Annotated in this window: 50 protein-coding genes, 1 tRNA gene and 2 pseudogenes (1 of these 53 running past the window's edge); 22 read left to right on the top strand and 31 right to left on the bottom strand. The window is 58.9% G+C overall.

The window, feature by feature from the left end:
- Positions 1 to 826, top strand: partial view of a Gfo/Idh/MocA family protein gene (locus OKA04_RS14990; RefSeq protein WP_264501994.1) — the 3' portion only. The gene continues 311 nt to the left of window position 1, outside the view; 826 of the gene's 1137 nt are visible here — the last part of the coding sequence; its start codon lies beyond the left edge, outside the window; its stop codon occupies positions 824 to 826.
- Between the two features lie 55 nt (positions 827 to 881).
- On the opposite strand, the gene OKA04_RS14985 is transcribed toward OKA04_RS14990, so the two are convergent.
- The 5 genes from OKA04_RS14985 to OKA04_RS14965 are packed head-to-tail and all read right to left on the bottom strand — an operon-like array spanning position 882 to position 5487.
- Positions 882 to 1409: an HD domain-containing protein gene (locus OKA04_RS14985; RefSeq protein ID WP_264501993.1), complete on the bottom strand. Its 528-nt coding sequence runs from the start codon at positions 1407 to 1409 to the stop codon at positions 882 to 884.
- Positions 1410 to 1419: 10 nt separating this feature from the next.
- Positions 1420 to 1707 carry a hypothetical protein gene (locus OKA04_RS14980; RefSeq protein WP_264501992.1) on the bottom strand — a complete coding sequence of 96 codons (288 nt, stop codon included), beginning with the start codon at positions 1705 to 1707 and terminating at the stop codon, positions 1420 to 1422.
- Positions 1708 to 1739: 32 nt separating this feature from the next.
- Positions 1740 to 3971 (bottom strand): xanthine dehydrogenase family protein molybdopterin-binding subunit, encoded by a 2232-nt coding sequence (locus OKA04_RS14975; RefSeq protein ID WP_264501991.1) that lies wholly within the window; start codon positions 3969 to 3971, stop codon positions 1740 to 1742.
- Positions 3968 to 4960 (bottom strand): FAD binding domain-containing protein, encoded by a 993-nt coding sequence (locus OKA04_RS14970; RefSeq protein ID WP_264501990.1) that lies wholly within the window; start codon positions 4958 to 4960, stop codon positions 3968 to 3970. The genes OKA04_RS14975 and OKA04_RS14970 overlap by 4 nt, the downstream gene beginning before the upstream one ends.
- Complete coding sequence (locus OKA04_RS14965) at positions 4957 to 5487, bottom strand: (2Fe-2S)-binding protein (RefSeq protein WP_264501989.1); 531 nt, start codon at positions 5485 to 5487, stop codon at positions 4957 to 4959. Before OKA04_RS14965 ends, OKA04_RS14970 begins: the two co-directional genes overlap by 4 nt.
- A 264-nt stretch (positions 5488 to 5751) precedes the next feature.
- Here OKA04_RS14965 and OKA04_RS24650 point away from each other — a divergent pair, with 264 nt between their 5' ends.
- The 3 genes and pseudogenes from OKA04_RS24650 to OKA04_RS14955 all read left to right on the top strand — a co-directional run bounded on the left by OKA04_RS24650 (position 5752) and on the right by OKA04_RS14955 (position 7898).
- Positions 5752 to 6207 (top strand): GNAT family N-acetyltransferase, encoded by a 456-nt coding sequence (locus OKA04_RS24650; RefSeq protein WP_343226888.1) that lies wholly within the window; start codon positions 5752 to 5754, stop codon positions 6205 to 6207.
- A 199-nt stretch (positions 6208 to 6406) separates the two neighbouring features.
- Positions 6407 to 6616, top strand: a pseudogene (locus OKA04_RS24645) (plasmid stabilization protein); the annotation flags it as partial.
- Positions 6617 to 7460: 844 nt separating this feature from the next.
- Complete coding sequence (locus tag OKA04_RS14955; RefSeq protein ID WP_264501988.1) at positions 7461 to 7898, top strand: DUF2383 domain-containing protein; 438 nt, start codon at positions 7461 to 7463, stop codon at positions 7896 to 7898.
- 136 nt (positions 7899 to 8034) lie between these two features.
- Here OKA04_RS14955 and OKA04_RS14950 read toward each other — a convergent pair whose 3' ends face one another.
- The 4 genes from OKA04_RS14950 to OKA04_RS14935 all read right to left on the bottom strand — a co-directional run bounded on the left by OKA04_RS14950 (position 8035) and on the right by OKA04_RS14935 (position 11683).
- Entirely contained in the window at positions 8035 to 8559 is a 525-nt protein-coding gene (locus OKA04_RS14950) for a hypothetical protein (protein ID WP_264501987.1), read from the bottom strand.
- A 512-nt stretch (positions 8560 to 9071) separates the two neighbouring features.
- Positions 9072 to 9326, bottom strand: a complete 255-nt coding sequence (locus OKA04_RS14945) for a hypothetical protein (RefSeq protein WP_264501986.1) — start codon at positions 9324 to 9326, stop codon at positions 9072 to 9074.
- A gap of 525 nt (positions 9327 to 9851) precedes the next feature.
- The gene (locus tag OKA04_RS14940; protein WP_264501985.1) at positions 9852 to 10169 is read right to left on the bottom strand and encodes a WYL domain-containing protein; all 318 of its coding nucleotides are present in this window, start codon (positions 10167 to 10169) and stop codon (positions 9852 to 9854) included.
- Between the two features lie 941 nt (positions 10170 to 11110).
- Positions 11111 to 11683: a hypothetical protein gene (locus OKA04_RS14935; protein ID WP_264501984.1), complete on the bottom strand. Its 573-nt coding sequence runs from the start codon at positions 11681 to 11683 to the stop codon at positions 11111 to 11113.
- A 1008-nt stretch (positions 11684 to 12691) separates the two neighbouring features.
- Here OKA04_RS14935 and OKA04_RS14930 point away from each other — a divergent pair.
- Positions 12692 to 13027, top strand: a complete 336-nt coding sequence (locus OKA04_RS14930; RefSeq protein ID WP_264501983.1) for a hypothetical protein — start codon at positions 12692 to 12694, stop codon at positions 13025 to 13027.
- Between the two features lie 32 nt (positions 13028 to 13059).
- Here OKA04_RS14930 and OKA04_RS14925 read toward each other — a convergent pair whose 3' ends face one another.
- From OKA04_RS14925 to OKA04_RS14905, 5 genes are all read right to left on the bottom strand, one after another.
- The gene (locus tag OKA04_RS14925; RefSeq protein WP_264501982.1) at positions 13060 to 13929 is read right to left on the bottom strand and encodes a YihY/virulence factor BrkB family protein; all 870 of its coding nucleotides are present in this window, start codon (positions 13927 to 13929) and stop codon (positions 13060 to 13062) included.
- Between the two features lie 51 nt (positions 13930 to 13980).
- Entirely contained in the window at positions 13981 to 14517 is a 537-nt protein-coding gene (locus OKA04_RS14920) for a DUF421 domain-containing protein (protein ID WP_264501981.1), read from the bottom strand.
- 80 nt (positions 14518 to 14597) lie between these two features.
- On the bottom strand, positions 14598 to 15098 hold the full coding sequence (locus OKA04_RS14915) for a hypothetical protein (protein WP_264501980.1): 501 nt from the start codon (positions 15096 to 15098) through the stop codon (positions 14598 to 14600).
- A gap of 187 nt (positions 15099 to 15285) precedes the next feature.
- Complete coding sequence (locus OKA04_RS14910) at positions 15286 to 16170, bottom strand: prenyltransferase (protein ID WP_264501979.1); 885 nt, start codon at positions 16168 to 16170, stop codon at positions 15286 to 15288.
- Positions 16171 to 16281: 111 nt separating this feature from the next.
- The gene (locus tag OKA04_RS14905) at positions 16282 to 17157 is read right to left on the bottom strand and encodes a D-hexose-6-phosphate mutarotase (protein ID WP_264502166.1); all 876 of its coding nucleotides are present in this window, start codon (positions 17155 to 17157) and stop codon (positions 16282 to 16284) included.
- A 606-nt stretch (positions 17158 to 17763) separates the two neighbouring features.
- On the opposite strand from OKA04_RS14905, the gene OKA04_RS14900 reads away from it, so the two are divergent.
- Both OKA04_RS14900 and OKA04_RS14895 read left to right on the top strand, forming a co-directional pair.
- The gene (locus tag OKA04_RS14900; protein ID WP_264501978.1) at positions 17764 to 18312 is read left to right on the top strand and encodes a type 1 glutamine amidotransferase domain-containing protein; all 549 of its coding nucleotides are present in this window, start codon (positions 17764 to 17766) and stop codon (positions 18310 to 18312) included.
- A gap of 138 nt (positions 18313 to 18450) precedes the next feature.
- Positions 18451 to 18975, top strand: coding sequence for a DUF4112 domain-containing protein (locus OKA04_RS14895; protein ID WP_264501977.1), 525 nt, complete (start codon positions 18451 to 18453; stop codon positions 18973 to 18975).
- 178 nt (positions 18976 to 19153) lie between these two features.
- On the opposite strand, the gene OKA04_RS14890 is transcribed toward OKA04_RS14895, so the two are convergent.
- The 3 genes from OKA04_RS14890 to OKA04_RS14880 form a co-directional block, all read right to left on the bottom strand.
- Positions 19154 to 19510 (bottom strand): tetratricopeptide repeat protein, encoded by a 357-nt coding sequence (locus OKA04_RS14890; RefSeq protein ID WP_264501976.1) that lies wholly within the window; start codon positions 19508 to 19510, stop codon positions 19154 to 19156.
- Positions 19511 to 20143: 633 nt separating this feature from the next.
- Positions 20144 to 20536, bottom strand: a complete 393-nt coding sequence (locus OKA04_RS14885; RefSeq protein WP_264501975.1) for a phage holin family protein — start codon at positions 20534 to 20536, stop codon at positions 20144 to 20146.
- A 19-nt stretch (positions 20537 to 20555) separates the two neighbouring features.
- A complete protein-coding gene (locus OKA04_RS14880) occupies positions 20556 to 20969 on the bottom strand; it encodes an ElaB/YgaM/YqjD family protein (RefSeq protein WP_264501974.1) in 414 nt (137 codons plus the stop codon).
- A 702-nt stretch (positions 20970 to 21671) separates the two neighbouring features.
- On the opposite strand from OKA04_RS14880, the gene OKA04_RS14875 reads away from it, so the two are divergent.
- On the top strand, positions 21672 to 22340 hold the full coding sequence (locus tag OKA04_RS14875; RefSeq protein ID WP_264501973.1) for a DUF6799 domain-containing protein: 669 nt from the start codon (positions 21672 to 21674) through the stop codon (positions 22338 to 22340).
- Between the two features lie 260 nt (positions 22341 to 22600).
- Here the strand turns inward: OKA04_RS14875 and OKA04_RS14870 are convergent, their stop codons facing one another.
- Positions 22601 to 23119, bottom strand: coding sequence for a YciE/YciF ferroxidase family protein (locus OKA04_RS14870; RefSeq protein WP_264501972.1), 519 nt, complete (start codon positions 23117 to 23119; stop codon positions 22601 to 22603).
- A 472-nt stretch (positions 23120 to 23591) separates the two neighbouring features.
- Between OKA04_RS14870 and OKA04_RS14865 the strand changes: the two genes are divergently transcribed.
- A complete protein-coding gene (locus OKA04_RS14865; protein ID WP_264501971.1) occupies positions 23592 to 23885 on the top strand; it encodes a hypothetical protein in 294 nt (97 codons plus the stop codon).
- Between the two features lie 1145 nt (positions 23886 to 25030).
- Here the strand turns inward: OKA04_RS14865 and OKA04_RS14860 are convergent.
- The 5 genes from OKA04_RS14860 to OKA04_RS14840 all read right to left on the bottom strand — a co-directional run bounded on the left by OKA04_RS14860 (position 25031) and on the right by OKA04_RS14840 (position 31194).
- Positions 25031 to 25717 (bottom strand): EF-hand domain-containing protein, encoded by a 687-nt coding sequence (locus tag OKA04_RS14860; RefSeq protein ID WP_264501970.1) that lies wholly within the window; start codon positions 25715 to 25717, stop codon positions 25031 to 25033.
- 267 nt (positions 25718 to 25984) lie between these two features.
- A complete protein-coding gene (gene ligD / locus OKA04_RS14855) occupies positions 25985 to 28321 on the bottom strand; it encodes a DNA ligase D (RefSeq protein ID WP_264501969.1) in 2337 nt (778 codons plus the stop codon).
- Positions 28322 to 28380: 59 nt separating this feature from the next.
- Positions 28381 to 28716, bottom strand: a complete 336-nt coding sequence (locus OKA04_RS14850) for a hypothetical protein (protein WP_264501968.1) — start codon at positions 28714 to 28716, stop codon at positions 28381 to 28383.
- A 47-nt stretch (positions 28717 to 28763) separates the two neighbouring features.
- A complete protein-coding gene (gene ku / locus OKA04_RS14845) occupies positions 28764 to 29669 on the bottom strand; it encodes a non-homologous end joining protein Ku (protein ID WP_264501967.1) in 906 nt (301 codons plus the stop codon).
- 142 nt (positions 29670 to 29811) lie between these two features.
- Positions 29812 to 31194 carry an aldehyde dehydrogenase family protein gene (locus OKA04_RS14840; RefSeq protein WP_264501966.1) on the bottom strand — a complete coding sequence of 461 codons (1383 nt, stop codon included), beginning with the start codon at positions 31192 to 31194 and terminating at the stop codon, positions 29812 to 29814.
- A gap of 103 nt (positions 31195 to 31297) precedes the next feature.
- On the opposite strand from OKA04_RS14840, the gene OKA04_RS14835 reads away from it, so the two are divergent.
- From OKA04_RS14835 to OKA04_RS14825, 3 genes are all read left to right on the top strand, one after another.
- Positions 31298 to 32764: a phytoene desaturase family protein gene (locus OKA04_RS14835; protein ID WP_264501965.1), complete on the top strand. Its 1467-nt coding sequence runs from the start codon at positions 31298 to 31300 to the stop codon at positions 32762 to 32764.
- On the top strand, positions 32749 to 33792 hold the full coding sequence (locus OKA04_RS14830) for a glycosyltransferase (protein ID WP_264501964.1): 1044 nt from the start codon (positions 32749 to 32751) through the stop codon (positions 33790 to 33792). Before OKA04_RS14835 ends, OKA04_RS14830 begins: the two co-directional genes overlap by 16 nt.
- 82 nt (positions 33793 to 33874) lie before the next feature.
- Positions 33875 to 34288 (top strand): glycosyl-4,4'-diaponeurosporenoate acyltransferase CrtO family protein, encoded by a 414-nt coding sequence (locus OKA04_RS14825; protein WP_264501963.1) that lies wholly within the window; start codon positions 33875 to 33877, stop codon positions 34286 to 34288.
- On the opposite strand, the gene OKA04_RS14820 is transcribed toward OKA04_RS14825, so the two are convergent.
- From OKA04_RS14820 to OKA04_RS14810, 3 genes are all read right to left on the bottom strand, one after another.
- The gene (locus OKA04_RS14820) at positions 34252 to 35769 is read right to left on the bottom strand and encodes a phytoene desaturase family protein (RefSeq protein WP_264501962.1); all 1518 of its coding nucleotides are present in this window, start codon (positions 35767 to 35769) and stop codon (positions 34252 to 34254) included. The genes OKA04_RS14825 and OKA04_RS14820 overlap by 37 nt on opposite strands.
- Before the next feature lie 89 nt (positions 35770 to 35858).
- Positions 35859 to 37322: a glycoside hydrolase family 130 protein gene (locus OKA04_RS14815; RefSeq protein ID WP_264501961.1), complete on the bottom strand. Its 1464-nt coding sequence runs from the start codon at positions 37320 to 37322 to the stop codon at positions 35859 to 35861.
- Entirely contained in the window at positions 37319 to 39589 is a 2271-nt protein-coding gene (locus tag OKA04_RS14810) for a glycosyltransferase family 4 protein (RefSeq protein WP_264502165.1), read from the bottom strand. The genes OKA04_RS14815 and OKA04_RS14810 overlap by 4 nt, the downstream gene beginning before the upstream one ends.
- A 287-nt stretch (positions 39590 to 39876) precedes the next feature.
- Here OKA04_RS14810 and OKA04_RS14805 point away from each other — a divergent pair, with 287 nt between their 5' ends.
- The 5 genes and pseudogenes from OKA04_RS14805 to OKA04_RS14785 all read left to right on the top strand — a co-directional run bounded on the left by OKA04_RS14805 (position 39877) and on the right by OKA04_RS14785 (position 47315).
- Positions 39877 to 42105, top strand: coding sequence for a glycoside hydrolase family 15 protein (locus tag OKA04_RS14805; RefSeq protein WP_264501960.1), 2229 nt, complete (start codon positions 39877 to 39879; stop codon positions 42103 to 42105).
- On the top strand, positions 42102 to 43388 hold the full coding sequence (locus tag OKA04_RS14800) for a glycosyltransferase (RefSeq protein WP_264501959.1): 1287 nt from the start codon (positions 42102 to 42104) through the stop codon (positions 43386 to 43388). Before OKA04_RS14805 ends, OKA04_RS14800 begins: the two co-directional genes overlap by 4 nt.
- A 73-nt stretch (positions 43389 to 43461) precedes the next feature.
- A complete protein-coding gene (locus OKA04_RS14795; protein ID WP_264501958.1) occupies positions 43462 to 45795 on the top strand; it encodes an endonuclease/exonuclease/phosphatase family protein in 2334 nt (777 codons plus the stop codon).
- Between the two features lie 29 nt (positions 45796 to 45824).
- On the top strand, positions 45825 to 46448 hold the full coding sequence (locus OKA04_RS14790; protein WP_264501957.1) for a TVP38/TMEM64 family protein: 624 nt from the start codon (positions 45825 to 45827) through the stop codon (positions 46446 to 46448).
- Positions 46449 to 46562: 114 nt separating this feature from the next.
- Positions 46563 to 47315: pseudogene (locus OKA04_RS14785) on the top strand (IS5 family transposase).
- 703 nt (positions 47316 to 48018) lie between these two features.
- Here OKA04_RS14785 and OKA04_RS24765 read toward each other — a convergent pair.
- Positions 48019 to 48264 (bottom strand): helix-turn-helix transcriptional regulator, encoded by a 246-nt coding sequence (locus tag OKA04_RS24765; RefSeq protein ID WP_425503686.1) that lies wholly within the window; start codon positions 48262 to 48264, stop codon positions 48019 to 48021.
- A gap of 622 nt (positions 48265 to 48886) precedes the next feature.
- The gene (locus tag OKA04_RS14780) at positions 48887 to 49234 is read right to left on the bottom strand and encodes a hypothetical protein (RefSeq protein ID WP_264501956.1); all 348 of its coding nucleotides are present in this window, start codon (positions 49232 to 49234) and stop codon (positions 48887 to 48889) included.
- Between the two features lie 203 nt (positions 49235 to 49437).
- Between OKA04_RS14780 and OKA04_RS24760 the strand changes: the two genes are divergently transcribed.
- Positions 49438 to 49695: a helix-turn-helix domain-containing protein gene (locus tag OKA04_RS24760; RefSeq protein ID WP_425503685.1), complete on the top strand. Its 258-nt coding sequence runs from the start codon at positions 49438 to 49440 to the stop codon at positions 49693 to 49695.
- A gap of 211 nt (positions 49696 to 49906) precedes the next feature.
- Here the strand turns inward: OKA04_RS24760 and OKA04_RS14775 are convergent.
- Together OKA04_RS14775 and OKA04_RS14770 are read right to left on the bottom strand one after the other, a co-directional pair.
- Positions 49907 to 49979 (bottom strand) — tRNA-Lys (locus OKA04_RS14775).
- A gap of 167 nt (positions 49980 to 50146) precedes the next feature.
- Positions 50147 to 50833: an HAD-IA family hydrolase gene (locus OKA04_RS14770; protein ID WP_264501955.1), complete on the bottom strand. Its 687-nt coding sequence runs from the start codon at positions 50831 to 50833 to the stop codon at positions 50147 to 50149.
- Between the two features lie 172 nt (positions 50834 to 51005).
- Here OKA04_RS14770 and OKA04_RS14765 point away from each other — a divergent pair, with 172 nt between their 5' ends.
- Complete coding sequence (locus OKA04_RS14765; RefSeq protein ID WP_264501954.1) at positions 51006 to 51710, top strand: hypothetical protein; 705 nt, start codon at positions 51006 to 51008, stop codon at positions 51708 to 51710.
- 149 nt (positions 51711 to 51859) lie between these two features.
- Positions 51860 to 52810: an archaemetzincin gene (locus OKA04_RS14760; protein ID WP_264501953.1), complete on the top strand. Its 951-nt coding sequence runs from the start codon at positions 51860 to 51862 to the stop codon at positions 52808 to 52810.
- Positions 52811 to 52827: 17 nt separating this feature from the next.
- Here the strand turns inward: OKA04_RS14760 and OKA04_RS24640 are convergent, their stop codons facing one another.
- Positions 52828 to 53223 carry a (R)-mandelonitrile lyase gene (locus OKA04_RS24640; RefSeq protein ID WP_343226889.1) on the bottom strand — a complete coding sequence of 132 codons (396 nt, stop codon included), beginning with the start codon at positions 53221 to 53223 and terminating at the stop codon, positions 52828 to 52830.
- Between the two features lie 445 nt (positions 53224 to 53668).
- Here OKA04_RS24640 and OKA04_RS14750 point away from each other — a divergent pair, with 445 nt between their 5' ends.
- Together OKA04_RS14750 and OKA04_RS14745 are read left to right on the top strand one after the other, a co-directional pair.
- Positions 53669 to 55624: an RNA polymerase sigma factor gene (locus OKA04_RS14750; RefSeq protein ID WP_264501951.1), complete on the top strand. Its 1956-nt coding sequence runs from the start codon at positions 53669 to 53671 to the stop codon at positions 55622 to 55624.
- 452 nt (positions 55625 to 56076) lie between these two features.
- On the top strand, positions 56077 to 56891 hold an 815-nt coding region (locus tag OKA04_RS14745), incomplete at its 3' end, for a thioredoxin domain-containing protein (protein WP_264501950.1).

Raw genomic sequence — 56891 nt, 5'->3', positions numbered from 1 at the left:
CGACAAGCGCATCGACATCGTCTACATCGTGCTGCCCAACAGCATGCACGCGGAATTTACCATCCGTGCGCTGAAAGCCGGCAAGCACGTCCTCTGCGAGAAGCCGATGGCGGTGAGCGTGGAGGAGGGCGAGGCCATGGCAAAGGCCGCGGAAGAAGCGGGGAAGAAACTCGGCGTCGCCTACCGTCTGCACTACGAGCCGATGAACAAGATGGTCATGGAATGGTGTCGGGCAAAGCGTTTCGGTGGCATCCGCGCATTCACCTCCAGCAACTGCCAGGATGTGAAGGCTCCCAATATCCGCCTGAGCGGAAAGCTCGGCGGTGGACCGGTGGGCGACGTGGGCGTGTATTCCATCAATGCCGCCCGTTACGTCTTCAATGAGGAGCCGGTGGAAGTGACGGCCTATGCCTCGCGGCCGGAGGATGATCCGAGATTCCGCGAAGTGCCCGAGAGCGTGAGCTTCATCTTGCGCTACGCCTCCGGGGCGGTGGCCAGTTGCCTTTGTTCTTTCGGAACTGCGGAGAGCCGGAGTTACCATGTCCACTGCGAAAAGGGCACCATCGTCATGGACCCTGCCTTCAGCTATCGCGGGCTGCGGCTGCGCACGATTTCAAAGAGCGGCGAAGAGTCACCGACTGAGTCCACTGAGGTAATGGTGCCACAGGTCGATCACTTCACTGCGGAGATGGACGGCTTCTCCACCGCGGTTCTCGACAATGGCGAGGTAGTAACGCCGGCCGCAATGGGACTCGCCGACATGAAGATCGTGGAGGCGATTGCCAAGTCCATCGAATCCGGAGCACCCGCGAAGGTGGCAAGGTGAAACAACAGCGGCCGCGATATGCACGTCCACGGGGCGGGGGCATCCGACCCTACGATCAGGTGGACCTGCGTCCGTGGTCGATAGCTGCTTCCAATAAGGTCCGCGCGCGCTCGATCTCCGGTTCTCCAGAAGTTGCAAGGGCTAGCGCGCGATTTGCAGCTTTCAGTCGTGCCTCCCGATACTCGACCGGGCCATCGAGATGATCGAGCGCGTCGGCCATCTTGATCAGCCGCGCTTGCCATGGTGCCTGCGCGAGGCGTTCCCAGTAGGCGGCCTTTTCATCCTTTGATGTCTTGCTGAGCCATTCGACCCAGGCAGTCACGTCCGGCCCCATGGTGAGCGCGACCGCTTCCCGGGTGAGCGACGTCTTCTCGAAGACATCGTGAAGATAGGCGGCCGCTAGCACCTCGGGATCATGGCAGCCGAATTCCGAAGACACGAGCATGGCGACCCTTGCTACATGAGCGAAGTAGGGCATATCGGTCCCGGGCGGATTCTGCCCTTCGTGAGCACTAGCTGCCATCGCCGCAGCCCGCTGCCACAGCGAAAAGTCGGATTTGGTAATATCGGAGGAAGCATCCATGGCCATGCAATCAGGATTGTGCGAGAGCAATGAAATCGTCCCGCCAGTCCCGGTCATGGCGGGCGCGATAGTCTCCTGGATGCAGGGGGCCATTCACTTCGATGAAGGCGCTGAAGTCTTCCCGCTCAATGTCGAGCACCCGGCCTGATTCATCGCGGAAAGTATAGACGCCATCTGCACCGGACGGCTGCTTCCACAGCCGCAGTTGCTCGGCGATGGTGAGGTCGTCATTCGTGCGGGGCGCGGCGGGTGTGGCCAGCTTCTGTTGGTCGGAAAGTCCCGTGTCGGTCGTGCTCATGGCAGTGCAATGGATGGTTGGGTTTGAATGGTTCAAAGCAGCTTGTCCGGGGTGAAGGGCAAGTCGCGGACTCGGCGGCCGGTGGCATGGTGGACCGCATTCGCGACGGCGGCGGCTACACCCACGAGACCGATTTCTCCGAGACCTTTCACGCCGAGCGGATTCACCACGTTATCATCTTCGGGAACGAAGATCACCTCGATGTCGCCGATGTCCGCGTGGACGGGAAAGTGATAGTCGGCGAGGCCGGGGTTGATGATCCTGCCGAGCCGGTGGTCGTGGACGGTCTCCTCCTGCAGCGCCATACCGATTCCCCATACGATCCCGCCCAGGATCTGGCTGCGTGCGGTCTTCGGATTGATGATCCTCCCTGCGGCGATTGCGCTGACCACGCGGGTCACGCGAACCATGCGGGTGTCCTCGTCCACTTCCACCTCGGCAAAGACAGCGGAATGTGCCTGGCGGGCATATTTTCGCTGCTTTAGTATCTTCGGAAGAGCGGTGCTTTTCCTTTGGATCTTCGATACGGAGGAGGCTTCCAGCAGGTCGGTGAATGAGATGCGGTGAGCCGGGTCGCCCGCGACGATGACGCAGCCTTCATCGAGCGTCAGGTCATCCTCCCTCGTCCCGTCGAAGGCGGGATGGCTCTCGGCCATTTTCAGCAGCTTCTTGCGGATCTTCCGGCACGCCGCGTCCACGGCCGTGCCTACACTGGCAGCCGTCCATGAGCCTCCCTGTAGCGGGGAGGAGGGCAGGGCGGTGTCTCCGAGTTGGAATTTCACATCCGTGATGTCCAGTCCGAGCGCTTCCGCGGCTATCTGGGACATGATGGTATAGGTTCCGGTGCCGATGTCCGAGGTGGCGCTGCTGACCACAAGCTTGCCGTCGGCTCCCAGCACCGCCTTAGCCGAGGCGGGCATCTGCATCGCCTCCCACACGCCCGTGGCTACTCCCGAGCCCTTCAGCGTTCTGCCCTCCCGCCCGCTGCCGACCACGGCGTCCCGCCTTTCCCAGCCAAAGGCGGCAGCACCCTGGCGATAGCATTCCAGCAGTTGCTTGCTGGAGTAGGGGAGGTCCTTCGTCTGGTCCCTGTCGATGTGGTGACGGATGCGGAACTCGAGCGGGTCGATCTTGAGCGCTGCTGCGAGTTCGTCGATCGCGCACTCGAAAGCGAAGACCCCCTGCGTCGCGCCCGGCGCGCGCATGTCGCACGGGGTGTTGATGTCCAGCTTCGCGAGTTCATACTTCTGACGAACGTTCTCGCAGCGATAGAGCACGCCGGACCAGTTCACGACGTTCTCAATGTAGTCCTCGAAGCGCGAAGTCTCGGAGAAGCACTCGTGAATCACGGACTTCAGCTCGCCGTAGAGGGTTGCGCCGAGTTTCACATTCTGAATCGTTCGCGAGCGTCCGCTGAGGCCGAACATCTGGCGGCGGGTCAAGCTGATCTTTACGTTTCTCTGTAGCTCCAAAGCCGCCAGCACCGCCATGAAGCACTGGAATTGTGGTCGGAGCGCCGAGCCAAAAGCACCGCCGACGAATGGCGACCTCACCTGGAGCGCCTTCTTGGAGAGCGAGAAGACTTTGGTGAGGTAAGCTTGGGTGTTCAGTACCCCCTGGGTCTTATCGTATACCACCAGCACGTCCTTCTCCCACACCGCAGTGCTCGCAAATAGTTCCATCGGATTATGATGTTGGGCCGGCGTGCCGTAGTTTTCCTCAAGCGAGAGTCCTGCTGCTGCGTGGACTTCATCCGGATCGCCACGCGGGTCGGGTGGCAATTCGATACCGCTTCGGCTGGCGGGTGCCTTATAGGCATTGGCCCGCTCTTCGGCCAGATCGGTGGAGCAGGTGTCTGCCTCGCATGTCACACGCACCAGCGAGGCGGCGTAGGCAGCTACCTCGGGAGTCGAAGCCACCACGAGGGCGACCGGCTGTCCTTGGAAGTAAATTTCCCAGTCATGGAGGGGTCGCAGAGGCGAGCCGTCCGGTGCCACCTGATCGCGATAGCTGCGGTCCAGCCACGCAAGGTGCGGTGTATTCTCATGGGTGAAGACTTTGACGACGCCCGGGATGCTCTCCGCCTCCGAAGTGCAGACGGACAGGATCTTGCCACGAGGTATTCCGCTGCACACCACGTGACCGTGCAGGAGATCGGCACCAGTGAATTCCGCAGCATACCGGGCGGTCCCTGTGACCTTCGCTGCTCCGTCGACACGGTTCGCCGGGCGACCGGTATGGGAGTATGAGGATGTGGAACTCATTTCGTCATCAGGTGGCATGCATCGGCCAGGGCGCGGGTAATGGCGGCGCGGGCGAGCGGGATTTTGAAGGCATTGAAAGTTCGGGCTTCAGCCCCGCCGAGCAGTGCAGTGGCAGCCTTGTCGAAGGCCAGTGCCGACGGCGGCCCGCCCACAAGGAGCGCTTCCGCTTCCTCTTTCCTCCACGGTTTGTGTGCGACCCCTCCAAGAGCGATCCTCGCATCGGCAATCATGCCATCCTCGATCTCGATCGCTGCCGCGACCGACACCAGGGCAAACGCATACGAACTCCTGTCGCGGATTTTCAGGTATTGATAGTTTTCGGGAAATCCCTTCGAAGGAAGCTCGATGGCAGTGATGAGTTCATCCGCGCGGATGTCGGTATCGCGGTGCGGCTCGTCTTCCGGCAGCCGGTGAAATCCGGTGATGGGGATGGAGCGGGACGAGCCTGCTCCCTCCAGCACCACCACTGCGTCCAGTGCTGAGAGAGCCACGCACATGTCCGAGGGATGAGTTGCGATGCAGTGCTCGCTGGTGCCAAGAATCGCGTGGTTGCGATTGTATCCCTCGCGTGCCGGGCAGCCGGAGCCGGGCAGCCGCTTGTTGCACGGGAGCTGGACATCGTAGAAGTAGGGGCAGCGCGTTCGCTGAAGCAGATTGCCCCCGTTCGTGGCGCGATTGCGGAGTTGCGGGGATGCCCCCGCAAGGATGGCCTTCGCGAGCAAGGGATAGCGACTGACGACCTCGGGGTGACGCGCGGTGGCGGCGTTAGTCTCCAAAGCCCCGAGCCGCAGCCCGCCCTCATCTGTCACCGTGATGCCACCAAGCGGCAGCCGGGAGATATCCACCACCTCGGCCGGACTCATCACGTCCTCCTTCATGAGGTCCACGAGATTGGTTCCACCGGCAAGGAAGGCTGCTGCCGAACTTCCGCTGAGATGGGAGAGAGCGTCCCCGGCGTCGGTCGCGCAATGGTAGCTGAAGGGCTTCATGGAAGGGCGGGGGATTTGGTTTCAACGGTGTTTACCACTTCCTTGATGGCGGTGAGGATGTTCGGGTAGGCTCCACAGCGGCAGAGATTGCCACTCATCGCCTCACGGATGCCATCGTCGGATGAAGGACATCCTTCGGCGATGAGTCCTACCGCGGAGCAGATCTGGCCTGGAGTGCAGTAGCCGCACTGGAAGGCATCGTGGTCGATGAATGCCTGCTGAAGCGGATGCAACACATCCCCGTGGGCAAGGCCTTCAATGGTGACGACCTGCTTTCCCTCCAAAGTGACGGCGAGGACCAGACAAGAGTTCACGCGCACGCCATCCAGCAACACCGTGCAGGCTCCGCACTGGCCATGGTCGCAACCCTTCTTTGTCCCGTGCAGGGTGAGCCTTTCACGGAGCAGATCGAGCAGGGTGGTCCAAGCCTCCACATTCACTTCGATGCTCGTGCCATTTACCGTCAACCGGACTTCATGCACTGAGAGGCCCTTGATTCGTCCACTCTCGAGTGAGTCGGAGATCACATCGCTAGATATTTTCGGAAGACTGCAGTCGCGCGAGAGGATTTCCGACATCCCATAGTGAGAGCAGACGCGATACCGATGCGCTTATCGCTGAAGTGAGACGGTTAGGACAGGTTCCCAAGGCGTAGACAATGCAGGAGGCACGCAGGCCATGCAGTTTGCTCGGGGAAGTCGGTCCATTGTTGGTCGCGACAGCTCTACCATCACACTAGTTCTCATGCATGTGGAAGGCCCATGGGCTGCTTATGACTTGGTTATTTTCCCATGGTCTCCGTCGTCGTCCCTTACTCACCGCTTACCGATCCCGAAGGGGATGGAGTCATGCTTCGCCACGCTGGCTTCGTAATTCCCTCCATGTCGGGCCAATCGCCCTATCATCATTTTCGCATTTTTGCCGGCGCTCGGGATGTGGGTCACATCAACCTGAGGATAGGGGATAGCCGCCATGTGCGGCGGGTCGTCGGCCACGTTGGATATTGGATCCGCCGAAGAGCCCGTGGGAATGGATACGCGCTCTCAGCGTGTCACGCGCTGGCTCCGTTCGCACGGGCCATACTGCCCAAGGTGATACTCACTTGCGACCCTGATAACACGGCATCTAGGCGCACATTGGAGCGTCTCGTGCCCGATGATCAGGTGAGCGAAATCAGGATACCACCAAAGGATCCGCACTACAGCAGGGGCGTCCGGAAGAAGCTCCGATTCATTTGGATGCCGTAGTGATTCCCGGGTGATATCCGGGGATGCTAAAGCAGGGCTCAAGGACTGAAAAAAGGCATCGCTTCATCACTGCCGCATGGCCCCTACGCGCAGTTCACGCCGGCTCTGCTGCTGATCGTATTCAGCCGGCGTGTAACTAACCGGGCAAGCCGCCGGGAACGCCCAATGCTGGAGGTCTGATGAGACAACCCATCTGATCATGCCACGAGGAGACAAATCAAGCTACACGGACAAGCAGAAGCGGAAAGCCGCACACATCGCGGAGGGCTACGAGGAACGCGGGGTGTCGCACAAGGAGGCAGAGGCTCGTGCCTGGGCCACCGTGAATAAAGAATCAGGCGGAGGAAAGAAGTCTGGGTCAGGATGTGGAAAGAAGGAAAACCATGAATCGTCCCGCAAAGGCGGACGAAACTCTTCCTGAAGTGGCCTGCCAATCTGGCGGATGTGAGCTGTTAGCCTGCTAGCTTCACTTCTGATGAAGCAGGAGACCGGCGTTCTTCTCCCCAGCTCCCGTCAGGCGACTGAATCGTGAGAATCCCGCCGTCCTTCTCTAGAAACGACGACGCATGGATGATGACGCGATCCCTGTCCGGTAAAGCATATAGGAAGCGACCGTCCTCAAGCCGGAACACTCAGTTTCCGGCGCGCCGCTCGATGACATACCGATGGGGGTACATACCGGACTAATAAAATGGCCTCTGGAGTTCGCAACGGGTTCTTCTGACGCTGGAGGCCTCACGTTGCACAGCATCTGCGTGGGAGCGCTGAGGACCGAAGATGCGAATCAAACTCGGCTCAGAAGTTTGTGGAAATGGCAAACAGTTGACCCGGCTCGCAGTTGTCCAACAGAATCGAACCAATGCTTGAATCTGGTATCAGACGTTTGAGAGCGGACGACTGCGACGTGGGAGATTGGCTTCTCACGGATGAGGTTCCGGATTGGGGTGAAGGGGGAATCCGCACCTACGTTCATCCTGTAGGTGACCATCAATTCTGGACATTTACCCGGAATCTCCGGGAGCACCGAGGACTGGACAAGGATGTGTGGATCCGTGAATCCTGATTCCGGTCTAGCAGCTGCGGTTTATTGAAAAGGAGCAGTACAGCCCGGATCTTGCACGATGCGTGAGTCGGCCATGCACTAAGCATTTTGGACAAGCAGATGGCGACGCTACGACGGGATCCAGCAAAGGGTCTTCATCTGCTCTAGCGAATCGCCCGGATTTTCCAGGCGAAATCCATAACGCTATATCATGAACTCATCCCAAGATTGCATCAGTGTCTGCAACAGCCTCCTGCGTGGCGAACTCTCTGCCGTGGAGACCTACAATCAAGCCATCGAAAAGTTCGGCACCGAGCCAGAGTTTACCGCCTTGCAGAGCATCAAGACGGATCATATCGAGGCTGTTGGAACGCTGCGACAGCATGTCCTTGAAATGGGCGGCACGCCTGCCGACGGCTCGGGAGCATGGGGTACATTCGCAAAGGCTGTAGAGGGAGGTGCAAAGTTGCTGGGGGAATCTCCGGCACTCTCGGCACTTATCGCCGGTGAAGAACACGGGATTTCGGAATACGAGGATGCACTCAAGGACGACAATGTGATGGAGGAGATCAAGCATCCCATTCGTTCAAGGCTCTTCCCCGCACTTCAAGTTCACATCGACGCGTTGAAGCGGCTTCAGAACCGCTGAAAGCACGCTCGCGTGAGGGCCGGGTTCAAACCCCGGCCCTCTTGCTGTAGGCCTATCTCGAAACCGGCAGAAGTTGCCTTCCTCGAGAGATTTGAACGATCCGGTTTATGAGGAGGTAATGTTGGCAATCGTCCCGCTACACGATGGCCTGATCATCGAAGACGCCGCGTTGGCGCCTTGCTACTTCCAGTAGAGCATCGACTCCAGCTTCCACTCTTCGTTTCTCTACAGCATCGCGCTGTGCAATTGCCTCCAGCTCCAGCCCCGCGAAATCGACTCCACCCCATTCGCTGATGAAGGGTGCTAGTTCCGCCATCATCACCCATAGCAAACGTTTCCCTTGTATGCCGAGCGCAAGGACTTCCATCCCCTCGAACCTCCCCAAACAGCCCGGTTCCATTCCGTCCCAATTCAGCTTCAGACGACTTGCGGCACCAGTAATGCTACCGGCAACCTCCAGCAGGGAACTGCTGCTCTCCCCCAATCGCGAGATCAAATCCTTGAGGATGGCGCGATCCTTCTCAACCTTATGTTCGAGGTCGTTGAAAAATGCGGCTTCTTCGGCATCTCGTGCTGAGGATGTAAGCGAGCGGATGAGTCCGACGGCACCGGCTGAGCCTCCGAGATGTTCGTTGAGATAGCGGTTCAGTTTTTCGTCCATGGGAGTTCTTCGGGATGATTTAGAAACTTAAACAGCGTGCAATCGATGTTCGGCGAATGAGGACCTTTCTGATTCTGATCGCACGGCCAGCCGCCTTTTCATGCAGGAAGTTGATCAGAAGCGTGAATGCAGGAGGAAATTGGGAGTGGTGCTTGAAGGCCATCAGGTCGGTCAGATTTCCTTTGTCCGGTGGCCAGTTGCCGCACTGATCCGCGTGGGCTTTAAAGCCTCCGTGATTTGCGACCGAGGTGATAAATGGTGTCCCAAATTCTCAGGCTCAGGCGGCTTTCCCTTTAAAACGATGCCCGCTTGATCCTCCCTCAGAACTGACTCAACGGCCGCAAAACCGGCTGACTTCAGAAGAAACCTCTGGCTCATTGTTCAGTCTTCGCATGCTCCATGCCAGCATGCTTTGCTGCGGCTTGGACCGCCGGATACCCGCCGTCCCGCCCTCGCTTTCACCTGGCGGCGCAATGGCTCCTCGTTCAGTTCCATGAAATCCCCCCGGTCGATCAATCCAGACCAATCACTGCAGAGGCTTCGACTCGTGGAATCCATCCGGTATCGGCCATTCCCAGCTCGGCATATACCACGCGCACCTCCTCGTTGGTATCGTTAACTCCGAGGCCGATGGTCCGGGCCTCATTCACGAAGAAGCGGTATTCATGGTCATCCTGCTCTTTGTGGGGATCAAGCATTTCGGGGAATGGCTGATCGGCTGGAATGGCTTGTAGGTTGTGGTGCTGGACGAATTCTTCGACAGTCATTCTGGAGGTTTCGCATGCCGCACTGGCCAGCGCTACCAAAGAAAAGGGGGCGCGCCTTCAAACCTCTCAGAAGGAGCGCCCCCAGTATGCTGTCTGTCTGTGTTACCACCGTATCGCCATACGGCGGCAGCTCTTCACGCTACTTTGAGTAATGGCTAGCGCCAACGGATTCGTGAACCGTTAGAAGCGAAGCGCCCGCAGGCGTTAGGCGGGAGGCATCCCTTGGACCGATGGGAAGCCTGGCATGATCGTCGTCGGCGGAGGGGAAGAAGGGCGGCAAGCGGGTTCGATTCATGGATCGGAAGAATCTTCTTCTTGGGTAGGAGAAGGGCCCTGTAGAATCAGGGCAAAGTGGCGTTCCAATGCTTCGATGCGGCTATGAAGGTCGCCTGATCCGACTTCGAGTTCGTGGAGAAGTCTCGCTATGGCCTTGGGATCCGGTCGGGAAGAACAAGACATGATCCTGTGCTATCAAGTCGCTCCAGATGAGCGAGTGCCGCTTGATGCGCGGCATCTCGCCTTAATTCACACATTTCGCCTCGGGGGTCTCCCGTCAGCAATGGTGTCGATTGTCTGGATGTCCTTGTGGTAGGGATTGAAGTCGGGCCGGAGCCCTCCCGCTTCGCCGACAGGCTCCATGTCTTTGATCATGGCGTATCGGAGAAGCTTCCACCCCTCATCCAGTTCTGCACACCAGGCGTAGACCACGTAAGCACCGGTCTTCCAGACCTGGCCCAGAATGTAGAAATCCGCGGTCAGTTCTCCACGCTCGTAGCGGAACCTGACTCGTTTTCTTTTTTTGATGACGTTTCGAATATCGCTCAGAGAGACCGGGTATTGCATGGCAGGAAGCAAGTGATCGCGAGGAATTCCACCTTTTCGGGTGGTAATGCCCCGGCCCGCTGCTGTGCCGGCGTAGGTTGTGAAGCCGGATACAGTGCGCGCCAGATGCTGGCTGTCGGCACCGACGAAAAATTGTTGGGGCCCGGGTGATCAAGCTCAAAAGCAGACTGGCCGGTTTCAGATACGAAGCCCCCGTGGTTACCACCGTGGGGGACTCGTGTCGCCACGAGGACGATCCTTCCTAATCACTCATCGCGTGCTCATGACGCGTGGGCAGCGTGACCGGAATGAGAAGGTTGCTGAGGCTTGGATGAGAGATTTCCGAATGAACCCTTCGGGAAAACCTATCATCTTAAGGTGATTTAAAATCTAACTGATGTTCATGGGCCTTGCATCGACTATGGCTCCATGTTCAGTGGCCTTCCCCCCGAGTCACCGGCATGTGTGTGTGTGCCAAATCGGAGGTGCCCTCTCCCGGCGACGGAGGGGGCACCGATGAAAGGTTCGCCCTCTCTGCGAACAGAGAGGGCGATGGGGAGGGGTGGAAGGCAGACTTTTTTGAGTCTTGAGCCTTCCACGCCGGCATTGTCCATCGTCAGCAGAGGCACAGGAGAAAAGCTCGCTGCCGACTCTTGATTGGACGTTCACAGGTTATTCACCGTTCGCATCCGGGATCAGGCATTTTTTGTGAGCTCGATTGTAAGGGGGAGGTTGGAATGCAGAAGCCCCGCTTAAACGGGCATTCGTCCATCTATCTGCCGTTCTTAACCTTTGCCCGGGCCCTCGGATCATCGGCCTCCCAGACGTGGAGCGTCGCCAAGTCGCAACCAATTCTCAGGATGCCACCTTGGCGGACTCTTTGAGCTGCGGTCGGTTGAGTCCAGGAACCCTTGCTGCATTTGCGCTATGCTCTTCGCACTGGTTTGATGCAAATCGCTTCGTCACGTGGAAGGAGCTTCAGACCAAGCCTCACGGATTGCTGCGAGTGCGGTTTGTGCCGCAGCAGGATGTGCGGATGGACCATCCTGGGCCAATTCAGCGGCTACTATCTCAGGAAGCTCCCGTGTTAGAAGGGTGACGGTTGGAGCGCACGCGCGCAGCCCCTCCTCGGCAAGTGCGATGCACGCAGGGTGCGCCGCCACCAGCCCAAGTGTCAGTAGCATGCCGTAGCTCGTGGCCGCGGTGCTCTGCGCGACGATGTCGTCGCGAACGATGCGGGAGACGGGGTGTTCCCGCATCTTGCCGTACAGACCGGCCAATACACCGGTGGCGGTCATCACTCCTTCCTTGATGGCTCCGCCCAGCGCACCTCCCTCCTCCTTCGAGATCACCTTCAGCCTCTCCAGCCGCGATTCGCTCTGTCCGGCGATTTGCTCCAGCAACCCCGCGAGGCTGCGATGGCGGCTGACCCTCTCATCCTCCAACTGGCCGCGAACTGCCTTGGAGATGTCGGCTTCAAGACCGATCATGTCGTTCACGTACTGCTTCAGGTTATCGGCGTGCTTTTCATTCATGGTATCGCGCCTATCGCAGACCGCATGCCCGGCTTCCGGGCTGGCTCTCTCTGAGGGGATCTCCGTGCAACCGGCAAAATTGTCAGTGGAAGTCATGAGAGCGTGCCGAGATCCTCTCGTCGCTTCCCGGCACCGGGCGGAGCGAGGCCTCGTAAACGATCGCTTGGTTTCCTTGACCAATTTGCACCCCTCCTGCCGCCAGTAGCCAGAGCGGATGAAGACCGGCAAGGGTTTCCCCCGGGCGAGTAGTTGGCGACCAGACGCTCCGCGATGCCCGTCGCTGGGAAGCGCATCAGCACGAGTGTCGGAGGGAAGCAGGTTGCCGCACAGCGGAAGTTCGACCTGCCTGGTCCCTACAGCTGGTGACAGACCAGCGCAGCATGGAGAGTACAGCCAGTTTCTTCACGTTGTCGTTTGATCCCGCCATGATGTGGTCTCTCTGTGTTGGACTGATGAAGACCCGGCTCCTGCAGCTCCTCTCAGAAGGGATCATCGTGCTCCCTGTTTGGAAGGATGGAAAGGCACAACTCATGATGACCAATCCCGCATCAGATACGGAACCGCTCGCCAGGTACGAGACTTTCGACCGGGCCTCACGGGGGGAATTCGTAGAGTGCGCGCTAATCGTGCGGGGCTGGCTTGAGAGCGGGAGACGCATCTGATCGGGAGTTCCAGAGATCAGCAGTCAGGGCTGACCAGCAAACAAGTGGCGCGCCCCGTCCCCCCGGAAAAAGGCGCGCCACTCACGGCTGACAAACCATACAATTATTGCCAATCCTCGGTCGGCGGCGGGCACCCCTGAGCGCCCGCCACCTTGACCAAGGATACAGCATGACAAGTTATCCCAAGTCAGGTTCAGCGCCACCGCAGAATTTCCGATTCGTCCCTACGAAAAATGCGGAGTGTCGTCGGTCCCGTAGTTGGCGTGACCGTGAAAAAAATTTCCAAGTTTCCTCCGCTTCGGGGTTCTTCGGATTAATGAAAGCACTCTGTCTCCTCTGCTGCTTGATGGCAGCTCCTCTCGTGGCTTCTCCCGACGTTCCTGCTCCACAGGAATTTGCATGCTCTGCCGGGGATGGCTTCCACCTCACGATTGCATGCTTCGACGAAACGGGAGAGGCAGAAAAGAGAGAGTGGATTCTCATCCTGAACGGACGCGCCTATCGGGATCTTCTCTCTCTGGAAAAAGGGCTTACGAATATTCCGAAAGGTTCGACGATCGTTTGGGCCCCCTCGGACATGAAGATTGGGGGTGAGCCGCTGGACAAGAAGGCGGATCTCGACGAGTTGGCGAGCATGTGCGCTGCTGCCGGCTTGTCATTGAAAATCATTCCGGCGGGGTAGCGCTTGAAAAGGTAGTGCTTCGTCAACGGCCCTCAATCTTCAGCCACCGCGCCCTCGGAAGGCTGGATGTCGTCTCCCCGCACATTCGACCATACCTGGGTGAATTCCGCCCCGAAGAGCAGGATGATGGATGAGTAGTAGATCCACAGGAGCACCAGCGCCAGGGAGCCTGCCGTGCCGTAACTGGAGGCCGTGGCCTCGCGCCCGAGATACCAGCCGATCGCGACCTTGCCGGCGACGAAGAGGGCCGCCGTGAAGACGGCTCCCGTCCAGACGTTGCGCCAACGCACTTTGGCGTCGGGCAGGACCTTGAAAATTGCGGCGAAGAGGATGACGATCAACGCGAACGAGGCAACCCCGCTGATGATGGCCCAGACCTGCGGCGGAAGGCTTGCAACTTCCCCGGCCCACGTGCTCACCGCCTGGAGGACCGCGCTGAGAATCATGGAGGTCAGCAGGAGGAAGCCAGTGCCCAGCACCATGGTGAAGGAGAGGAACCGGTCCCTGAGAATCCCGCGGATTCCACGGCCGGGTTGGGGCTTCACCCCCCAAACAGTATTGAGGGCCGTTTGCAGCTGTCCGAAGAGACCTCCCGCGCCGACCAGCAACATCACCACCCCGGCAAGCGAGACCCACAGGTTGGTTTCCGGTTTGCGAGCATTGGCCACCATGTCCTGGACGGCGAACGCCCCGCTTGCACCTAGACTGCTCTTGAGCTGGTCATCCAGTTGCCCGCGAACCGCCTCCTCGCCGAAGAAGATGCCCGCCATCGCAATGGCAATAATGAGCAACGGGGCAAGGGAGAATACGGAGTAGTAGGCGAGGGCGGCGCTGAGCCGCAAGGCGTCATCCTCGACGAACTCGGTGACGGTCTGTTTGAGCGTTTTGAAATAAAATGACATTGGAATCGAAGAGGTGCCGAAGGGAGGCGCGGGTGATTCAATGGAGCGAAGTCATGAGATGGACCGGCGATCGGCCTGATCCAAGATATCAACGAGGGAACTCGACCCTGGGGAGCCGCCACGGCGGACCACCGTGAGGTCTCCGTTCAACTCCATGACCACTGCCTGGACCTCCGCGAGATCCGAGACGCGAAATGACCGCACCGCCGCAAGGATCTCTTCCTTGGTGATCACCTCCCGCTGCATGGCGTCCTCCATGAAGCTGCCCTCATAAAAAAGCAGGCTGGGTCTGGAGTTGATCACCTTTTCAAGCCGGGGTGATTCGAGTGCCGCCTTGGCCAGCACGAACTGCAGGGCGATGATGACCGCGACGGCCAGCAGCCCTTCTGCTATCGGCACCTTCGCCAGTATCATCGAGGAAAGCGTCGAGCCCAACGTGACAGCTACCACGAAGTCAAAGGCATTGAGCTTTGCCAAGGTCCGCTTTCCCGAGATGCGGATGAAGGCAAAAAGGGAAAGGTAGCCTGCGGTGGCGCAAACAAGCGTGTTCCGCAGGCCCTGCCAGTCCTTGAAGAAAAGGTCCTCCATCACCGTGGGGGAGATCAGGATTCAAAATTCAGCCGGGCCGGCGATTCCCGCCGACCCGGCCCAACCAAATGATGCGGTATTCAGAGAACGCCGCGATCTTCCCCGCGCTTCTTGTCCACGCGTTCCCAGCCCGCCCTCACGGCGGGTTCCGCGTCCTGCCAGTCCAACTTCGACGATCCCTTCCGCTCCTCCCAGTCGCTTCTCATCGCGCTGTTGGCGGCCTCGAAGTTCGTCCCGTAGCGGGTCGGGCCCTCCCAGCCCATCCGGTAGGCAGGATCGTAGTCGTCGTAGGATGAATCGGCAGCTGCATACGATTGGCGGGGATGGTTCTCGCGCCAGTAGGCTTCCTCGACGGTCGGATTCACCGCCTCACCTCCCGCCTTCCCGCTCACCGCTCCGGCGATGCCTCCGACCACCGCTCCCACGGCGGCACCGACGGGTCCCGCAATCGCCCCCACCGCGCCGCCGGCGGCAGCACCTGCCGCCGTGCCGACTCCTACTGCCACCGGATGGCTGCCGGGCTCACCTGTGATGGGATCTTCGTTGCGGGCGTCTCTGATTTCTTTGTCTTGGGATTTCATGGTATTGAGTTTGAAGTGCGATGAGTATCGCAGGGCGCGTGCCCGGGCCGCATCCATCCTGGCATGTCCGATGTAGGGGCATTCGGCTCCTAACATGCCCTTACTTCGGGAGTTGAAATGCACGGACGGGGTGCATCGTGCGTTGGAAGGAGAGATGAGGTCACCCTGCTTCCGCGCTTGATCATTCTCAGGAAGCGAGCGGCACAAGCGTGAACCACAGGACGCAGGCAAGCGCCATGGCGATAACGCCATCGACCTTCTCTCCGGCAGGTCGTCTCCAAATGGAGAATGCTGATCCCGCTACCAGCAGCGCATGCACGCAGACACCCCACAACGCCCATGTCGGCCAACCGTCTACGCGGATCGTGACGAGCATCGCGGCCGCGATTGATGAAGCGACTGCCAGAATGATCACTGGGCGCGGGCCTAGTTTGACCGCGAGGGTTCGCTTTCCTGCCGCCCGGTCCGCATCGACATCGGGAAGCCCCGAAATGCTGATCGAAGGGATGATCGCGAGGAAAAGGGGTAACGCGGTTTCAACGATGCCGGGATGACCGACCTCGCCTCCGACAACCGCTGCCCCGCATTGGATGACGAGGAAACTGTGCACCAGCGCGACGGTGATTTCGCCACAGCCCCGGTGGCTGAGCTTCAGGGGTGGTGCGGTGTAGCCGACACCAAGGATGAGGGCTGTGGCGATGAGTGCCAGATTGACGGCTACCGGTGCCGGCGAATGAAGCTGGACCCACACACCCGCCACGACCACTCCCGCAAGCACGATCCGGCAAGCTCTTTTCAAGTCGGCCGGAGTCAGGCGGTGCTCGACCAGGACCCGGGAGCCGCCGCTGAAATTGCCGTGGCTCCGGTTGCGCCGGTCGCTTTCAAAGTCATAGAGGTCGTTGACGAACACCGTGAGGGCCTCCACCAAAAACACGACGGTATATCCCCACCAGTATGCGGGCATCGACCAGAGTTCCCGGAGTGGAATGACCAGAGAGGCTCCGAGCGTGTAGCCCAGCCATGACATCGGGTAGAAGGGGAGTCGCAAGGCGCGGAGCCATGTGGCGACCATGGACACGGTCCTCCCGGAATCATCAGACGCGTTCTCGCGGCTCGTAGCCATTCTCTGTCTCTTGCTATGAATATGCCAATGTCGTCGGTCGAACGGCGAAGCAACGCATCCTCACGCCAGTGATATCCTAGTCAGCAGCACATGATACGAACCGGGCGAGACCTCGACCTCGTGTCCGCCGGGGATTGCCGGCTCGACGGCAATGAAATGATCGGCCTCTCCGGTGCCGATGTCATCGATCTGATCCGCGTTGAGCCGGCCCGGGTTCCAGATCACCGTCGCGGTGTTCCCACGATTCTCTACAAGAGTCTTCTGCCCACGGGAACGGTCGATCACACTCACCGGCCCGGGTGTGTCATAGATGCGGTCGATCTCTTCGCCGAAAAAGCGAAGGGCGTCGTAGGATGCCGCTACGCACATACCGGTTGTTTTGTCGAGGTGGTCGAATCCCTCCAAACCCTCGATGTGAACGTCGGCCAGATCTCCGACCGCAAGATAGGTATGCAGCGCTCCGCCCATCATGAACGGCCGGGTCCCGGTGTTGATCGCACGAAGCCCGACCGTCAGCTCGGCTCCTAACTCGATCCGCGCTTCGAGCCGAAAGCGGTGGGGCCACAGCTCCATTGTCTCCGGGGTGCTTTCGAAGATGAATGTCATGGCGACTCCCGGCTCGCTTTCGCGGACGGAATCGAGACTCCAGTCGAGGGTCCTCACAAATCCGTGAAGCGGCAGGGAGGAATCGGTGGGATGATTGGCAAACCATGGCCAACAAATGGGAACACCAGCCCGTACAGGTCTTCCTCTCTCGAGGGCTGCGAGACTGCTGCGATAGAGAATGGGATCCCCCGTAGAGGTGGTCCATTCCAAGACCTGGGCTCCCTGTCGCGCTATCAGGGCCTGGCAGCGGGGATGATCAATCCGGTAGATCTCAAAGTCCGCTCCTACCCGGATGGTGGAGACGGTCGACGATTGCGGGATATCATCCATGGCGGCCTGTGTAGCAGCGGTCATTCCCCCGGCGGTGTCGTGTCGTCTCAGGAAGTGATTAGCCAACTTGCCTCCGCGACCAGCCTCTCCTTTCCTTCCAGGTGAAGGGCTGCGAGGAGGCGCTCGTCCACGGAGAGCGGAGCAGAAGGTGCCGTTTCGAAGGGGTCTTCGTTTGTCGGACGGAAATCCTTGAGCTTTGCGTCCTCACCGACTGCCAAAGTGGAAAGCCACACCTCCCGTCCAACGTGGAGTTCAACACAAATGCCGTTATAGCCGCGTAGTTCTTCAAGGGTCACCTACCACATCAAGGGTGCTTCAAGCGCTAGGCCACCTTGCTGACACAACGAGTAAGAAATCCTTCCCCGGGGAGAGCCGTGGGCTATGGCCCAATCGGTGCTCCCCGATTGTATGGTCGATTTAGCCGCTAACTCCCGAGTCGGGTTCAAGCCGCTTTCCCGAAGGACCACCCGATCATTTAAAGGACTCCTATGGGGTTGTCCCGGTCAAATCGCACGCATCCCGTGCACTCTGCCGAACCAACCGCTGCTGACTATCCACAGCTCAGCGTCTTACGTGATTGGCACACATCCCGCAAGATGCCGGGCGATGAAAACATCCAAGAAAGTGGCGGTGCTTGCGACGGACGGCTTCGAGCAATCCGAACTCCTCGATCCTTCGGCTGCTCTCCAAGAAGCGGGCGCGTCGGTGGTAGTTGTCACTCCCGAGGGGGAAGCTATCCGGGGTTGGAAGGACAAGGAGTGGGGACAAACCATCAAGGCAGATGCTTCACTGGGGGACGCCGACCCAAATGAATTCGATGCATTGTTGCTACCTGGCGGGGTAATCAATTCCGACGCTCTTCGCACATCGACCGCTGCACAGCACTTCGTGAAGCACTTCTTTGAAAAAGAAAAGCCCGTCTTCGCCATCTGTCACGGTGCCCAGATCCTCATCGACGCAGAACTCGTCGACGGACGCAAGATGACGTCTTATCACGCGATCTCCGCCGACCTGATCAATGCGGGAGCAGAGTGGGAGAATTCGGAAGTGGTTGAAGATGGACGAATGATCAGTTCGCGGGACCCGGATGATCTCCCGGCGTTTTGCAGCGCAATCTGTCGTGCGCTTGGGTTGTCGAAGTCTCAGGCGGCCTAACAGTTAACGGCCGATTCTCCGATGCAGAGAGGTGCTCTCTACTGAAAGAATTTGTCTGTTGCCCTACCTTCCCTTCACCCTTGCCGATGCGAAAGAGCGGATTGCTGCCGCTTCACCTGAGGATAGCATAGCAGTAAGATGAGAAACGTCACTCCGGGCCAGTTCGACAAGGGCGCAGGCAAGGCAGGCGAAGGCGAGCGCTGGACCTCGGGATTCGTTGCATCCTTGATGGACGACTTCATTCGGATTCCTGGCACCAATATCCGGATCGGTCTGGACCCAATCCTCGGGCTGTTTCCGGGACTTGGAGACACCGTTGCCTCATTGTTTGGTCTGGCGATTATTAACGAGGCTGGCCGCCGGGGCGTCTCCCGAAAGGTGCTGATTGCGATGGCCCTCAACATTCTCGCGAATGCGGCGGTCGGCTCCGTCCCCGTGGTCGGCGACCTCTTTTCGGTCTGGTTCAAGTCGAACCGCCGGAATCACGACCTGCTCCAGAAGGCCATGTCCGCACAGATGTCGCCTGCGGAGCGCGAGAAGGCCATCCGGCATGCTGGAAGCTTCGCGATCCTTCTCATTGCCGCGGTGATCGTTGGAGTAGTCCTCATCATCATCGGGTCGCTCGCGCTTCTGAAGCTGATCATTGATTGGATGTCGGCCTGAGGCTTGCACGATGCTCTGCGAGCGAACGCCATTGGGAAAACAGGCTTCGGCTCCTCTGAGCCAAATTACGAGGTATCCTTGGTTCCGCTCCCCTCATATACCTCGGGATCAATTCTATCTTCTCTGCCGACGATCGAACCAGAAGGAAGAGCGAATTCAGATTTCCGCAGGACAGGCATCACCGCAAGCAATCGAAACGCTTGTCGTCCAGGACAACTCTCCTGGCTTCAGGCCAAGCCGAACAGGAGGCAGCCACTGCTGAGCGTGCCTCATCAAACTGTCCGATCTCCACCAGAGCCGCTGCCTCGCCATGGTAGAAGGATGCGGCGGCCTGACGATCGAGCGGGCTGCCAGTCGCAAGCTTCGCGGCCAGTTCGCTGCCTCGAGTCCATTCACGGGTCTCACGGAATATCCGTACCAGAATCCGAAGGGCCTGCCGACCTTTGCGCTTGGGTCGAGGTAAGGAATAGATTGCGGCCTTGGCTTCGTTCCACAAGCCACGTGCCGCCAACTTCTCAGCTTGTAAAAGATTCACCTGGAGACCTTTCGTCGGAAAGCTCCGCAACGCAAAGGACGTTGCGCTTTCTGCAGAGCTCGCGCTTGAGCCCGTCAGTCGGTTCGTTGGTCTGTCACCGGCTCAATGAGGATACTCAGAGTTGACTCTCGCTTAGCTCGCCGTCGACACCGGCGGCATAATCGTTGCCCTCGGCAGTGGTGACATATTGCCGAAATTTCGAAGGAGGATTGCTGGCTTGGCACCCTCCGATTTTGTCACTTTCGTGATTTGGCCCGTGGGAAAAATGTATCCGTCTGCCTTCCTTCGCCAATCCGCTTTGAAGGCTTTCGCCAGCGAACATGTCCTGCAGACGGGGGAAACGGCCTTTCGCCCGCGACCAGATCCACGAAGCGATGTGCGGCTTCGCGGCTGCTAGGACACCCCCTGCAAGGAGGCCCAACACGCCGGTAGTTCCGTTCAAGGCAGCTCGTGCAGGGGGACGTTTCCGCAAGAAGACGCGCTGAAGCACAAAGCCGACGAGCGTCGCAGTACCCGTCCATCTCCAAGGATGGCGGGCGTAGGCCACTTTCAAACGGGTCTTGAAGTCGATCCGGCAACGCAGGTTCTCCACACCGAATTCGACCGCTTGCCGGGATTCTCCGATCCTTCTGATCAGTGACGCGGCTTCTTGAGGCGGGATAGCCATTCCTTGTCCTTGGTGAGTTCGTTTCTGGTGAGAGGGAAAGCCGGGGCAGCTGCCCTCCTGATATATAGCGCCAGCCCGCCCGCGATGATGACATGCACCCCGCCGGCCAGCATGGAAAGGAGATACCACGGGGCGGTGGTTGCGACCGCTAGCCAGCCCACCACCCCGGCAACGAATAACATCCACGCGATAATGGCCATGACGGCAATCGCGGCAGCTGCCGCTGCTTTCGTTGCAAGCGTCTTTGCCGCATCTCCCGCCTCCATCAAAACGAGACGAAGCCGCAAGGAGACAAAATCGCCGACGGATGCGTTCAGACCCTTGCCTTCTGGCGGACCGGGTCGTTCCGGAGTTTCCATGGATGGTGCCAAGGCTGGATCAGCGACGGGAAAGCAGCCCAAGGAGGAAACCAATGCCCACGGCCCCTAGCACGGCCCGGGTGGGATTGGCCCGGATGTAATCTTCGGTGGTGATGAACAGGTGCTTGGCCTTCTCGCGGCTTTCCTCCCATTCCCTCGCCGCGATGCTTCGTGCCTCTTCAGCGAGGTTGCCGGCAGCAGCTTTCAAGTCGTCTGCACCTTTCCTTGCAGCTTGCCTGAGATCGGAGGTGGCCTCCGCCGCCGCATCGCGGAGATGCTGCACCGATTCGACCGCGTTGTCCTTCAGCTCTTTCGCTTTCTCCGCCGTGTAGCCGACAAACTCCCTGGCAGCGTCGGAAGCGGTTGTTGGGGAAGGCCCCGGTCCGGCGGCGGGTTCCAATGCGGGATCAAACGGGTCGTTTTTGTCAGCCATGATGTGTTTTGGTTTGTTTGTGGAGAGGTGGAAGGAGGCCTTGCGTGGAGTGGCAGCGGTCAGTTCGGGCGCTGCGGGAGTGTGCGTAAAGATCGCTCCGGACCCTTGTGAGTGGGACGCAAGCGCTTCGTCATTACGAAGGCGGAGAAGGAGAGGATGAGAAGAACGAAAAAGGCCAGACGTGCTGGAGGGGCGATGACCGAAGGGATCCCGCTGAACCCGAAACCTGCGCAACAAAGCGCGAGATAGAGGAAGATAAGGGGCCAGCGGGTCATGGGCGGTCGTTTGCATGCACCATGCCACGCCTTGATGACGGGTAAGTCCTTGGTTCTTCACCCATAGATCGGCTGCCGCCCATCGGCATGAATAACAATTGCACGCCCGGCTTGCGGTTTGCACGGGAGAAGGGCTCTCGTCGTCCACGCGGGATAGATTCTCAGGACACAATCGCCCGTCGTTTTGTCCTCCGCGTCTCCAACCAGCTGGGAGGCGACGCCTTACTTCATGCCTCGCCGGGCACCATCCCTGCATTTTGAGATTACCGGACGTGCATCGTGCGCTTGGGTGAACCTTGCGGCCTCTAGCCTCCCGGACGTGTAGCCCTTGCAGGCAGCGCATCAGAGCCAGGGTGACCGGAAGGGCCTGTTTTCTGCAATAGCCGCGGCCGGGTTCCTGGAGCCCCAGAAACACCAACATCAGACCATGAAAACACATTTGAATTCCCCGCGTGTCCTCATCGCAATCCTCGCTGCAACGATCGGCTTCGCCGCCGCAAAGGACGGCATTGCGATGAAGGACGGAAAGGTCGTGACCGTGAAGGACGGCAACAAGACCGACCTGACGGAAGAAGCCACCTTGAAGGATGGGACCAAGGTCGGGAAGGATGGCTCCGTCGTTTCTCCAAACGGAACACAATGGAGTCTCAAGAACGGCGAGTTCCTCGACTGGGACGGTAAGTTCTCCGTTTATTTCATCGCGGACGGCGTGGTCCGGAAGGATGGCAAGGTGTGGCTCGTCAAGGCTGGCGAGAAATCGGAAGTCTCAACCGAGACCACTCTCACGGACGGAACCAAGATCATGGCCGACGGCAACGTGATCTCCAAGGAAGGCAAGAAGTGGGAGATCGATGACGGCGACGCGGTGTTTTCCGACGGTCGTCCCGTGCTGGAAGGCTCCGTGGTGGGATGGGGCGAGAAGCCCCTGATCGCCGAAGACTGTGGGGGCACGGTCCTCGAAGAGGAAAAGTCTTTCCCGAATGGAAACAAGGTCCAGGCCGACGGCACCATCCTGTTCTCCGACGGGACCAAGGGCAAACTCGGCGATCTGGACGTGATCCAGGAGGACGGAACCTATCTTCCGGCCAAGAAGTAACCTTCCGACCAGAACGGTCGAGACTCAGCGGCAGGGTGCAACGGCCCCTGCCGCTTTTATCGTTTGGGCACCTCCGCGGAGGTTTGATCCGGCAGGAAGGGATTGCATCCTACGGATTCGCAATGGCCCCACAAGCCACTGCCTCGGGCGAGACCCGCAACAAGAAATCCGCCCTCCCAGATGAGCTGGCAGGGCGGATGATTCCGACGTAATTTTCGTCCTGCAACGGGCAGGGCATCGCCGATGGAGGCTGAGGCCCGTTATTCGGTGGCCGCTTCTTCGTTGGCGGTATCGAGGGCGATTGCGGTCAGTGCTTCATCGGCGGCACTCTCTTCGTTGTAGGTCGCCGTGATGATTTCCTCGATTTCCTTGTAGCCGAGCCGTTTTGCGAATGCGCGCAGGGTGCCGTAGGTGGCCATCTCATAGTGCTCGACCTTTTGGGCCGCTGCAATGAGGGCCGCGTCGAGGGCGGCGGAGTCCTGATATTCCTCCGCGAGCTCGTCGCCTTCCTTCAACAGACCTTCCATCGCGAAACACTTCTTTGCGCGACTGGCAAGACCGAGGATGCTAAAGATCTCCCCAAGGCGCTCCACGTGCCCCTTGGTTTCGTTGAGGTGCTTGTCAAATGCCGCGCTGAGCTTCGGGTCCTTCGCCGCCTTCGACATTTTGGGTAGCGCCTTGAGTAGGTGCTTCTCGGCCCAGAGGATGTCGCGCAACTCGTCGACAAAGAGGGAATGCAGTTCGGTGTGGGACGATTCTGACAGTTGATTCGATTTCATGTTCTCGTGATGGTGGATTGTTCCGCGGAACCCATCGCAAAATTCCTGCCACGAGGCTTGAGGCTGCAAAGCCCCAGAAATCACCAGCTTCAAGCCGATTACTAGCACGGCCTCCAGCAGTGGGGGACACCAGTGCCGCTGCAAACGTCCGCGACAGGTTACAAGATGCACAGGATGTTACCGGAGACACGCGCAACAGGAAAGGTGTTCAAGCCTCCAGCTGCTCCGGGCGCTACACTGTCCCGTGCTCGTCTGCTAGTGGATGGAAGAGGCCGCCAGAACAATCGAACACATCGCTCTCTTCTTCAGCGATCCCTCAAGCCCTTGGATTCAGCCAACAGGGAAAGACCAACGAATTTGCGGGGCGGGGATGATTGGTCATCGCCAAGGCCGACGAGATCCTTCCGGGAACTTCCTTTTACCTAGCTTCCAGAAATCTCGACGAGGTCGGGGGATGATGGCAGCGTGGATCATGCGATACCTCCAGTTCATCTGTACGCTGATCTGCCTACTGCTTGCTGCGATGCTCTTTCAGCTCCATCGCCTTCAGCCGCTGACGACAGGCGATCTCCAGTCGGTCTCACCGGGGAGAACGGAGGAATACGCGGCGATGAGGAAGCGAATTCCCGTGGTTCATCTGAATGAACCGTTAAGGGTCAATTTGCCGCTGCGCACCCCGTTGGACGTCAATGTCGTCAATGAAGTTGAGGTGAAGAATAGCTCGAGGCCGCCGAGCATGCATCTTCGGGTGAAATCGGTAGATTAGTTTTTGCGTCCAGTCGCTCCTCTCATTGATCAGCGTGTGCTTCTCGGTCGGTTTGCCCGCCTTGAGATGGCTCCGACAGATCCTACCGGCGAATCATCAGCAGGACGGTGGTCAAGGCCACTACCATCATAAGAACGGGGATGAAATAGGGCGAATCGAACATCGTTGGCGATTCGCTACCCCATCCTCGGTGCGCAATGCAATCCAAAGAGTCCGAAGTCGGATGTGTCTGAATGGTGGTTGCCCCCCTCCACCCGGAGGGGAGCTTGTCGGACCCCGGCAGGCCTGTGGACCCGCCGGACTCCGTATCACCGTATGCTGGCCGGGGACGCGACGGGCCAACCTACTTCGAAAGCCCGCCGTCCACGACTTACCATGGTTGAATACTCCGACATATTGATGCGCGCCACCGAAGGATTGGTCAGAAGAGAATCTTTCCCTCCACCTCCCACCCTTCAACGCCCAGACGGCACTGCGAGAACTGAAACTGTGGAGGGCCGGCCAGCTCCGGACAGCGAAGCGTGAAGCGGTCAGTCACCCGCGCTTCTACCTTCTGAGCGGCCACGAGCGTGCAGAAATGCCAACTCTGCGATCTGGCCATCGGGAGTGGGTGGGTGACTGATGGAATGAGGTCGCAGCACACCTCGCCGTTCTTCATTAGATGTGAGGCCATCCTTCATCGTCCTCCCGTGACAGCCATTCACCCAGACAATTCGTGCCGCAGATGCCGCATATATTGCGAAAGGCAGACGGATGGTAAGGGTGGAATGAAGCGCCCGCGGGGACAAACCCGCGGGCGCTCGTGTCGGGCACGCGGGCAATCCTCCCAGATGCCCGTCGTGTGCTCATGACACCACTTGAAGCGTCACCAGTTTGGGAAAGTTTTTGATGCGGGGAGAGAGATTTCCGAAGGCATGCTTCGGTATATCCTAATACGTAACGACTTTTGAAAATCTAACCGTTTAATCCGGTAGATCTCAAGATCCGCCCCTACTCGGATGGTGGAGACGGTCGAGGACCGTCCTGTGGCCGATCCATGAAGTCGCCATTTGTGATGATTGGAAGCCCAGGTTCGGACTGGGTGTGGAAAGAAAAACAGGAGCACCGTGGCGGTGCGCCTGTCCCGTTCAGGAAGATTCCAATAACTATAACGTGGCGTTGCGTCGCACGCCGGGATTCCACTCGTCGCGTGTCAGCACACCGTCATCGTTGGCATCACGCTTTTGAAACTGGATGATGATCTTCGTTTCAGCGGTGCCGCGGGCATAGTAGTAGCCGAATTCCTCCGGATCGAGTTCGTTGTCGGCATTCACGTCGGCCAGGGTGAAGATCGTAATCTTGGTCTTGTCGTAATCTCCGCTGCGAAACGAGAGATACTCCGGCAGGGTGACGGAGCCGTCGGCATTCGCATCGGCCCGGAGATAATGCTGACGGAGCTTCACCACTGAAAGGCGCGCATTGTAGTTGGCGGCGAACTCATCGACGGTCAGGGAACCATTGGTGTTGGCATCCGCGATCTCGAACTGGGTTTCGGCCTTGCTCGGGGTGGGGATGGCCTTGATGGAGATAAGAAATTCGCGGAGGTCAATGGAGCCGTTCAGATTCCGGTCCGCGGACTTGAACTTGCGGGCCGCGGCATTCACGCCGATGCCAGCCTTGAGCGTGGTGGTATATTCCCCGATCGTGAGCGTGCCAGAAAGGTCGACGTCTGCGGTGAGGAAAATTGGATTGCTTGGGAGCAGTCCGGCGGCCGCGGGCAGGGTGAAGCCACCCAGGGTGAGAGTTGCAAAGGCGACGGACTTGAGTGCTGCTAGGTTTCGAGGTTGTCTCATGGCGTCGATGTCCAAGCAACTTCGGTACCCTGGGAGCGAAGCTGCGAATTATATGGAATTGCTGAGGCTCGCTCTGACTCTAATTAAGATCCCCTTTGGATTGCATGTGCAAAGTGCGTGGGGTGAATGCAATTCACGCGGTTTGGGCGACGCGCAGGGCAAATCTGTTTTGGTTGAGGATCCATCATGGCTCGCAACTCGGAATTGAAGCATTGATCCCCACGCCCGGTGAAAGCCAGACACAATGTCGCTGGCTCAAGAGGGTCATCACAACCCCAAGTCCTTAATGACCGCTTTACTGATCTTCTGCGCTACGATGTTCGTCCAATCAGAGGGCATCTGTGGTGGCTCTTGGAAACTAAAGCCCGCGGGTTGGAGACTCCGGAGATCTGACCACGAGATGGGCATGGATACCGGCGCTCCCGGCCGGGCTCGCACGCACCATGGGGCGATACAAGTGGCACCGCGGCCGTTCCGCAGCCAGTCGATGTAGATCTTCCCGGAGCGCTTTGCCTTCGATGCCGTGATGGTGAATTGCTGCGGACTGAGCGATGCAATCTGCCGGGCAACCTCTTTGGTAAAGGGTTTGAGGACATCCCAACCATGCTGCTTTTTCACCGGCAGGATGACGTGCAGCCCTTTGCCGCCGGAGGTTTTGACAATCGTGTCAAGCCCCCGCTCGGCAAGGAAGTCGCGGAGTAGAATGGCGGCACCCTTGACCTCTACCCAAGGAACGCTGGCGTCCGGATCGAGGTCCCAGATCAGGGAGTCAGGTTTGTCTCCCTGTGGTAGAGGAGCGCCCCATGGATGAATCTCGATCACCCCGAATTGGGCGAGCGACACCAGTCCCTTGACGTTCCGAATGGTGAAAATCTCCGTCCCGTCGTCGAGCGTCCGTTGATAAACGTGGCGGGGCAGGTGAGTGGGAAAGCTCTTTTGAAAGAACTGCTGACCCGCGAGACCCTCTGGAGCGCGGAGGACAGCCAGAGGCTTTCTGATTAGAAATGGCATCATGAGTTCGCCGACTCGCTCGAAGTATGAGGCCACCTCGATCTTCGTGATGCCGTCGGAGGGGAAAACCACTCGATCAGGATTGCTGATGACAATGCCGCAAACCTTCGAGCTCTCGTTATGAGCTGACGCAGAACGGATTCCGTCGAGATGGACTTCACGTGGGCCCTTGTCCTCGCGCAATGCGATGAAGCAGCCCTGTCGGATCGATCCATCGCGGGTGATCTCCGCGTATTCCACTTCGACCACCAGCTCCGGGCTGACCCAGACGACCTTCCGGTCCTCGATGTCGAATGCCGCACGCGAAGTTTTCAACGGATTCAATTTCTTCAGCAGGCTTCGCCGTTCATCCTCCTTGAAGCCGGTGCCGACCTTCCCGCGTGGAACGAGCCGATTATTTTCAAGCGTCCCCAGAACAAGCGAGCTGAAGGCCGGGAGCGAACTCTTCGGGGGAAGGTATCCGCAGACGATGAACTCCTGGCGGGGCCTGCACTTGCTCTTGCTCCACTCGCGGCGATCGGGAGCGTAGGGCTGGGTGAGCTTCTTGGAGATGACGCCCTCCAAGCCGAGACGACACGCCTCCCGGAACAGTTCAGGACCGTTTTCGGCTGGCCATGTCTTCGACCGGCGGAGCGGCCCTTTGTCTTCAAGCGACAGACGGTCCAGCCACTTCAGGCGTTCGGAAAGAGGCAGCGGACGAAGATTTACCCCGTTATGATGCAGGATGTCGAAACAGACGAAGCTGATCTCCGCACCGGACCTTTTCTTCCCTCGAACTCCGAGTGCTTCCTGAAGCAATCCGAAGCTCGTCCGACCCTTCTTGTCATGGACCACCGCCTCGCCGTCGAGGATGAAGTCCTTCGTTGAAAGCTTCCCGATGCGGGTGGCCAAGGTGCCGAACCTGTCAGTCCAGTCATGGCCGTTACGCGTGTACAGCTTCACCGTCTTTCCTGTCTTCACCGCCTGGATGCGGTAGCCATCGAGCTTGATTTCATGAATCCAATCGTCTCCCTCGGGCACGGTGGAAACCACGCGGGCGAGTTGGAAGGGGATGAACGCGGGCTTCTCGCGGTCAAGTTGCTCGACAGGCTTGGCGGGAGCTTCGTCTGAAAGCTTTCGCAGAAGCCAGTTTGGCTCTTCGCCGGACTTCACGAGGAGATACTCGCCTTGTAGTCGGCCTCCGCGCAGAAAGAATTTCAGCTTCCCCCCGGAGAAGCTCTTCTTCCACGCGCGCTCCTTTGGCAGCCATTCCCCGCTATCCCAGATGGTCACGGTCCCGGCTCCATAATTTCCTTCCGGGATTTCTCCCTCGAAGGATCCATATTCCAGAGGATGATCTTCAACGTGGACCGCAAGGCGCTTTTCCTCGCGACTTGCCGGCATGCCTCTCGGCACCGCCCAACTGACCAGCACACCATTCATCTCCAGCCTGAAGTCGAAGTGGTGGCTACGGGCGTGATGTTCCTGGATGACGTAGGAGCGGCCCGATTTGCTGCCCCGCTTTCCAGCTGGCTCAGGGGTTTCAGCGAAGCTGCGCTTCTTGCGATACTTGCCCAGCGCCGCCGACTTCCTCGATCTTCCGCTTGCAGCCATGCGTGGCATTCGCAGACATCATTCCATGATGAACCGACGTTTCGCCGGACGAGTCGATTCTAGTGCGAAGGCTTCCTCCGGGGAAGAACCGAGCGCAGCCAGAGTTCGAATCTGTCGAGCCTTACCGCCACCCAAAGGGAGACATCGGCGATCATCGCGAGGCCGATGAGCAGGAGAGGGAGACCTGGGCCCGGAATCACACAGAAGACGACACCGGCGACAATCAGAAGAATACCGGCGGCGGGTTGCAGGGCGTTCACGAATGGGGAACGTCCGAAATGCCGCTCGCGGTTCTGTCGATGGCGATCTTGAAAGCGATGACCCGGGCGGGATTGCTTGAATTCCTCCCAGCGTTTCTTCCATCCCGATTTTTCCGTTTGGGTGGAGTGGTTCATGATCTTGGTGTGCGTGGATAAAGACTCTCAATCCGGGAAATCCTTCCTTATGCCGACTTCTTCCGGGCCTTCTTCGCCGCTTTTTTGGCAGCAGCTTTCTTCGCGGGAGCCTTCTTGGCATCGGGCTTTTTCTTGGCGGTCTTCGTCGATTTGCCCTTGAGGCTCTGCTCAAGATAGGCAGCCAAATCGATCACCTTGGTGGCGGCGACCTTCCCCTCGTCCTTGTCCCGGTCGCCGCCTTTGACCGCTGCGGTTTTGCCGCTGGCAGCCTTCTTCTCGATGTAGTCGAGCAGCGCTTGCTGGTATTCGTCATGATGCTCGGAGGGGTCCCACTCCTCCGTCATGCTGGAAACGAGATTCTTGGCCAGATCCAGTTCCTTTTTGCCTGGCTTGAAGTCGGCGTCCTTGCTCCCCGGCAGATCCAGCTTGGACACGGCCTTCAATTCTTCCGGGTAGCGCAGCACTTCGAGGACGATGACTTCCCCCCGCACGAACATCGCCGCGAGATATCCTCGGCTGCGGATCACGACGCGGGCAATGCCAGCTTTGCCAGTCTCGCGAAGGGTTTCCCTTAGGAGCGCATAGGCCTTCTTTCCCCGCTTCTCGGGCTCAAGGTAATATGGCTTTTCAAAGAGCATCGGTTCGATGTCAGCCAGGTCCACAAAGCGCTCAATCTCGATCGTCTTGGTGAGTTTTGGCTGCACCGCCTCCAATTCCTTCTCATCAAGAAGGATGAACTCCCCCTCGTCATGCTCGTAACCCCTCACGAGGTTTTCCCACGCGACTGGTTTGCCAGTCTCCGCGTTCACCTTTTCGTAGCGGATCCTCGCGTGGTTCGTCTTATCGACCAGGTTGAGCTTGATCTCGGACTCCTGCTCGGCGCTCGCCAAGCCGACGGGGATATTGACCAAGCCGAATGCGATCGCGCCTTTCCAGATTGAGCGGGTGGCCATAGCGGCATGCTTCGCTCACTGCATGCCAATCCGTCAGATCAGGAGAGATGCCATCCCGGGATTCAAAGGCCGCTCATTCATGAATATTTGCATGGTTGCGCGGTGTTTTTTGCAAATGGCAATGACGGAAGTTGGGAGGCGCTCATCCCAATTTTTTCAGCCACTTCTTCAGCGATTGGACGGAGACGCGTGGCGGCGGATAGCGGAAGCTGATCTCCGGCCAGAGGGAGCGCGACATGATGCTGCGCTCGCGGGTGAACGTATCGAAGGTCGCGCGACCCCGGTAGCGTCCCGTCCCGCTTGCGCCCACGCCACCGAAGGGGAGATCCGGTCCCGTGATCTGGAGAATCGTATCATTGAAGCAAACACCGCCCGAGCATGTAGCGGCGACGATGCGGTCCTGCAGCCTGCGGTCGCGGGTGAAGGCGTAGATGGCAAGCGGAGGAGGGGATTTGCGAACGCGGGCCAATGCCTCGTCGAGACTGGCGCATCCGATGACGGGAAGTATCGGGCCGAAAATTTCCTCCGTCATCGCCGGAGCATCGTCCGGGAGGTCGGTGAGTATCGCGGGTTCTAGCCGTAGCGCATCGACGTCATGGCCGCCTCCGTGGGCTACGCGTCCCATGGCGAGATAGCCGGTCAACCGGTCGAATTGATGTCGGTTCACGATCTTGGCGAGATCGCCGGTGCCAAACTCGACGAAGGCGCGGGCCAGTGCAGCGACGAGCGGCTCCCTGAGGCGGTGGTCCACCCAAACGTGATCCGGAGCGACGCACGTCTGCCCGGCATTCAGATATTTTCCCCAGGCGATGCGGCGGGCGATGACGTCGATGGATGCCGACATACGGTCAAGTTCGCCGTCAGCGGGGAAAACAAGCACAGGGCATTTGCCCCCGAGTTCTAGGGTCACCGGCACCAGTCCCGGGGCCGCTGCTGCCAGGATCTGCCGTCCCGTCTCCGTGCCTCCCGTGAAGAAGATGTGGTCAAAGGGCATCTTCGCGAGAGACATCGCCAGGTCCGAGCCCCCCTTCATCACGCACACCTCTTCCGGATCGAAGACCTCGCCGATCAGCCGCTCGATGACCGCTGCCGTGGCCGGAGCGTGTTCCGACGGCTTCAGCACTGCAGTGCAACCTGCGGCCAGTGCGCCGACGAGCGGAGTCAGCAGGAGCTGCGCTGGGTAGTTCCAAGGCCCGATGATAAGCACCGAGCCGCAGGCCTCACGCTCAACCCGGGCGCTTCCGGGCCAAGCCATCATGGGCACCTTGCAGCGCTGTGGCTTCATCCAGCTCTTCAGGCTCTTCAAGGCATGAGTCAACTCCTGGCGGACGAGGTGAATCTCGGACGTGTAGGCTTCGATCGGAGCCTTGCCGAGGTCGTCCTCCAGTGCGTCCATCAAGGCTTCATCGTGTAGGTCGAGCGCCGACAGGAGTGCCCGCAGGGAGTGACGCCTTTGTTCAAGCGTTCTCGCCCCGTGGGCTGCCAGCCAGGTGCGTTGCTCCCCGGGTGTGACGACTGTGGACATGAAGGTCAGCCATCATCGGCGCGAGCAGGAGATTCTCTAGCAAAAAAGGGAAGTCGCGCGATAGTCGCACGTGGTGATCGGAAAGCCCCCAGAAAAGAAACACGTGATCGTCATTGGAGCAGGATTGGGCGGCATCTCCGCGGCTATCTCGCTGTCTCAGCAGGGCTATCGCGTCAGCATTTTCGAAAAGAACGGCCAGATCGGTGGAAAGCTGAACGTGCTTCGTCGTGATGGCTACACCTTCGATCTGGGGCCTTCCATCCTCACGCTGCCCTACATCTTCGAGCGCTTGTTTGAGCGTTCGGGCAAAAGGATGGAGGATTATATCTCCATCCAGCCGGTCCGGCCGCACTGGCGGAATTTCTTCGAGGATGGAATCTCGATCGACCTGCATCCCGATCCGGAGGTGATGGGTGTGGAAGCGACGAAAGCGGGAGAAGACCCTGCGGCGGTGAAACGCTTCCTGGAGTATTCAGGCAGGCTCTTCGATCTGGTGGACGAAGGGTACTTCCAGGAGGGCCTCGACACCGCGAAAGACTTCTCCCGGCATTACGGCTTCCTGCAGTTCACCAAGTTCGACTTCTTCCGGACGATGCATGGTGGAGTGAAGCGGCACCTCAAGACGGCGAAGATGCGGGCGATCTTCGACTACTTCATCAAGTATGTGGGCTCTTCCGCTTACCGGGCTCCCGCTTTCATGAACTGCCTCCCGGCGATCCAGTTCCGGCACGATCTGTGGTACGTCCCCGGAGGCCTCTATGGCATCGCCACCGGGCTGGGAAAGCTGATGGGAGAACTCGGCATCGAGGTCGCGGTCGACAGCCCGGTGCGGGAGATCCGCCGGGATGGCGACCGGGTCACGGGCGTCGTCACGGGGGACGGCGTCCTCCATCCCGCAGACATTGTGGTGTCGAACATGGAAGTCATTCCCGCGTATCAGCAGCTTCTGGGAGAGGATGATGCATTCATGAAATCGTTGGAGCGATACGAGCCATCTTGCTCAGGGTTGGTCCTGGAACTCGGGCTCGACACGACCTACCCGCAGCTCGCTCATCACAATTTCTTCTTCTCTGCGGATCAGAAGCAGCACTTCCGGAGTGTCTTCAAGAAACGCCGTCTGCCTGATGATCCCACGATCTACCTTGTGGCGGCATCCCGAAGCGATCCATCTGTCGCACCGCCCGGATGCGACACCCTGAAGATCCTCCCACATATCCCCTACATCGACGACGCGAATCCGCTCGGCCCGGACGACTACGCGGCATTCAAGGAGCGCGTCCTCGACAAGCTGGAGCGCATGGGGCTGCACGACCTGCGGAGGCGCGTCGTCGTCGAGCACCTCTGGACGCCACACGACATCCGGGAGCAATACAACTCGAACAAAGGATCGATCTACGGGGTGGTCTCGGACCGGTTCAAGAATTTCTCGTTCAAGGCACCGAAGCAGAGCACGCGGTACCCGAACCTCTTCTTCGTCGGCGGATCGGTGAATCCGGGAGGGGGGATGCCGATGGTGGTCCAGTGCGGGCAGAATGTTTCCGACAAGATCGTGGAATGGGACCGGAATTGATCATCTGCTCCCTAGGGGGCGTGGCATGGCTGATGTCGCTCGGCTTGCTCCGTCGCCTACAGGTCCCTGCGTCGGGTGCGGGAACGCGGGGGATGGCACGCGAGGTGTCCATCGTGATCCCGGCGCGAAATGAGGCGAGGAACCTGCCGCTGCTCCTGGAGTCGATCGCCATTCAGTCCCAACAGCCCATTGAGGTGATCGTGGTCGATGACGACTCCAGCGATGGTACCCCTGAAATCGCCAGCGCAGCCGGTGCCCGGGTGATCGGCCCCGGACCGCTTCCCGAGGGCTGGCGCGGGAAGACTTGGGCGTGTGCCCGCGGGGCTGACGAGGCTCGCGGGAGACTTTTGATGTTCCTAGATGCCGATTGTCGCTTCGAGCCTGGAGGGCTTGAGGCGGTTCTGAGGCGCTATGCGGGAGGTGCCTTGGCGGTATGTCCGTTCCACGTGGTGGAAAGGCCGTATGAATGGGGATCAGCCATCTTCAACATCGTCATGGTGGCGAGCACCGTGCCGCACGGGCTTTTCGGCCAGTGCCTGCTGATTGATCGCGAAAGCTATCAGAAGGCCGGCGGCTACGAGGCCGTTAAGGGAAACATCCTTGAGAATGTGAATTTTTGCCCGCGCATCCGGGCGACTGGTGGAGCGACCTCCGCGATGCCGGGAAAGGGTGTGCTGAACTTCCGGATGTATGCTGGGGGCCCGCGTGAGATGATCGAGGGATGGACAAAGGGCTTCGCAGCAGGAGTTGCTTCTACGGCTGGCTCCACCGTGGCGCTGATTTCGGTTTGGATCAGCGGCCTAATTTTCGGGATGGTCGCGCCGTTCGTTACTCCATGGGGGTGGTGTGTCTATGGTGCCTTCGCCCTACTGATGGTCGCGATGTTGAGGCGCGTTGGAAATTTTCCGATGGTCGCGGGACTGCTCTACCCGGTCTTGCTCGTCTTCTATCTGACCGTCTTCATCCGATCTCTTGGTCCGGCCGGAAAGAAGGCCACGTGGAAGGGGAGGAGTCTCCATGCTCCTTGAGTTACCGCTGGGGTGGACGATTGCCCTGAATGCCGTCGGCCTTCCGGCGATGCAGATGGGACTGGCATGGGCATTCACCCGCATGCCTGCCACAATTTTTGAGCGACCTCCGGCGGCATCGTCGGATCTTCGGGAGAGCACGCTTGCAAAGTTATTAGCGGTGAAGCGCTGGAAACACCTGATGCCCGACGGCGCGAGTTGGTTTCGTGGGGGATTTTCCAAGGCTTCCTTGAAGGGTGGCGATCCTTCCCATCTGCGCCGCTTCGTCGTGGAGACCCGGCGCGGGGAAGCTTGCCACTGGGCCGCCTTGGCAACGGGACCGGTCTTCTTTCTGTGGAATCCTTTATGGGCCGACGCCGTCATGGTCTCAGCCCTACTGCTGCTCAACTTGCCCTGCATAGCGATCCAGCGCTACAACCGCATCCGCTTCGAGCGCCTGCTGGCAAAGTACCGACACCGCTACAGCAACGCCCCCGCGAGATCGGATCTTTCGTAGGCCACGCCTCGCTTGTCACAGATCATGTTCGATGAAATGCGACCGCTTTCATAGATGGTGGGCAGGCCGCTTCCTGGATGAGTGCCGCCGCCGACGAGGTAGAGATTCTCGTATCCCCGCATGCGGTTGTGCGGACGGAGGTAGAGCATTTGGTCCAGGGTGTGGGCGAGATTGAAGGTGGCTCCCATGAAGACATCCAAGCCGTCGCGCCAAGACGCCGGTGTCAGCATGCGCTCGGCCACGATGTGCTGCCGCAGGTCCTTTAGTTGGGTGCGCTGCTCGACACGTTCCAGCACCTGCTCGCGATACTCCGGCGCGAGCTTCTCCCAGTCGAGGCCGTGGCGGGTATTAATGGTCGGGACCAGGATGTAGATACCGGATTTACCCTTTGGCGCGACGAGCGGGTCGCAGACACAGGAGTTCCGCACGTAGATCGACATGTCCCGTGAGATCTCTTGCTCACCTTGGATCTGCTCGACATTGCGGTGGTAGTCGTCTGCGAAGATAATGTGGTGGTGCGCCTGGTCGTCGTAGACCTTGTCCAGCCCGAGGTAGAGCATGAAGGTGGAGCAGGAGAATTTCTTCCTCTCGAGCTTGGCGGGCGCCTCCGCCCGCTTGCCCATCAGCGTGGTGACGGCATGGGCATAGTCGGCATTGAGGATTGCCTCATCGCATTCAAGCAACTCGCCATCGGCCAGCTCCACTCCGGTGACCCGCTTGCCACTGAATCGCAGTCCCTTCACAGGACATCCCAGCCTCAGCTTCCCGCCATGCTCTCCGAAGACCCGCGCCATCGCGTCGGAGATACGGCACAGGCCGCCCTGCACGTGATAGATGCCGAACTTGTATTCGGTGTAGGAGAGAATGCTGAAGAGCGCGGGACACCGCCAAGGCGACATCCCGAGATACTTCGCCTGGAAGGTGAAGGCCAGCTTCAACCGGTCATCCGTGAAGTAGCGGTCAAGCACGTCGACAACGGAATTCGTGGTGGCCACGTAAGGAAGGGCCTTCAGTAGTGTGGTGTTGAGGTAGGCACGCAACTCATGGTAGGGACGCTGGAGGCACGGATAGATCGTCCGCATCTTCTTGGCGTGGTCCTGCATGAACCGACGGAAGCCATCCGCATTTCCTGGGAAGGCGCGCTCGATGTTCTCCGCCATCCGTTGCGGGTCTGGAGTGGTCTCCATCGAGGTTTCACCCCACGACAGGCGGGTCATCGGGTCCAGCAGCCTGAAATCGAGATAGTCGTCCGACCGTCGGCCAGCCTCTTCAAAGGCCTCGTCGAGCGTGAACTTCTGATGCAGGAAAGTCGGACCGGTATCGAAGGAGTATCCGTCGAATGCCAGTTCTGCATTCCTCCCGCCGACGCGCTCCTGCTTTTCACAGATGGTGACGTCGAATCCGCGTCGGGCGAGAATCATCCCGGCGGTAAGCCCACCCGGTCCCGCCCCGACAATTACCACGCGATTTCGTGCTCCCATCTAACCGGCGACTTTATGCAAAGCCTGCGGCTTCACAAGTGAAGGCAGTATATTTTCCCGCACGAAGGAGGAACCCGCGATTCCTCCCGTTAGGCTCCAGCCTTCAACTCTTTCAAAAGTTGGTCGAGAGGAACGGATACTATAGCGGAAGCCTTGTCGCTCATGGCGTAGGGAAGTACGAGGGTATTGTTGTGAATCAATCCTCCACAGCTATAGACGACATTGGGGACGTAGCCCTCCCGCTCGTTTCCTTCTGGCGACAGTAGCGGACGCTTCAGTCTGCCGATGACTCGGGTGGGATCATCCAAGTCGAGGAGTGCGGCTCCGATGCAGTATTTTCTCATCGGCCCCACGCCGTGCGTGAGGACGAGCCAACCTTCCTCCGTTTCCATCGGTGACCCGCAGTTGCCGATCTTGACGGACTCCCACATCTCCGCGGGTTTCATGAGGATTTCCGGGTCGTTCCAGTGGTGGGGATCGTTCGCGAACATGATCAGGAGGTTCTCGTCATCCTGTCTGGAGAGCATCACGTAGCTCCCGTGGATGCGCCGGGGGAACAGCGCCATCCCCTTGTTCTGAACGGCATTCCCGTTCAAGGTCAGCACCCGGAAGTCCAGGAAGTCCTTGGTCTCGATCATCTGGGGCAAGATCGCCCTGCCATTGTACGCGGTGTAGGTCGCACGATAGATCACTGATCCGTCATCTTCGACGAATTGGACAAAGCGCGCATCCTCGATGCCATTGCTTTCATTGGACGAGACCGGGAAGAGGATGCGCTCGCTCATCGCGAGCTTGTCGGAAAACCGAAGCTCGTAGTTCGAGTCAGCCAGCCACATCACGCATTCCAGCGTGCGTGACAGGTCTCGTGACGGATTCTTGTTCTGGTGTCGGAGGTGGCGGATGGTGTTCTTCAATTCGCTGCGGGAGAAGTGATCCCCTAGCGATTCCAGCAGTTCGGGCGTCCACTCGTTCTCGAAGCCCATTTCCTGCAACTTGCTCCGGAAGCTTTCCTTTTCGTAGGAGGGGTTCGGCAAGACCTCGGGGACCGTCACGAAGCGGGTGACAGGATCAAGGTGTATTCCTCCGTCGGCGTGGATCTGGCCGCTGCGGAACTCGATGGAAGAAATGTGACCCTCTCCCGTCGCGCGAAGGCTCATCACAAACCGGAGGGCACCTTCTGCCACACCGTCCTGCACGGGATGTGGCACGATGGAAGGATTGAAAAGCGCCGCCGATTCAAGGGCGTATTCTCCCGAGAAAAGAGCTCCGATGAGTAGCTTGCGCTGATGGGACAGGGCTCGGTGGGTGAAGACGTGAGACTCGATCTTGGCATAGTGCTGGAGAAGCAGTGAATCAATGTCGAAATGCCGCTCCTGAAACTCGGCCTTCACGTCAGCCAACTGCTGCGCAACCTCGTCCTCGGATAGGGCCAAGGTGCGCCCGATTACCGTCGTGATCCGCTTTGCATCTCCCGGGATGAAAGGGCGGATGATGACCCGTGAGCTTTCCGGGGACAGGTTGAGATCGTGCCGGCGGAGTGGGATCTTTTTCATGCGATCTGTTTCACGGTCTCGGTTTTCGCCGCCATGGCATCGCGCAGTTCGGCGAGGGAAAGGGAGAATGCCAATGATGACTCCGCGCCTTGGTTTGCATTGACCCTATCAGGTTGCAGGCCATCACAGCAGCCCCCGGTGTCTGCGTCATGGAGCGGGAGGCCCACGTCATTGCGCCCCAGGAACCATTCGAAGGCCCGCTTGGCAGCATCCAGCCAGGAAGACTCGCCGGTCACCTGCCATGCGGATAGGCATGCAGCCACCGTGGCCTGGGCTTCCAGCGGTTGTTGGTCGAAGTCCGCCCGGTCTCCATCGCGGCTGTAGAAGCCATTGTTACCAATTGGACGAAAGTGGCCAAAATCGGCAGTCTGCACCTTCATTAACCACTCAAGGGAGGCAAGACCGGCCTCCAAGGCACCACTTTCAGGCAGTTCGCTGCCGGCAAGTATCAGTGCTTGGGGAATGCGAGCGTTATCATAGGTGAGAACATCCTCGAACCAGTTCCACTCGTCTCCGGCGCACTCCTGCCAACATTTCAGCAGGCGCTCGACCATGATGCCTCTCAGCCGGTGGACACCGAGATCGCTTGGATAGGCACTCAGGTACTCCTGCATTCCCAGCAGCGCGAACGCCCACGCCCGGGGAGAGGAAAAATGCTCTACCACGGGCAGACCGCGCTGAAAAAGGTCGATGCACAGAAGGCGCCACCCATCACGGCGCGATCCGGCCGCCCCTCTTCCAACAGCCCACAGCGCCCTGCCATGGCTGTCCTCGCTGCCTGCTTCTTCCAGCCACTGTCTTGAGTGGCTCATGAAGTTACGGAACCGACCATTCCCCTGGTTGAATGCTGAAGCGAGAAACGCCAGGTAGGTGCTGGCCATCAATCTGAGCGCAGGCTGCGCTGCTGCTGACTCGAGTTGGACGGTGAGGATGAAGGCCCGGGCATTGTCATCAGTGCAGTAGCCCTCGTGGTAATTGGGGATATCGAAGGTCGCATGCTGGAAAAGGCCGGTCCGATCGGTCAGGCGCTCCAGGTGATCCAGTTTGAGCGGCGGCAGATCTTCGAGTCTCCGGATCGAGGGTGCCGGATGGTCGAGGGGTGTTCCGGCGGCTGCGTTCCCAAAGCTGTCCAAATAGAGTTCCCCGACTCGGGTCCAAGTCATCTCGCGCCCTTGCTTGAAAGCGGTCCTTCGAAGGAGGTCCATTTCGACCGGGTCATCCAGAAGACGGTTGACCGCCGTGCTGATGGCCCCGGCATCGCGTGGCTCGACCAGCAGCCCCCCGCCTCGGGAGAGCAGTTCCTGAGCATGCCAGTACGGCGTTGATATGACCGCTTTGCCGGCACCGAATGCATACGCCAATGTTCCCGACGTGATCTGCGCCTGATTGGGATAGGGGGTCAGATAGATATCCGCGGCTGCGATGTAGCGCTTCAATGTCAGCATATCGACGAAGCGGTTTTCGAAATGGACGTGAGAGGTTACTCCCAGATCATCCGCGAGCTGCTGGAGGCTCTCCCTATACCTCTCACCTTCGTGGGCAACGAGATTCGGGTGCGTGGCCCCGAGGACGACGTAGAGCGCTTCCGGATGGCGTTTGGCGATGGCCGGCATGGACCGAATGGCAAATTCGATTCCCTTACCGGGTCCAAGAAGTCCGAAGGTCAGAAGCACCTTCTTACCTGTATATCCCAGTTCTTTTTTGGATGGATCGCTTTCCGACCATTGGAAGTCGGGGACACCATGAGGGATGACGTCGATCATGGCCCGATCCACGCCGTAAACGTCGCTCAAGATTTCAGCTCCCTTCTCCGCCATTACCACCAACCGCGAGCTTCTCTGGACAAGTTCGTCCATCACCTTCCTTTGGGCGATGTCCGGCGTCCGCAGGATGCTGTGCAGGGTAGTAATCACGGGGACCTTCACGTGACGCAACAGAGGCATGAGGTAGCTCCCGGCCGCCCCCCCGTAGATTCCGAACTCATGCTGAACGCAGAGGGCATCTGCTCCAACTTCCCGCACGTAATCGGCTGCACGCTGGTAGGCTGACGTGTCCGATGGGTCGATGGTGAGTGCGACTTCGGGAGGATAGTCTGATCGGTCGCCCATTGCGATCACCGAGCAGTCCAACAAGGGGTCCGCGCTCGTAACGGCTTGGTAAAGATCTTCGGTGAATGTCGCGATACCGCATCGCTTGGGGACGTAGTTTCCCAGGACAACCAGCTTGCGAATCTTCCGTGTGTTCGAGTCGTTAGATCCGAAGTGCATTTTCTCCCGCCCGGTCGACGTGCCTGATTCCATGCACCCGCCCCAGCCCGTGGCGTGCCGTCGCGTGATATGCTGTAGGGAAGGGGATGACCGATTTGGAGAGGGCAGGAAGTGATGCAAAATAGATCCCAGGCATCGCTTTTTGCACGTGAGTAACCTGGCCCAATGGCTTTCCCCTGTTTGCAATATCGGGAGAGCGTGAGGAGATTCTCGTCACGATTGAATCGGCGACGGCTCTTTCTCGACCGAATTATGGATGGAACATCATCTGCGAAACGGGAAGCTCGATGCTGAATCTGCTACCTTGGAAGTTTCTCGTGAAGCATGCCGCCCGTCGCTACGGCGTTCTGGATCCTGCGACGGTGATGGCTCGCATCCGTGGGTTTGCACAGCCATCGGAAGTGGCAGAGCCATTTGAGCTGCTTCGCGCGGGCATCGTCTTTCATGCCCGTGGACTGGTGAATGCCAAGGCGATTCAGCACAATCTCGACTGGGTATGGCCTCATTGGGTGGAGCAGCAATTCAATCCTGCATCGCCTTCTTTCGTCCCCCGGGCATTCTCCTTTAGCCACATCAATCTTACTCACAGGAATTGGACCGCGGTGGGAATGCCTGACGTCGCGGCCTATCCCATCGTCGATCCAAGGGGCCTGGTGACACCGTTGCATGATGGCTGGTCACTGGACTTCTGGATCGTCACCGAGTCCCGCAAGCGACTTCTGCCAAGCAAGCTCGACGAGTCCGCAGTCACCCAACAGCTCGATTTCTCCGATGACCTGAAGATCCGGACGGTCTCCCGATCAAATGAGATGGAACTGGAGCTCGTGACGCAGATGGTCGGTCGTCCCGATGAAGCTCCCAAGGCTAGTACGAGTATCCGTGCATCGGCCCAGGAAGACGGATGGCTGGTGGTCGCGATACGTCCCTACAATCCGGAAGGCATTCAGTTCGTTCACAAGATTGAGATGGAGGCGTCGGGGAAAGCCTTCCGGGTCAACGACGAGGCCACCGTGGATTTCGGTGAAGCTCCCGTATCCCTGCGCATGGCCCATTATGCGGAAGGTGACGTTTACCTGAACCTGCCGGGTGACAAGGACCAGAAGCAGGTCAGTTGCAGCACCGGTATGGCGACAGCCGCAGCGCTGTTCCGCATCGAGGCCGGGAAGCCGCGGGAACTGTCGGTTTCGGTCTCGCTTGAGCGGGATCTGGGACGCGGCGCAATACGTAGGCGCTCATGGACGGAAGCATTGAAAGGCACCGCTCGGCTGGAAGTGGCCGATAGCCGCATGAAGTTCCTCTATGACGCGGCGATGAGGACCGTCGTGCTACTGTCTGCGGACGAACTGGTACCAGGTCCCTACACTTACCGCCGGTTCTGGTTCCGGGATGCCTGCTTAATGCTCCACCCGCTTCTCACGCTCGGGCTGCCGGAGGCCGCGGACAGGATCATCGGAAAGTTTGCTCCGCGGCAGACCGCGGCAGGCTATTTCCTTTCACAGGAAGGAGAGTGGGACTCGAATGGCCAGGTCCTGTGGATCGCCGCACGGCAATGTGCGCTTCGCCACCGATTGCCGGACCCGGAGCTTGATAAAGCGCTGAGAAAAGCTGTCCGCTGGCTCGCGAAGAAGCGACTGACAAAGGATGATCCCGCAGGCACACGGGGTCTGCTTCCCGCAGGTTTCAGTGCCGAACATCTCGGGCCTAACGATTACTACTACTGGGATGATTTCTGGGCATGGGGGGGCTTGACCGCGATGGCGAGGGAATGGCGTCGCCACGAGCAGCACGAGATTGCCGAGGAAGCCGAAAAGCTGGCTAAAGGGTTTGCGACAGACATCGGCCGGAGCATTGAGTCAATTCCGGAACGCCGGTCCAAGGGGGCCATCCCGGCCGCCCCCGGGCGGAGGATGGATGCCGGTGCCATTGGCTCCATGGTGGCGGACTATCCGCTGCAGCTCTACCCGGCTGGAGAATCCCGCATCATGGCGACGCTCGACTGGCTGATGGATCACTGCTTCCACGGCGGGGGCTTCTTTCAGGAGATGATCCACTCGGGTATCAACGCCTACCTTACCTTGGATCTCGCTCAGACGCTCCTGCGTGCCGATGACCCGCGTTTCATGGGACTCGTGCGTCGCGTCGCCGAACTTGCCTCGCCCACCGGCCAGTGGCCGGAAGCGATTCACCCGTCAACGGGCGGCGGCTGCATGGGCGATGGCCAACATGGGTGGGCCGCGGCTGAATGGCTGATGATGATGCGAAGCTGCTTCGTGAGGGAGGAAGAAGATCATCTGGTGATCGGATCCGGGATCCTGCCTGAATGGTTGGGTTCGCCGATGTCCTTTGGGCCGACACTGACTCCGTGGGGGCAGGTTTCGGTTCGCCTCGATGATGGGCGGCTGGAGATCGAGGCGACATGGCATGATCAGCCTCCCCGTCTGATCGTGGCAGTTCCCGGCTACCGGAGGATTACAGAAAGCGGAAGCGAACGGAATTTCACACTCGAGCCGGTATGAAAATCGCCATGTTCACGAATACCTACCTCCCGCATGTGGGTGGGGTAGCGCGGTCGGTGCAGACTCTGGAGGAAGCATGCCGGGCGCGAGGTCACGAGGTGAGGGTGATCGCCCCCGAATTCAGCGGAGCAGAGCCTTCACCCCATGTCTTACGTGTGCCGGCGATCCAGAACTTCAATGGCAGTGACTTCTGCGTGCGCCTGCCGATGCCGAGCATCGTCCGGGACTTCCTCGACGATTTCCAGCCGGACCTCATCCATAGCCACCATCCCTTTCTTCTCGGAGACTCCGCCCTGCGTGAGGGATGGAAAATGAAGGTTCCTGTAGTCTTCACCCATCACACTCTCTATGAACGCTACACCCACTACGTGCCGCTTGATTCGGATGCACTGAAACGGATGGCCGTTCAATTGGCCACCGACTACTGCAACCTGTGTGATGCGGTCATCGCCCCGAGCGAAAGCATTGCTGACCTGTTGGCCGACCGGGGGGTGACGACTCCGATCCATGCGATTCCGACAGGCATCGAGCCGGCAAACTTCGAAAAGGGTGATGGGGCTGGCTTTCGTAAGCGGGCAGGGATTTCAGGGGATTCGACAGTAATCGGCCATGTCGGCCGCCTCGCTCCCGAAAAGAACCTGGGATTTCTTGCCGAAGCATTGATTCCCGCCCTTGAGGCTAGTCCCGGTAGCATCTTTCTCCTCGTCGGCGATGGCGACTCCCGTGGGAAGATGCTCGACCGCTTCAAGGAAGCAGGGCTCGAAGACCGCGTCCACGCGCCGGGCAAGCTGACAGGGGCGGACCTTTGGGACGCATATGCCGCGATCGATTGCTTTGCTTTCGCATCGCAGACTGAGACGCAGGGAATCGTTCTAGCAGAGGCGATGGCAGCAGGGATTCCTGTGGTGGCCCTCGACGGTCCGGGGGTGCGTGAGATAGTCCGCGACGGGACGAATGGCTCATTGCTGGCTGCCTGTGCGAGCGCCGAGCAGTTCTCTCAAGCCCTAGTCGAGATCCTTGGTGATCCTTCCCTGCGCGAAAAGATGGCGGACGAAGCCCGCCTTTCTGCCCGGGAGTACGACAGGGTCCTTTGCTCGGACAAGATGATCGAATGCTATACACGATTGATTTCCGATCAACCTCCCAGGGAGGCCCCGGAAAGTTCACCGTGGGATCGGCTTGTCGCCGGAATTGAGATCGAGTGGGAACTGCTCGCAGCCAAGGTCTCGGCTGTGACGGCGGCAGTCGTCGAAACTCCAGCCACACAAGCGCGCCTTGATTAGTCGCATCACAGCCCGTCTTCGCTGGCTGCGGAGAGTCGTGAATCGGACGCGACTCGCCTCACACTTGCTGGGCGTGAAGCTGCCAAAAGGCGAAGCTGACCATCCCGGGCTGATCATTGTCCAGATTGACGGCCTCTCGCGAACCCAATTCGAGCACGCGATCTCGAAGGGAAATCTTCCGTTTCTATCGAAGCTAATCCGCAGGGAGCATTTCACCGTGGAGAGCTTTTACTCCGGCGTGCCGTCTACGACGCCTGCAGTGCAGGGAGAAATATTCTACGGCGTCCGGGCCGCGGTCCCGGGATTCCAGTTCCTTCATCGTGCGTCGGGCAAGGTGATGCGGATGTATGAGGCGGAGTCTGCCGCTGTGATCGAAGACGAGCTTCGCAGCCGGAATGAGGAGCCGTTGCTGCAGGATGGATCGAGTTACTCCAACATCTACCGGGCAGGCGCGTCTTTCACCCGCTATTGTTCGCAGGACCTTGCGTCGACGGAGGTCATGCGGCGCGCCAATCCGTTGAAGTGGTTTGTTCTAGGCATCGCCTACCTGCCAAAGCTGCTACGTATGGCGGGTCTTGCGGCACTCGAATTCGTCATCGCGATCGCCGATGCTTTCAAGGGGCTCTACGCACGCGAGAAAGCTCTGAGCGAGTTGCTATTCGTGCCAGCGCGAGTGGTGGTGTGCATCATCCTCAGGGAAGCGGTTCGGTTCAGGATCCTCCTGGATATCGAACGCGGGGTCCCCGTCATTCATGGAAACCTTCTCGGCTATGATGAGCAATCGCATCGCCGCGGCCCCAGGTCCGAATTTGCGCATTGGACACTCAAAGGAATCGACCGGGCAATCCGCGACATTTACCGGGCCGGAGATCACTCGGTATATCGCGATTACGAGGTGATCATCTATTCGGACCATGGTCAGGAACATACGGTCCCCTATGAAAGGAAGCACGGACGTGAGCTGCATGCTGCCTTGGCTGAAGTTTTCTCGTCCGGTCCGATGGCGGGAACTGCCGTGTGGATGAGAAGGAATTCCGACCTTTTGGGAAATACGGTGGGTCGATTTCGCAACCTCGTAGGCCTCCGGCCGGACACTTCCGCTGCCAGTGGAGTGCCGCAGCCGGACAGCCAAGTGATCGTCACGGCCATGGGGCCGCTTGGGCACATCTATTTTCCCCGCCCTCTGACAGTCGCCGAGCTTGAGGGATACGTGACAGAATTGATCAGAGTGGCAGGGGTGCCTTTGGTCCTTCGCCCGCAGCAGGACGGTACTGTTCAGGCGACAAACGCGAGAGGGACCTGGTCTCTGCCTGCCCAAGCTGATGAGGTATTGGGGGCCTCACACCCGTTCTTGGAAGAGGTGGCTCAGGATTTGGTATCACTCTGCTTCCATGAGAATGCCGGCGACCTCGTAATCTCCGGATGGAATCCCAACGGCCAACCTCTGAGCTTCCCGATGGAGAATGGCGCGCATTGCGGCCCGGGGTCTGAGGAAACGCGAGGCTTCCTCCTGGTGCCCGACCGCATTCGGCGATGGCATCATGCCAGGCTTCCGGCCACGGGGGCTCGCGTGCGGGGTGAAGATCTGCACAAGATCGTCCGTCACTTCTTGAATCGCGATGGGATTCCCGAGGAGAAGTCCGCAGAGAAGAGGGGAGGTAGGAAGGAGCTGTCGCTTCGGGTGATGACTTACAACATCCACAGCTGCGTCGGGCTCGACCGAAAGATCCGGCCCGAAAGGGTCGCCAGAGTGATCAATCACTTCGATCCTGATATCGTCGCCGTTCAAGAGGTGGATTGCCATCGGGTGCGCAGCCGGGGACATGATCAGGCCCAGTTGATCGCTGAACATCTGCGGATGTCCCATGTATTTCACGCGATGTTTGAGGAGGAGCGCGAGCGCTACGGGATTGCGATCTTCTCCCGCTACCCGCTGACGACCGTGAAGTCCGGCTATCTCACAGAGGCGGATCCCCGATTGTTTAAGGAGGCGAGGGGAGCCATATGGGTCAAGGTCGCCACGGAGGAAGGGAGGTCGTTTCACTTTCTCAACACCCACTTCGGACTTGGCCGGGCGGAGCGTCTTCAACAGGCCGAGGTGCTCCTCGGGGATGAATGGTTGGGATCGCTACCGGCGACTGAGCCTGTGGTCGTGGCGGGAGACTTCAATTCGGGCCCCCGTTCCCGAGCTCTTCAGGGATTCCAACGGCGTTTCCAGGATGTGCAGCGCGTGCTGCCGGGTCATGTGCCGATCCCCACATTCTCCTCGGCATTCCCGCTTCTCAGGATCGACCACCTTTTCGTCAGCAAACACTTCACTGTGGATGGGATAGGGAAGCCGGTGTCGCCGGTGGCCCGGATGGCCTCCGATCATTTGCCGCTCTTCGCAGAACTCACGCTCCAATGACATTGGTCCATCAGATCCGACAGCACCGGATGAAGATACTCATCTTCATCGTCGTGGTCATCGTCGCGATGGTGGCGTGGATCTACCGCGAGCAGCTGGACCGGGAAGCCATTGTGGCATTCGCGGAGAGTCTTCCGCTGCCCGTTTTTATTGCCGCATTTCTGTTCCTGCCGCTGGTTGGCTTTCCGATCACACCTCTGCTCGTGGTCGCAGGCATCCGCTTCGGCTTCGCCTGGGGCATGGCTCTGGCCACCGGAGCGATCTTCTTTCACAACGCCGCTGCTTTCCAGCTCACTCACGGGTGGTTCCGCGAACGCCTCACGAAGAAGCTGGCGCGATCGGGCCATGCGATACCGTCGATCGATCCGAAACACCAGGTCTGGTTCACCGCTCTGTTCGCGGCGATCCATGGCCCGCCGTATGCGATCAAGCTTTATCTCCTCGCGCTCACCGAGGTCCCATTCCGGATCTACTTCTGGATCGGTGCTCCCATCTACGCATTCTTCTGCGTGATACCCGTCGGCGCAGGAAGCGCAGTGAGCACCATCAAGCCATGGGTAATCTACGTGCTTGCCGTCACCTCATTCATACTTCTTGCAGGTGGACTTCTTCTTAAAGGGAGATGCTTGAAGGATAACCAGAAGCCTAGCTGATTAGGTGGTGGTGCGGTGACATCGAGCATCGCAAGATGCCTGAAGGCACGCGGCTCGTAGAGGCTATCTTAAAAGGCACTGGTACTCGAATTTCGGGTGTGTCAGGCTTCGTTCATGGATTTGACCGAGGCGCAATGGGCGGTGCTGGAACCTCTTCTGCCGAGCGACAACACCGGGCCGACGGGACGTCCGAGAGCTGATCGCAGGACCATTCTCAACGGCATTCTCTGGATCGTACGCACCGGCGCCCAGTGGGCGGATCTGCCCACCCGCTACGGGTGTCCACCGGTGCTTCCAGGAATGGGAACAGCAAGGGGTCATGCGCGGCCTGCTGCGTGCCTTGGCCGACGACCTTCGCGACCGCGGCAAGCTCGACGTCAGTGAGTGCTTCGTCGATGCGACCTTCGCCTCGGCGAAAAAGGGGGCGATGGAATTGGCAACACCCGCAAGGGCAAGGGGGGCAAGATCATGGCAATGATCGACCGCCATGGTCTTCCTGTCGCCGTCTGCACGGAAAGCGCTGGCCGGGCCGAAGTAAGCTTGGTCCAGCTGTTGTTCGACTTCATGTTCATCGAAGTGCTGCCGGAGCGCCTGATTGGCGACCGCGCTTATGACAGCGACAAGCTCGACGAAGAACTGCGGCAGCGAGGGGTGGAAATGATCGCCCCGAACCGCTGCAACCGCTGGCAATCCCAAGACCGCCGGCCCTTGCGGCGCTACAAGCGGCGGTGGAAGGTCGAGCGGTTCTTCGGCTGGCTGCACAACTACCGGCGGCTGGTCAGCCGGTGGGAACGCAAGGCACGGAACTACCAAGCCCTGGTGGAACTCGCCTGTGCCGTCATTCTCCTCAATGCTCTTTTGAGATAGCCTCTAGCGTTGTTGTAGCGGCAGCGACGCGTCTAGTGTGCTATTGCTGCCCCTCGACGTGTTCGCGCCGGTCGGCTATAGTTGATCGCCCGCGTTTTACGCAGGGCTAACACGCACCAAAATTGGCGGCGGTTTTCGGCCGCTCGGGGTGAATTTTTCACCGCTTTGTCATGCCCTTTCAGAGACTCCTGCTCTTAAACTAACTGCGATTTCAAAGTTTCTCCGGGTTCGGCTCTCGTGTCGCTCCCGCCGATTTGATCACCGTCGCTCCCGAAAGAAATTCCCGGGCTTGGTGAATTCGGTGCCGGCGCAGTGGTCCCTTTGCAGGGAACCACTGAGCTTATTGCATTCCCTGGATGGAGCCATTCGTATGCTTTCAACTCACTCTTACGAGCTCTGAACTATCACCGGGGGACCTGTCGCGGTAAATCCGGCTTTGATGCGTCTGGGACGGCGCATCAGGGTTCAGAGGTGGCCCAGGCTTTCGCCTGCGACTGATTATCCGCGCTGGACCAGACGCGGAACCCTTGTGCCCATTCTTCCTCGCCGTCGTCCGTTTGAGCGGTGCTCGGTACGAGTGCTATGCGGTATGTAAAGCTGCCGCCTCAGCAGAGGGTTCGCCGAATAGGACTTAAGCGAATCTCTCTTTCACTTCACGAGCTTCGTAGGTGGGTACGTGAATTGTTGAATCTCTAAGGCTCTCTCAAAAGTTCACCGAGCCTTCTGCTAACGAATCGATATAGGCCTCCAGAGATGCTCGGTTGATTAGCCTGGTAGCCCGAACTTGCCCAGGCTCCCGAAGAGAAACGGACCGAAATTTCCCAGCATTGATCATCTGATAGAGTTTCGACCTCGAAAGAGAATATTCGCGGCACGCCTCGGTTACTCGGATATATACTGGCCGGGGCGGGGCGTCCGTGCGTGTCTGACTAGCTTCATCGATGCTCATGACGCCGAAAGCCAACCGAGTATGGAGCGGTTGTGTCGAGAAAACGTTGTAATTTAGAGAAGGGCCGAGAATTTATTGCAAGGCCAAAGGCAACCAATTGGATGCATTTAAAGGATGGTGTGGCTGATCTAAATATTGCATAACATTATTGGTGGTAATGATTTGCGTCCGATTTGGGAGTTCTTGATCAGCTGAGAGGTGTGATCATAAAAAGTTGCCTCGAACTGTCGAAAGATTGAATAAAATAATTAAGTTATCCGAAATAACCTGTGACTGAGGTTAGCTTCAGCCATGGTGGCCAACGCGAACTGACAGGATTTCAGAGATTGCCCCAACCAAGTTTGCCATTTGGATGAGAACTAGGTGCGGATTGTGACAGCTAGGGTCGTCTTCTGCTGCGCTGACTAGCAAGCTACGGAGGGACTGTGCCCAGATGCTATAGCGGGCTAATGCTTCTGTTGAATTCTCTTCGTCATGTCCAACGGCTCTGGCGAGGCGATCAAAAAGTTCATCGAAGGAGGATAGTTCGCAGGGCTCGAAGAGGCACGGAACGATCCTATTGCTTCTAGCGAAGCGTTGGGTAATCGCTTCTACTTCATCAAATGTGAGAATTGGCTTCATTTCAACGGCTGTCGCCATTCGTACGTGCCTTGATCAGCTCCAGCCCTTCCTGAAGCTGTTGACCGGATTTTCCTCGAGTGAGGTCGTTACTCCGGATTTGGCCAAAGGGTCCTTGGGTTGAAGCTCCTACGGTGCCGTAGATTTTCACTTCTCCTCCCAGCTGCACGAAGCTCAGCCGCAACGTGACGGAGGGAGTGGAATGGTAGCTGTTCCCCACAGCCATCAGGTACAGAGCAGCGTCTCCCGGAGGCATCTGCCGCTCGAAAGTCAGCATGTTCGATGACTGATCGATCAGGTTGTAGCCGTGTTCCGCCATGGTCTGGATGGCGATGGACTTCGCCTTGCTCATCGGAGGGCGAACGGTGACTTCCGGGCGACCGCTTGGGGTAGGCACCGAGTAGTTTGCACACGACGAGAGGCAGGAGATGGCGATTAGGCTTGAAAGTAAAAGCTTTAGCACGACCGAGACCTAACTGAAGCATCCATTCGTGTCAATTGACACCTGTCAGTAGGCATGTGTCAGAACTACTCGGATTTTGGCAGCGTCTCCAAATGCCGAGCAAGGACGCGGAGGCCTTTCTTTTGGCCTTGGTTGAAGAACTCCGGGAGGAGAGAACGAAGCAAGGGGTGTCTCAGGACAGCTTAGCCACGAAAAGTGGTGTGGATCGAGCCATCATCAGCCGTATGGAACGTGATCTGAGGAGGCCAGGAATTTTGGTCTTCTACGATCTCTCCGCGGCGCTCGGCCTGCCCTTTCAAGAACTGGCGGCTCGGGCGGCTTGCAGATTGGCCGGGAAGCGGAACCGATGATGAGCACGTGAATCGCACCTTGGACAGATCTGTCCAGGGGACTTCACAGAGGCTGCGACTTCCGGTCTCGGGTGGTTGGACAGTTTTGTCCAACGAAGGGCTCCGATCTCATGGCCAACACGACTGGACGCAACTGAATGCTAGCACCTGGTTAGCACGGGGGCTCGAAATCCGCCTTCCATTGCCACAACCAATTGAAAATCAAAGAAGATACGAGGACTGGGACTCGAACCCAGGACCAATTGGTTAAAAGCCAACTGCTCTACCGACTGAGCTATCCTCGCGTTTGGTTCCGCTGCGGAGTGTTTTTCCGGTGGCCGAGCGGTGTCGGCTGCCGGGGCGCAGATGGGTAGAGGGGTGGCAGGGGTTTGGCAAGATGATTTTCCTCTGTGATGCGGGGAGGCCAGGAAGAAAGGCCCTACGAAGACCATTGCCATTTGCCCTGCGGTCGTTAGGTCAGGGAGGAAGTGATGGGGAGCAGGGCACGGAGGTCGTTGCCGGGGCGGTGGATGAGAGTGGCGGGGATGCCGAGGGCGGCGGCGCCTTTGAGATCGGCGTGGGGAGAATCGCCGGCGTGGTGGACGGCTTCGGGTGGGAGGTCGAGGAGGCGCAGGGCGAGGTGGAAGATTTCCGGTCGTGGCTTGCGAGCGCGGGCATCGGCGGAGGTGATGACAGCGTCGAAGTGAAGATCGTGACCGGCGAGGATGGCGTGCAGGCGGAGGTCGAAGTTCGACACCACGGTGAGGCGCAGACCGGCTTCGCGGGCAGCGTGGAGGACTTCGCGGACTTCCGGGAAGACGAGCCAAGCATCGGGCTGGGCGTAGTGGTGAAAAAGGGCGTGGAAACAGGACTCGAGTGTATCCTCGGCGAGGTCACCCGTGGCAGTGTCGGGTAGGGATCGCCTGAGGACGATGGTGACAAGCGAGCGCCACCAGATTCGCTCGGCGGCATCGCCATCGGAATGGGCGGGGTAGTCGGGATCCGGCATGGCGGCGAAGGCGGGGCCGAATGCTTGCCGGACGCGATCCGCCTGCGCGGCGATGCCGTGGGCGGTGGCGATGCGGGTGTAAACATCGGCGACGGATTCGGCGGGCTCGATGAGGGTGCCGGCGGCATCGAGGAGCAGGGCGCGGATCATTGGGGTGAAGATGCTGGGAATTTGATGGTGAACGAGGGCGGTTCTGATGATTGGTGATTCAAGACGGGCACCCACATTGACTCCGGAGATCGATTAAGTTAAGGCAGAGAAGTCACTCATCTACTCAGAAGGAGCGCGATGGGGATCGTCGGGCGATCGTTGCTGGTGCTGGATGAAGGATCATCCGGGAGACGGGATCGGCTGCCATGACAAGTGCATGATGAATAGCAAGCGAAAGGAAGAATACGCAGAGCGGCTGAAAAAGGCTCAGGATCTTTTCCAAGAGGAGATCCATAAGAGAAAAGTCCGCGGAAGGGATGAAAAGGAGGATCGGCTGGCCACGATGAAATCGGCGCTGAAGTGGCAGCGCGTCGAGGACAGGGTGAGGCGCTGGATCTACGATCATCTGCTGGATTTCGAAGACACGAAATTTGAGACCCTTGGTGAGAAGCGTGTGATCTTCTCAAACCTTCATAAGGTTCGCTGGGCCGTTGCCTTGATCGATCTTCCTCCTGTCCCGGAAATCCAGTGGCGACGCCTTGAGGGCATGACTGCTGCGGAGAGTTTCTTTGCGGGACTGAGGCCGCTGCTGGAGTGTCAGGGGGCCATCAGATTCGAACTCTATCGGAGCGGAGGAGGGTCAGGGCTTTACGTCGAGAATATGCGGCGATGGTCCGGGGATGCTTGGACTCCTTCCGGCTTCCTCAACTTCAGGTGTGAGGGTTGGATCGGAGAGTCGGTCTTCCATATCTTGCTGATCGGGAAAGAACGCGCTGCGCTTGTTGACGCTGCGAGTCCAGGTCTCGAAATCTCCTTCTACGGGCCGGATGATCTGTGGGAGGGAGTGAAGGATGCGCTGGGTCTTCCTGAGAGGTGACGACCTCCCTTGGGCTCGCGCTCGCCGTAAGCGGAGCGATCGGACTACGGTGGAGCGTGACGCCACTGCGCCGTTCTGCGTCCGATTTGCCTCGCGGGAACCATGGTATTCCATGTTAGGAAAGTGAGATGCGATGGACATTCCCGCACATGAGGGTGGTGGTATGGGCTCTGCCCCTGCTGGTGGCCGGGGTGGCGATGGCGCAATTCAGGGCCTTCACCAAGGAGCAGAGGCAGGCTGCCACGGGACCGATATCGGGATTGAAGCCGGATCTCCGCAGGGCCTTCAGCGATGTGGGACAGAGCGAGCCGAAGAAGGAGCCGAGCGGTCTCGACTGGCTCGGCTCGCACGAGGAGCCGGGGCAGACCTTCGAGCAATACATCAGCTCGCGGCCTAACCTTCCGGGATCTGTTAGGAGAAAGCTCTACGTGCTGCCTGTCGGGAAATTCGAAAAGGGCATCGCACCGGATCTGGAAAAGCTGAAGGAATACACCGCTGCCTACTATCACCCCATGGTGGTGGAAATGCTTCCGGTGGTGGAGGATGCGGAGGTGCCGGCAAAGGTGCGGGAAAATGTCCTCACCGGGAAGAAGCAGTGGCTGAGCACGGACATCCTGCGCTGGCTGCCGAAGAAGCTGCCTGCTGACGCGTATGCGATGATCGCCGTGACGATGACGGACCTGTATCCGGACGAGGCTTGGAATTTCGTCTTCGGCCAAGCTTCTTTCAAGGACCGCGTCGGGGTGTTCAGCTTCGCGCGATACCATCCTTCGTGGGACGACGAGGCATCCGGCGAAGGCACGGGGAAGCTGGTGCTGGGCCGCGCGGCGAAGGTGCTGACCCACGAGATGGGCCACATGTTCGGCATCCGGCACTGCATCTACTATGAATGTAATATGAACGGCGCAAACCACCTCGCCGAGGCGGATGCCGCACCCATGCACCTGTGCCCGATGTGCCTGCGGAAGATGTATCACGCCGTGCGCTTCGACCCCGCGGAGCGCTACGACACGCTTTCAACATTCTACGGCCAGAATGGCTTCGAAGCGGAGGAGAAGTGGGTGGACAAGGAAGCTGCGGCGATCCGCGAGGCGAAGTGACGATCCGCCCTGTCCTGTCACGCTCCGTATTCTTCGTCGGATACCTGCTCCAGCCACTCGACCACTTTTCCATCGAGTTGTTCCTGGATCGCGATGTGGGTCATCCCGGTCGTCGGGGTGGCACCGTGCCAGTGCCTGAGCCCGGGCGGGAACCACACGACATCGCCGGGGAAGATCTCCTCGATCGGGCCGCCCTCTCGCTGCACCCGGCCCTTGCCCGCTGTCACGATCAGCGTCTGCCCCAGCGGGTGGGTGTGCCAAGCCGTGCGGGTGCCGGGCTCGAAGGTGACGCTGGCCGCCGCGGCTCGCGCCGCTCCCTCTGGCTGGAAAAGCGGGTCTATCCTCACGGCACCGGTGAACCAGCCTGCGGGTCCCTTGCCCGAGGGTTGCGAACCAGCCCTTTGGATGCGGATGTCATTCATGATCGTCGGTCGTGTGGTGTCTGGTGAAGTCGTGCCTGCTGGCTTGCCCGCCATCGCGGCTGGCAGGAGCGCGGTGCCGACGAGGGCAAGGAAGCTCCCCAACTCGCCGCGCAGGCCGGGCTGAGCAAGTTCCTCTTGCTTCGTCTTTTCAAGCAAGCTGCCAGACTCTCGTCTGCGCAATACCAGCGCCATGCGCGGCTGAATGAGGCGCGCCGTCGCCTGCGCGAGAAAGGACAGTATCATCACCATCACGACAGACGAAGCTTTCTCGCCAGCTCCGCCGCCGCAGGTGCCGGCGGGGACCTGCCTCAGCATTCGTAGAGGTCGCAGATTTGGCGCCTATGGCCCCTCTCAATTCTGCAAAAACGGATGATCTCCGAATTTTTGGTCACAGATGGCGGCGGCAGACGTTATAGCATAAATCTGCCACTTTACATTGCCAGCCATCGCTCCAGATCCCTGCCTGTCATCCTATCTCGTCCAAAACGATCCCAAGGCGTTCGAACGGATCGTCGAACTGCATCTTCCGGCAGTCCAAGGCACAGCCCGGAGAATCCTGGGGACCAACTCTGCCTGGGCCGATGATGTAGCGCAGGAGGTATTTCTGATGCTGATACGAAAAGCCAGGACCCTGCCCCGCAATGTCGTCCTGTCGGCGTGGCTACACCGCCAGACCGTGAGGCGTTCCATCGATCTGATGCGATCCGAAACCCGCCGCCACAAGCTCGAGGCCGCAGCAGGACGTGAGCATCGCTTCGACAGTGAGGGGTCGGTCTGGAATGCCATAGCCCCCGTTGTCGACCAGGAAATACTTCGTCTCTCCGATGATGACAGGCAGTTGCTGGCTCTCCGTTACATGGAGCGCTGCAGCTCTGAGGAGGTAGGCAGGCGTCTTGGTCTGACTGCATCCGCTGCCCGCAAGCGCCTTGAAAGGGCCCTTGCACGGTTGCGCGAGCACCTGGAGGCCCGGTGTCCGGTCACCCTGCCATCAACTGCGATGGCCATCTATCTGGGTGCGCCTTCTGCCCAGGCCGCTTCGCCAGCGGTCGTGATTGCAATTTCGTCCAAGTGCCTCGCCGCGTCAGCAGCATCAGGGGCCATCTCAGGCTTCTTTACCACCGCCATCATCATGACAAAGACCCACGCAGTAGGTATAACGTGCACCCTTCTAGTAGGTACTGGAATGTTCCTTGCCGGTCGGAGTACGGCTCCCGGGCTTGCGAGCACAGATGCCAGTGTGCTGCCTTCGAAATCAGAATTGATCTCCGGCAATAAGCGACCTGCCGATTGGAAAAATGCTGGTCGAGCCACACGGATCCCAAACACCAAGCAGGCACGCCTGGAGCGGCTGATGCTGATTATGGCCAATCAGGACGCAGGGGAACGGAATGCGCAATTCAAACGATACGTGGAGGATCTTGATGCTTCCTTGTTGCCTGAGACCTACGCCTTTCTGGCGAGCCAAGGGGGCCTGGAGAAATGGTCGCAGGGGGCTGCTGCGCCCCTTATGGAGATCCTGATGTCGGGATGGGCCAGGCGTGACCCGGAAGCGGCGATGGCAGCACTCAAAGGAGGCAAGCCGGGGTATCTCGTGAGCACCGTCGCGAGTGGATGGGCCAGCCAGGACCCGGATGCCGCGATCGCATGGCTGAAATCGAGAGGAAACCTGGAGGACGAGACTCGTGAGAGCGGCGCGTTGAGAGGAGTCATCAACGGTGTTGCCAGCACCGATCTCGTGAAGGCGACGCAGTTGCTTGAGGAGGTTCCTTCGGGGACGGCTCGCCAGCGCGCTCTTTACGACATGCTCAATTACGTGACCGTCAAAGGAACCGACGAGACGCGGGTTTGGGTGAGGTCCCTGTCAGACGATCGCCTGCGAAAAGGAGCGGTCAATCTGGTGGCCGAGAATCTCTTGAAAACCGATCCGAGGGCGGCTGCGGACTGGCTGGTTGGAGAAGGTATTCAAAGCAATGAATACTCCAGCATGAAAGAGGTGTTCACCCGATGGACCAGGGATGATGAGGCCGCGGCACTCTCCTATTATTCCGGCCTTCCACTTGGAGATGATCGCGATCGTGCTGCGATAGGCATTCTTGGGGAAATCTGGACGTCTCCTGATAAAGTCGGGAACTTCGCCCGGCAACATCCAACGGACATCAAAGGCCGGGTATTCAATTGGATGAGCCTTGCCCTGAGGGGTGGGGCTTTTGAAATCGACTCTTCACCGGATTTGTACGTGCAGCTCTACCTGGCGGACTACCCGGGGAAGGATGAACATCTGGGCCATATCGTGCGGGGATGGAAGTATGGACATAGGGCTCATTTCGAGGAATTCAAGAATCAACACAAAGAGCTAACTTTTCCGGATGTCGAACCCGAGCCTGGTTGTTGATATCACGCCGCCGGCCTGAAAGAAGGGCTGCAAACGCGGGGAGAAGTCGACTGAAGGTCGCTCCTCGACCAAGATCGAGGCGTTGATCAACTGCAAGTTGCTTCGAGAGTGTGTCCTATATGGTGAGTATGTATTACTCCTCGGAATGTCAAATTGTTGGTCAAAAACGGCTTTGATGAACATGGTGAAATGAATATTAAATTCCCATTTCATTTATACTTTAAATCTCACATGGGCATCCGGCCTGCTTTCCGATGAATCACCCAATTGTTACTACTATTGTCGCGCTTGCCCTTTCGGCTACTGCTAGTGCTCAGAAGGAAGGCGATCTCGTCCGTCCGGAATCATTGACGCGGCTCCAATGGATCAAAGGATCAGCTCCGACAGAATGGAAGCCTGGCCAAGTATACATCCTTGAATGCTGGGCCACTTGGTGTGGGCCATGCATCGGCATGATTTCTCACCTGGACGAGTTGCACGACAAGTATGGTGAGAAGGGATTGACCATCATTGGAGTGAATGTCTGGGAAGACGGGAAGGCGATGGTGAGCGATTTCGTAGCGGATCAAGGAGATGGGATGTCGTACGCGGTCGCGTTTGCAGGCAAGGGAGCAAAATTCGAGACGGAATGGCTCAAGCCCGCGGGTGCGCCAGGTATTCCATTCGCTTCTGTCGTAAGAGACGGCAAGGTGATCCTGAACATTAATCCAAGATTCCTCACTACTGAAGTGGTCGAAGGATTGTTGGCAGGGGGCAAGTCCGCAGTGACCGCGGTCGCAAACGCAAAAGAGGCAAAGAGGAAGGAAACGGAATTCTACAAGATACTGCCCGATTTTCACAACGCGATCGCGGATGAGAATCGTCCCGCGTTGGAGAAGGCATTCGCCGGCCTTCGTAAAGTCGCTCCTGATCAGGAAACCTTGCGGATTCTTGAGCTAAGGTTTCACGTAGCCAAGCGAGACTGGGTTGCGGCAAAGCCTTTGGTGGACCAACTCTCCACTGAACCGGCTGCGCGGCAAGTTATCTCTGACTTAAATAGTTCAGGCCGATTGAGGGTCGCCCCAGACAGCTTTAAAAGGGCCTTGGTGGCAGGCTTGGCAAGGCAATATAAGGAAGAGTCCGATCCGGGATCCCATCAGTTTCTATCGATAAAGCAATGGCAGGTGGGAGACAAGGATGGTGCCAAACTAAGAAGCCGTCTGAAAAATAACTCATGCTGTAATTCTCGCCAGCATGCGCCTCGACATCGACAGGTGGATGAGGGCTT

It is taken from the genome of Luteolibacter flavescens (genome assembly GCF_025950085.1).
GTDB classification, from domain to species: domain Bacteria; phylum Verrucomicrobiota; class Verrucomicrobiia; order Verrucomicrobiales; family Akkermansiaceae; genus Haloferula; species Haloferula flavescens.
Note: the sequence above shows the minus strand (reverse complement) of the source record. Positions and strands in the feature narration are given on the sequence as shown.

Excerpts from the sequence above, each read along its gene's own strand:
- OKA04_RS14905 (WP_264502166.1), bottom strand. The coding sequence starts at position 17,157 with ATGGATGATATCCCGCAATCGTCGACCGTCTCCACCATCCGGGTAGGA.
- OKA04_RS14910 (WP_264501979.1), bottom strand. The coding sequence starts at position 16,170 with ATGGTCGCCACATGGCTCCGCGCCTTGCGACTCCCCTTCTACCCGATG.
- ligD (WP_264501969.1), bottom strand. The coding sequence starts at position 28,321 with ATGGCTGCAAGCGGAAGATCGAGGAAGTCGGCGGCGCTGGGCAAGTAT.
- OKA04_RS14800 (WP_264501959.1), top strand. The coding sequence starts at position 42,102 with ATGAAAATCGCCATGTTCACGAATACCTACCTCCCGCATGTGGGTGGG.
- OKA04_RS14805 (WP_264501960.1), top strand. The coding sequence starts at position 39,877 with ATGCTGAATCTGCTACCTTGGAAGTTTCTCGTGAAGCATGCCGCCCGT.
- OKA04_RS14865 (WP_264501971.1), top strand. The coding sequence starts at position 23,592 with ATGCGATACCTCCAGTTCATCTGTACGCTGATCTGCCTACTGCTTGCT.
- OKA04_RS14765 (WP_264501954.1), top strand. The coding sequence starts at position 51,006 with ATGAAGGATCATCCGGGAGACGGGATCGGCTGCCATGACAAGTGCATG.
- OKA04_RS14980 (WP_264501992.1), bottom strand. The coding sequence starts at position 1,707 with ATGAGCACGACCGACACGGGACTTTCCGACCAACAGAAGCTGGCCACA.
- OKA04_RS14925 (WP_264501982.1), bottom strand. The coding sequence starts at position 13,929 with ATGTCATTTTATTTCAAAACGCTCAAACAGACCGTCACCGAGTTCGTC.
- OKA04_RS14940 (WP_264501985.1), bottom strand. The coding sequence starts at position 10,169 with ATGCAATACCCGGTCTCTCTGAGCGATATTCGAAACGTCATCAAAAAA.
- OKA04_RS14770 (WP_264501955.1), bottom strand. The coding sequence starts at position 50,833 with ATGATCCGCGCCCTGCTCCTCGATGCCGCCGGCACCCTCATCGAGCCC.
- OKA04_RS14760 (WP_264501953.1), top strand. The coding sequence starts at position 51,860 with ATGAGGGTGGTGGTATGGGCTCTGCCCCTGCTGGTGGCCGGGGTGGCG.
- OKA04_RS24765 (WP_425503686.1), bottom strand. The coding sequence starts at position 48,264 with ATGAGCATCGATGAAGCTAGTCAGACACGCACGGACGCCCCGCCCCGG.
- OKA04_RS14935 (WP_264501984.1), bottom strand. The coding sequence starts at position 11,683 with ATGAATGAAAAGCACGCCGATAACCTGAAGCAGTACGTGAACGACATG.
- ku (WP_264501967.1), bottom strand. The coding sequence starts at position 29,669 with ATGGCCACCCGCTCAATCTGGAAAGGCGCGATCGCATTCGGCTTGGTC.
- OKA04_RS14945 (WP_264501986.1), bottom strand. The coding sequence starts at position 9,326 with ATGACTGTCGAAGAATTCGTCCAGCACCACAACCTACAAGCCATTCCA.
- OKA04_RS14885 (WP_264501975.1), bottom strand. The coding sequence starts at position 20,536 with ATGGAAACTCCGGAACGACCCGGTCCGCCAGAAGGCAAGGGTCTGAAC.
- OKA04_RS14860 (WP_264501970.1), bottom strand. The coding sequence starts at position 25,717 with ATGAGACAACCTCGAAACCTAGCAGCACTCAAGTCCGTCGCCTTTGCA.
- OKA04_RS14810 (WP_264502165.1), bottom strand. The coding sequence starts at position 39,589 with ATGCACTTCGGATCTAACGACTCGAACACACGGAAGATTCGCAAGCTG.
- OKA04_RS14880 (WP_264501974.1), bottom strand. The coding sequence starts at position 20,969 with ATGGCTGACAAAAACGACCCGTTTGATCCCGCATTGGAACCCGCCGCC.
- OKA04_RS14955 (WP_264501988.1), top strand. The coding sequence starts at position 7,461 with ATGAACTCATCCCAAGATTGCATCAGTGTCTGCAACAGCCTCCTGCGT.
- OKA04_RS14930 (WP_264501983.1), top strand. The coding sequence starts at position 12,692 with ATGGCAGCTCCTCTCGTGGCTTCTCCCGACGTTCCTGCTCCACAGGAA.
- OKA04_RS14985 (WP_264501993.1), bottom strand. The coding sequence starts at position 1,409 with ATGGATGCTTCCTCCGATATTACCAAATCCGACTTTTCGCTGTGGCAG.
- OKA04_RS14780 (WP_264501956.1), bottom strand. The coding sequence starts at position 49,234 with ATGAGCAAGGCGAAGTCCATCGCCATCCAGACCATGGCGGAACACGGC.
- OKA04_RS14915 (WP_264501980.1), bottom strand. The coding sequence starts at position 15,098 with ATGAAATCCCAAGACAAAGAAATCAGAGACGCCCGCAACGAAGATCCC.
- OKA04_RS14895 (WP_264501977.1), top strand. The coding sequence starts at position 18,451 with ATGAGAAACGTCACTCCGGGCCAGTTCGACAAGGGCGCAGGCAAGGCA.
- OKA04_RS14975 (WP_264501991.1), bottom strand. The coding sequence starts at position 3,971 with ATGAGTTCCACATCCTCATACTCCCATACCGGTCGCCCGGCGAACCGT.
- OKA04_RS14920 (WP_264501981.1), bottom strand. The coding sequence starts at position 14,517 with ATGGAGGACCTTTTCTTCAAGGACTGGCAGGGCCTGCGGAACACGCTT.
- OKA04_RS14950 (WP_264501987.1), bottom strand. The coding sequence starts at position 8,559 with ATGGACGAAAAACTGAACCGCTATCTCAACGAACATCTCGGAGGCTCA.
- OKA04_RS14830 (WP_264501964.1), top strand. The coding sequence starts at position 32,749 with ATGGGACCGGAATTGATCATCTGCTCCCTAGGGGGCGTGGCATGGCTG.
- OKA04_RS24650 (WP_343226888.1), top strand. The coding sequence starts at position 5,752 with ATGGTCTCCGTCGTCGTCCCTTACTCACCGCTTACCGATCCCGAAGGG.
- OKA04_RS14970 (WP_264501990.1), bottom strand. The coding sequence starts at position 4,960 with ATGAAGCCCTTCAGCTACCATTGCGCGACCGACGCCGGGGACGCTCTC.
- OKA04_RS14900 (WP_264501978.1), top strand. The coding sequence starts at position 17,764 with ATGAAAACATCCAAGAAAGTGGCGGTGCTTGCGACGGACGGCTTCGAG.
- OKA04_RS14825 (WP_264501963.1), top strand. The coding sequence starts at position 33,875 with ATGCCTGCCACAATTTTTGAGCGACCTCCGGCGGCATCGTCGGATCTT.
- OKA04_RS14790 (WP_264501957.1), top strand. The coding sequence starts at position 45,825 with ATGAAGATACTCATCTTCATCGTCGTGGTCATCGTCGCGATGGTGGCG.
- OKA04_RS14820 (WP_264501962.1), bottom strand. The coding sequence starts at position 35,769 with ATGGGAGCACGAAATCGCGTGGTAATTGTCGGGGCGGGACCGGGTGGG.
- OKA04_RS14875 (WP_264501973.1), top strand. The coding sequence starts at position 21,672 with ATGAAAACACATTTGAATTCCCCGCGTGTCCTCATCGCAATCCTCGCT.
- OKA04_RS24760 (WP_425503685.1), top strand. The coding sequence starts at position 49,438 with ATGCCGAGCAAGGACGCGGAGGCCTTTCTTTTGGCCTTGGTTGAAGAA.
- OKA04_RS14815 (WP_264501961.1), bottom strand. The coding sequence starts at position 37,322 with ATGAAAAAGATCCCACTCCGCCGGCACGATCTCAACCTGTCCCCGGAA.
- OKA04_RS14850 (WP_264501968.1), bottom strand. The coding sequence starts at position 28,716 with ATGAACCACTCCACCCAAACGGAAAAATCGGGATGGAAGAAACGCTGG.
- OKA04_RS14840 (WP_264501966.1), bottom strand. The coding sequence starts at position 31,194 with ATGTCCACAGTCGTCACACCCGGGGAGCAACGCACCTGGCTGGCAGCC.
- OKA04_RS14870 (WP_264501972.1), bottom strand. The coding sequence starts at position 23,119 with ATGAAATCGAATCAACTGTCAGAATCGTCCCACACCGAACTGCATTCC.